44 protein-coding genes, 1 tRNA gene and 1 pseudogene (1 of these 46 running past the window's edge) are annotated in these 57,671 nt (G+C 40.5%); 27 read left to right on the top strand and 19 right to left on the bottom strand.

Annotated elements, in window-relative coordinates; all coding sequences use genetic code 11:
* Together J8L71_RS13210 and J8L71_RS13205 are read right to left on the bottom strand one after the other, a co-directional pair.
* Positions 1-1,438, bottom strand: the 5' portion of a protein-coding gene (locus J8L71_RS13210; RefSeq protein ID WP_211000939.1) for a TonB-dependent receptor. 1,259 nt of this gene lie to the left of the window's left edge; the window shows 1,438 of its 2,697 coding nt (coding positions 1-1,438); it begins with the start codon at positions 1,436-1,438; the stop codon falls past the left edge of the window.
* A 497-nt stretch (positions 1,439-1,935) separates the two neighbouring features.
* Positions 1,936-2,175, bottom strand: a complete 240-nt coding sequence (locus J8L71_RS13205; RefSeq protein WP_211000938.1) for a YdcH family protein — start codon at positions 2,173-2,175, stop codon at positions 1,936-1,938.
* A 304-nt stretch (positions 2,176-2,479) separates the two neighbouring features.
* On the opposite strand from J8L71_RS13205, the gene J8L71_RS13200 reads away from it, so the two are divergent.
* The 9 genes from J8L71_RS13200 (at position 2,480) to speD (ending at position 11,484) form a co-directional block, all read left to right on the top strand.
* Positions 2,480-3,469, top strand: a complete 990-nt coding sequence (locus J8L71_RS13200; protein WP_211000937.1) for a zinc-dependent alcohol dehydrogenase family protein — start codon at positions 2,480-2,482, stop codon at positions 3,467-3,469.
* 174 nt (positions 3,470-3,643) lie between these two features.
* A complete protein-coding gene (locus tag J8L71_RS13195; RefSeq protein ID WP_211000936.1) occupies positions 3,644-4,225 on the top strand; it encodes an aminodeoxychorismate/anthranilate synthase component II in 582 nt (193 codons plus the stop codon).
* A gap of 43 nt (positions 4,226-4,268) precedes the next feature.
* Entirely contained in the window at positions 4,269-5,429 is a 1,161-nt protein-coding gene (locus J8L71_RS13190) for an HDOD domain-containing protein (protein ID WP_211000935.1), read from the top strand.
* A gap of 379 nt (positions 5,430-5,808) precedes the next feature.
* Complete coding sequence (locus J8L71_RS13185) at positions 5,809-7,014, top strand: aspartate aminotransferase family protein (RefSeq protein WP_211000934.1); 1,206 nt, start codon at positions 5,809-5,811, stop codon at positions 7,012-7,014.
* 85 nt (positions 7,015-7,099) lie between these two features.
* Positions 7,100-8,116, top strand: coding sequence for an arginine N-succinyltransferase (gene astA / locus J8L71_RS13180; RefSeq protein WP_211000933.1), 1,017 nt, complete (start codon positions 7,100-7,102; stop codon positions 8,114-8,116).
* Positions 8,117-8,132: 16 nt separating this feature from the next.
* The gene (gene astD / locus J8L71_RS13175; RefSeq protein WP_211000932.1) at positions 8,133-9,602 is read left to right on the top strand and encodes a succinylglutamate-semialdehyde dehydrogenase; all 1,470 of its coding nucleotides are present in this window, start codon (positions 8,133-8,135) and stop codon (positions 9,600-9,602) included.
* 123 nt (positions 9,603-9,725) lie between these two features.
* Positions 9,726-10,073: a DUF3802 family protein gene (locus J8L71_RS13170; RefSeq protein WP_211000931.1), complete on the top strand. Its 348-nt coding sequence runs from the start codon at positions 9,726-9,728 to the stop codon at positions 10,071-10,073.
* Positions 10,074-10,169: 96 nt separating this feature from the next.
* Positions 10,170-10,583 carry an OsmC family protein gene (locus J8L71_RS13165; RefSeq protein ID WP_104643447.1) on the top strand — a complete coding sequence of 138 codons (414 nt, stop codon included), beginning with the start codon at positions 10,170-10,172 and terminating at the stop codon, positions 10,581-10,583.
* A gap of 88 nt (positions 10,584-10,671) precedes the next feature.
* Positions 10,672-11,484, top strand: a complete 813-nt coding sequence (gene speD / locus J8L71_RS13160) for an adenosylmethionine decarboxylase (protein WP_058549267.1) — start codon at positions 10,672-10,674, stop codon at positions 11,482-11,484.
* A 95-nt stretch (positions 11,485-11,579) separates the two neighbouring features.
* On the opposite strand, the gene J8L71_RS13155 is transcribed toward speD, so the two are convergent.
* The 6 genes from J8L71_RS13155 to J8L71_RS13130 all read right to left on the bottom strand — a co-directional run bounded on the left by J8L71_RS13155 (position 11,580) and on the right by J8L71_RS13130 (position 22,700).
* Positions 11,580-12,851, bottom strand: coding sequence for an aromatic amino acid transport family protein (locus J8L71_RS13155; protein WP_211000930.1), 1,272 nt, complete (start codon positions 12,849-12,851; stop codon positions 11,580-11,582).
* Positions 12,852-13,305: 454 nt separating this feature from the next.
* On the bottom strand, positions 13,306-16,398 hold the full coding sequence (locus J8L71_RS13150; protein WP_211000929.1) for an efflux RND transporter permease subunit: 3,093 nt from the start codon (positions 16,396-16,398) through the stop codon (positions 13,306-13,308).
* Positions 16,395-17,510, bottom strand: a complete 1,116-nt coding sequence (locus J8L71_RS13145; protein WP_007376271.1) for an efflux RND transporter periplasmic adaptor subunit — start codon at positions 17,508-17,510, stop codon at positions 16,395-16,397. The genes J8L71_RS13150 and J8L71_RS13145 overlap by 4 nt, the downstream gene beginning before the upstream one ends.
* Positions 17,511-17,630: 120 nt before the next feature.
* The gene (locus tag J8L71_RS13140) at positions 17,631-18,575 is read right to left on the bottom strand and encodes a pseudouridine-5'-phosphate glycosidase (protein ID WP_007376272.1); all 945 of its coding nucleotides are present in this window, start codon (positions 18,573-18,575) and stop codon (positions 17,631-17,633) included.
* Between the two features lie 12 nt (positions 18,576-18,587).
* Positions 18,588-18,812 (bottom strand): tautomerase family protein, encoded by a 225-nt coding sequence (locus tag J8L71_RS13135; RefSeq protein WP_247655302.1) that lies wholly within the window; start codon positions 18,810-18,812, stop codon positions 18,588-18,590.
* Positions 18,813-18,821: 9 nt separating this feature from the next.
* Positions 18,822-22,700, bottom strand: a complete 3,879-nt coding sequence (locus J8L71_RS13130) for an amino acid adenylation domain-containing protein (RefSeq protein WP_211000928.1) — start codon at positions 22,698-22,700, stop codon at positions 18,822-18,824.
* Between the two features lie 227 nt (positions 22,701-22,927).
* Here J8L71_RS13130 and J8L71_RS13125 point away from each other — a divergent pair, with 227 nt between their 5' ends.
* Entirely contained in the window at positions 22,928-23,434 is a 507-nt protein-coding gene (locus tag J8L71_RS13125) for a MarR family transcriptional regulator (protein ID WP_188085234.1), read from the top strand.
* Between the two features lie 376 nt (positions 23,435-23,810).
* Here J8L71_RS13125 and J8L71_RS13120 read toward each other — a convergent pair whose 3' ends face one another.
* The 4 genes from J8L71_RS13120 to J8L71_RS13105 are packed head-to-tail and all read right to left on the bottom strand — an operon-like array spanning position 23,811 to position 27,307.
* On the bottom strand, positions 23,811-24,944 hold the full coding sequence (locus J8L71_RS13120; RefSeq protein WP_149613627.1) for an alkene reductase: 1,134 nt from the start codon (positions 24,942-24,944) through the stop codon (positions 23,811-23,813).
* An 11-nt stretch (positions 24,945-24,955) separates the two neighbouring features.
* Positions 24,956-25,870 carry an EamA family transporter gene (locus J8L71_RS13115; RefSeq protein WP_211000927.1) on the bottom strand — a complete coding sequence of 305 codons (915 nt, stop codon included), beginning with the start codon at positions 25,868-25,870 and terminating at the stop codon, positions 24,956-24,958.
* A complete protein-coding gene (gene upp, locus J8L71_RS13110) occupies positions 25,867-26,571 on the bottom strand; it encodes a uracil phosphoribosyltransferase (RefSeq protein ID WP_232224803.1) in 705 nt (234 codons plus the stop codon). The genes J8L71_RS13115 and upp overlap by 4 nt, the downstream gene beginning before the upstream one ends.
* Before the next feature lie 58 nt (positions 26,572-26,629).
* Entirely contained in the window at positions 26,630-27,307 is a 678-nt protein-coding gene (locus tag J8L71_RS13105) for a phosphoribosylanthranilate isomerase (RefSeq protein ID WP_008133429.1), read from the bottom strand.
* Positions 27,308-27,765: 458 nt separating this feature from the next.
* Between J8L71_RS13105 and J8L71_RS13100 the strand changes: the two genes are divergently transcribed.
* Positions 27,766-28,128: a hypothetical protein gene (locus J8L71_RS13100; RefSeq protein ID WP_096793895.1), complete on the top strand. Its 363-nt coding sequence runs from the start codon at positions 27,766-27,768 to the stop codon at positions 28,126-28,128.
* Positions 28,129-28,287: 159 nt separating this feature from the next.
* The gene (locus J8L71_RS13095) at positions 28,288-29,085 is read left to right on the top strand and encodes an alpha/beta hydrolase (protein WP_211000926.1); all 798 of its coding nucleotides are present in this window, start codon (positions 28,288-28,290) and stop codon (positions 29,083-29,085) included.
* 129 nt (positions 29,086-29,214) lie between these two features.
* On the opposite strand, the pseudogene J8L71_RS13090 reads toward J8L71_RS13095, so the two are convergent.
* Positions 29,215-29,679, bottom strand: a pseudogene (locus J8L71_RS13090) (aromatic amino acid transport family protein); the annotation flags it as partial.
* A gap of 490 nt (positions 29,680-30,169) precedes the next feature.
* On the opposite strand from J8L71_RS13090, the gene J8L71_RS13085 reads away from it, so the two are divergent.
* Positions 30,170-32,881 carry an AAA family ATPase gene (locus J8L71_RS13085; RefSeq protein WP_211000925.1) on the top strand — a complete coding sequence of 904 codons (2,712 nt, stop codon included), beginning with the start codon at positions 30,170-30,172 and terminating at the stop codon, positions 32,879-32,881.
* 163 nt (positions 32,882-33,044) lie between these two features.
* Here J8L71_RS13085 and cysQ read toward each other — a convergent pair whose 3' ends face one another.
* The 6 genes from cysQ to cysG are packed head-to-tail and all read right to left on the bottom strand — an operon-like array spanning position 33,045 to position 40,002.
* Positions 33,045-33,815, bottom strand: coding sequence for a 3'(2'),5'-bisphosphate nucleotidase CysQ (gene cysQ / locus J8L71_RS13080; protein ID WP_211000924.1), 771 nt, complete (start codon positions 33,813-33,815; stop codon positions 33,045-33,047).
* Between the two features lie 5 nt (positions 33,816-33,820).
* Entirely contained in the window at positions 33,821-34,417 is a 597-nt protein-coding gene (gene cysC / locus J8L71_RS13075) for an adenylyl-sulfate kinase (protein WP_211000923.1), read from the bottom strand.
* Positions 34,418-34,446: 29 nt separating this feature from the next.
* A complete protein-coding gene (locus J8L71_RS13070; RefSeq protein WP_211000922.1) occupies positions 34,447-36,171 on the bottom strand; it encodes an SLC13 family permease in 1,725 nt (574 codons plus the stop codon).
* Between the two features lie 31 nt (positions 36,172-36,202).
* Complete coding sequence (cysN, locus tag J8L71_RS13065) at positions 36,203-37,627, bottom strand: sulfate adenylyltransferase subunit CysN (protein ID WP_211000921.1); 1,425 nt, start codon at positions 37,625-37,627, stop codon at positions 36,203-36,205.
* The gene (cysD, locus tag J8L71_RS13060; protein ID WP_211000920.1) at positions 37,627-38,526 is read right to left on the bottom strand and encodes a sulfate adenylyltransferase subunit CysD; all 900 of its coding nucleotides are present in this window, start codon (positions 38,524-38,526) and stop codon (positions 37,627-37,629) included. The genes cysN and cysD overlap by 1 nt, the downstream gene beginning before the upstream one ends.
* Positions 38,527-38,574: 48 nt before the next feature.
* Positions 38,575-40,002, bottom strand: coding sequence for a siroheme synthase CysG (cysG, locus tag J8L71_RS13055; RefSeq protein WP_211000919.1), 1,428 nt, complete (start codon positions 40,000-40,002; stop codon positions 38,575-38,577).
* A gap of 283 nt (positions 40,003-40,285) precedes the next feature.
* Here cysG and deoC point away from each other — a divergent pair, with 283 nt between their 5' ends.
* The 14 genes from deoC (at position 40,286) to fusA (ending at position 57,609) form a co-directional block, all read left to right on the top strand.
* The gene (deoC, locus tag J8L71_RS13050) at positions 40,286-41,029 is read left to right on the top strand and encodes a deoxyribose-phosphate aldolase (protein WP_211000918.1); all 744 of its coding nucleotides are present in this window, start codon (positions 40,286-40,288) and stop codon (positions 41,027-41,029) included.
* A gap of 13 nt (positions 41,030-41,042) precedes the next feature.
* Entirely contained in the window at positions 41,043-41,891 is an 849-nt protein-coding gene (locus J8L71_RS13045) for an SPFH domain-containing protein (protein WP_211000917.1), read from the top strand.
* Positions 41,892-41,997: 106 nt separating this feature from the next.
* Positions 41,998-42,074 (top strand) — tRNA-Trp (locus tag J8L71_RS13040).
* Positions 42,075-42,206: 132 nt separating this feature from the next.
* Complete coding sequence (gene secE / locus J8L71_RS13035; RefSeq protein ID WP_058549280.1) at positions 42,207-42,584, top strand: preprotein translocase subunit SecE; 378 nt, start codon at positions 42,207-42,209, stop codon at positions 42,582-42,584.
* 4 nt (positions 42,585-42,588) lie between these two features.
* Complete coding sequence (nusG, locus tag J8L71_RS13030; protein WP_006791264.1) at positions 42,589-43,146, top strand: transcription termination/antitermination protein NusG; 558 nt, start codon at positions 42,589-42,591, stop codon at positions 43,144-43,146.
* 214 nt (positions 43,147-43,360) lie between these two features.
* Positions 43,361-43,789, top strand: coding sequence for a 50S ribosomal protein L11 (gene rplK / locus J8L71_RS13025; RefSeq protein WP_002958879.1), 429 nt, complete (start codon positions 43,361-43,363; stop codon positions 43,787-43,789).
* Between the two features lie 3 nt (positions 43,790-43,792).
* On the top strand, positions 43,793-44,497 hold the full coding sequence (gene rplA, locus J8L71_RS13020) for a 50S ribosomal protein L1 (protein WP_058549282.1): 705 nt from the start codon (positions 43,793-43,795) through the stop codon (positions 44,495-44,497).
* Positions 44,498-44,823: 326 nt separating this feature from the next.
* On the top strand, positions 44,824-45,318 hold the full coding sequence (gene rplJ / locus J8L71_RS13015) for a 50S ribosomal protein L10 (RefSeq protein ID WP_004588207.1): 495 nt from the start codon (positions 44,824-44,826) through the stop codon (positions 45,316-45,318).
* 76 nt (positions 45,319-45,394) lie between these two features.
* Complete coding sequence (gene rplL, locus J8L71_RS13010; RefSeq protein ID WP_211000916.1) at positions 45,395-45,757, top strand: 50S ribosomal protein L7/L12; 363 nt, start codon at positions 45,395-45,397, stop codon at positions 45,755-45,757.
* 271 nt (positions 45,758-46,028) lie between these two features.
* Positions 46,029-50,054, top strand: coding sequence for a DNA-directed RNA polymerase subunit beta (gene rpoB / locus J8L71_RS13005; protein ID WP_211000915.1), 4,026 nt, complete (start codon positions 46,029-46,031; stop codon positions 50,052-50,054).
* Between the two features lie 104 nt (positions 50,055-50,158).
* Entirely contained in the window at positions 50,159-54,331 is a 4,173-nt protein-coding gene (gene rpoC / locus J8L71_RS13000; RefSeq protein WP_211000914.1) for a DNA-directed RNA polymerase subunit beta', read from the top strand.
* A gap of 193 nt (positions 54,332-54,524) precedes the next feature.
* Positions 54,525-54,899, top strand: coding sequence for a 30S ribosomal protein S12 (gene rpsL / locus J8L71_RS12995; protein ID WP_002958885.1), 375 nt, complete (start codon positions 54,525-54,527; stop codon positions 54,897-54,899).
* A gap of 97 nt (positions 54,900-54,996) precedes the next feature.
* Positions 54,997-55,467 (top strand): 30S ribosomal protein S7, encoded by a 471-nt coding sequence (rpsG, locus tag J8L71_RS12990; RefSeq protein WP_010392135.1) that lies wholly within the window; start codon positions 54,997-54,999, stop codon positions 55,465-55,467.
* Between the two features lie 27 nt (positions 55,468-55,494).
* Positions 55,495-57,609: an elongation factor G gene (gene fusA / locus J8L71_RS12985; protein ID WP_211000913.1), complete on the top strand. Its 2,115-nt coding sequence runs from the start codon at positions 55,495-55,497 to the stop codon at positions 57,607-57,609.
* The last annotated feature ends 62 nt before the right edge of the window (positions 57,610-57,671 follow it).

Raw genomic sequence — 57,671 nt, 5'->3', positions numbered from 1 at the left:
AAGAGTGGATATCGTCTAATTCGTAATTAAAATCAATTTGATATGTAGTGTATTCGTTACTAATTTCATCTTCTCGAACATCAGTGCGCATAAGCGCCCATTCGTTTGTGTTTGTTATGTCAAAATCATATGTATTTTGACCGTAACTCGCATTGCGCCAGTCCACTGAAAAGGCATGATCTACTGCTTCACTAAATACTTTGTCGTGAATCGGCTGAGTAAAGTCAGATTTTGAAAAGCCAATCAATGCAGAAGCGGTTAATTTGTCGCTAAGCTCAAATTCACTGCCTAATGATATTTGGTAAAAATCGGTTTCTCCGTAGCTTACTTTTGATTCAGTTCGTAAATCGAGTCCCTCAAATGACGCATACACTAAGTCGTCACCGTCAATAGCGGCATCAACGAGTAATTGGTTAGCTGTTACGTCACCAGTAAACGCATTGGTACCGGCTGTTGAGAGTTGATTTTCAACGCGATCGTTAGAGAGTTTCCCGTATAAAATATCTAAATCAAACGAGAGTGCATCAGAAGGCTGCCATTGAAATGCCGTAGTAATACCAGTGCGTTTCCGGGTGTTTGCCCATGAAGCGATATTATTTGCTCGGGGCACAAATACGCGGTCGTTTCCTGTTGCATTGACTAAACGAGAAGCTATATCGCTATCAACGCTTGGCGCAACATTGTCAGCACCAAAGCTTGCTTGTCGCCAAGACCATACATGATAGCCTTCTTCAATCGTATCAACTTGCGAATATGCAACAGATACCAGCGCGCCAAAATCTCCCCACGTATTAGACAAAAGTGCTGCAAAGCGTGGGTCTGAATGCTGCGTTCTATCGTTATAAATTCCTTTTACGCTTACAGCACCTTGCAAACCCTCTTCTGAATTATCAAATGGTTTAGCCGTGTGTAAATCAACGGTACCTGCAATGCCGCCCTCATCCAATGACGCATCGTAAGATTTATACACATCAACGCGATTAAATAACTCTGATGCAAAGACACTAAAATCAAAATCTCGAGTACGCGAAGCGCCGCCACGTTGATCAACACCAGAATCACTTGTAAACAGTGCTTCCATGCCGTTTAACCTGGTACGAGTGAAGTTCGGGCCTAACCCACGTAACGATATTTGACGTCCCTCACCTGAGTCGCGAGAAATAGATACCCCAGGAACACGTTGTAATGACTCCGCTAAATTAGCATCTGGGAACTCACCAATGTCCTCTGCCAGTATGCTGTCTTGTGATCCCGTTGCATTTTTTTTCAGCTCCTTACTACGGGCTAAGTTTGTACGGTAGCCCGTTACCGTGATCGCTTCCATTTCTTGCTGCACTTCATCATTTTGAGCTGCCTGTATAGGATTACTTGTGAGTACAACCGTGCCAGTTACTGCGCTTATTAGGACGTTCAATTTAGTAAGTTTAAACGGGATCATAGTTCCTTTCTTCTCTCAGTTAGTGTTGTTGAATACAAAAGTGACATGCATACGGCAATGAAGCTCAGTTACGTAATACAGCCATCAACTAAACAAAGTAGACGAGAGAATTTTCCAAATTAAGTACAGGTTTAATAAAAACTTAATAAATGAGGGGCGCTTATTCGCTTTAATATAAAACACTTTAAAGTGAAGTGATTTATTGGGTTAAAGTGTATTAACAGGTGTTGTGAGGGGATAAATAAGTGTAGCGACTGCAACGCGGATTAGGCAGTGCTATTAGCAAAATTACTGATGATTTTAGATTAGTTGATGCGTTTAATGTGGAATAAGCAAATGCGCTGCAATGTGCGCTTGTGTAGAACCTAAAAGCTATCGGCACACATAATATATTTATGTGTCAAAAAACTAGTCTAAACGCACTAAGCAGTAAAAATATTGCCCTTTGTTGTCATAAAAAGCTCACACTTATGAGTGAGCTTTTTATTTATATAGCACTACTCTTGTTGCAAGCGCTCGTAGAGCCAATCTTTTAACTCAGAGCGGTCATGCTTGAGCTGGTGCATTTGTTCATCACTGATTGGCGCATCTTTAAGTTCTAATACTCTTATTTCTTTGTCTAGCTTATCGTACTTATCTGCTTTTTTTGCAAACTCGGTATCGCTTTCATTTAGCTCTGCAATGGTATTTAAATACTGTGGAAAGTCATTAGTAAGTGAATGGTCTTCGCCTAACATATTCGCTCCTTAGTAGGAAAAATGAGTTACTTAAGTGAATTACTGTCTTGTCATATATTACTCTGGGGTTTACTCAATCATAAATCAACCATAGGAAGCTTAAATTGATATAGCGCAACGATTGCTTTGGATTTTGTTTAATAGCTACTTTAAAAGTAGATTAAGAGGATGATTTTTACGCTTCATTATCAATATTATTTTGAAACAGATTGTGTATATTGACTTATTATCATTTATAAAATGTATAACTACAATAAAGCCTCATTACAAAATTACTCATCAACATGTATCAGAGGCAATACCCATGAAAGCAATGACAATTAATAATTTTGGTAGCACTGAAGAATTTGTAGCAGCCGAGGTTGCAAAACCACACGTAACAAAAGGTAACGTGTTAGTTCGTATTGCTGCAACGAGCGTAAATACAATTGATATGATGATTCGTCAAATGGGGGCTGACTTACCCTTCGCTCCAGCATTACCAGGTATTTTAGGGATGGACTTTGCGGGTACCATTGAAGCCGTTGGCGAAGGCGTAACAGAATTTGCAGTAGGCGATGAAGTATGTGGTTGTGCGGGCGGCCTAGGCAATTTACCCGGTGCACTTGCTGAGTTTATACTCGCTGATAAGCGTTTAATTGCGCGTAAACCTAAAAACCTTTCAATGAAAGAAGCGGCGGCTATTCCACTCGTTGGTATTACTGCACTTGAAGGCTTAACACGTGCAAGTGTAAGTGCAGGGCAAAAAGTATTAGTACACGGCGGGGCAGGTGGTGTAGGCCATTTAGCAGTACAACTAGCTAAGCATTTTGGCGCTGATGTTTACTCAACAGGCGGTAACGCAGAGCAACTAGCCCTAATAGAAAGCTTTGGTGCGACAGGCATTAACTTTAAAGATGAAACCGTAGAGCAATACGTTGAAAAGCACACTAATAATGTGGGCTTTGACATGGTGTTTGACACGGTAGGCGGCGGTAACCTGGCTAACTCGTTTGCAGCAGCAAAGCTAAATGCGCAGGTATCTACAACGCTTTCTTTATTAGAGCTTGATTTAAGCCCTGTACATTTTAAAGGGTTATCGTTAAACGTCATATTTATGCTTATTCCAATGATCCACGACTTTAACCGTCAAGATCATGGCGACAAACTAGCAAAGCTTGCACAAATTGTAGAAGCAGGTGGTATGCGCCCAGTCCTTGATGAGCAAGATTTTACACTAGAAGAGACGGCAAAAGCGCATGACCGTTTGGCTAGCGGCCAAGCGATGGGCAAGGTCGTTATAAGCGTACAGTAATGTATAAAGGCCGGCTTTTTAGCCGGCTTCTTCACTAATCCTCATATTCCTTTAAAGGTAGCCAATTAACTTACAAACCTCATTTATGTTGACGAAATAATAGTGATAGAATGCAGCGCGTAGCACCACTTGCACAAAGTAAATGGTCGATAATTTTATAAGGTTTGTTGTGTAATGCTGTTAATGATCGATAACTACGATTCGTTTACTTACAACTTAGTGCAATATTTTCAGCGATTAGATCAAGACGTATTAGTAAAGCGTAATGATGAGCTAAGCGTTGCTCAAATAAAGCAGTTAAACCCACAGCATATCGTATTATCGCCAGGCCCATGTACACCTAACGAGGCAGGTGTATCACTTAGCGTTGTTGAGCAGTTAAAAGGGCAGTTTCCTATTTTAGGCATATGCCTAGGGCACCAAACTATTGCACAAGCATTGGGCGGCGATGTAATTAGAGCCAAAAAAGTAATGCACGGAAAAACTTCGCCTATAGTGCACACTAATAAAGGTGTATTTAAAGATTTGGTAAACCCATTAACTGTTTGCCGTTATCATTCGCTGGTGGTTAAGCAGCAAAGCTTACCGAGTGAATTAGAGGTAACAGCGTGGAGCCAAACCGAGCAAGGTGAGTTTGATGAGATTATGGGCTTACTCCATACCGAGCTTGCAATAGAAGGTGTGCAGTTTCACCCTGAAGCAATTTTAACAGAGCATGGTTTGCAATTGCTTGATAACTTTTTAACTCGCTTCTAATGTTACAATACAAAACGCATTTTATATTAATTGAATGGATGCCATGACTGAACTTGTAGCCCAGCAGCGAATTGCCAAAGTGTTAGACCAGCGAGCACATGATTTATTGCTTGGGCACAGCTTTGCACATCAGCAAATAGGGTTTATTCATACTCTTGATATAGATTACGGCGAACCAATGAAGCAACGCACCTTGTTGCAAGTAGAAGTAGCAGCACAGCAAAAGCGTCAGCAAAGTAGTACAGCACATCATAAATACCGTGCTCAAGCGAGTGAGCAGCTACATAAAGTCATTGAAACCGTTATTTTTAAAAAGCTTGAAGATATGGATGCTGTCATCCACAGCACCATAGGTATTGAAGACGGTATTGCCAATATTCTCGACATACTTGCGGTTAAATCGGCATCAGTTGGACGCCTTGAGCCCTTAGTTAATGATTTAAGTTGGCTAGGGCGAGAGCTTATTACATTAGTTAATTTGCCTTATTATCGTAATCAGCGCAGCAAAAACACTTCAGTTAAAGTAGATAGCCCATCATTAGCTCTTCGTTATATTGGGCTCGATAACTTACAGTTAGTAATACCTACATTTGCAGTGCGCCATTGGATGCCACACAGTACTGAGCCATTTCCTCTTTTAAAACGCAGATTGCGCGACAGCGCGATGGCTAATGCTATTGCAGCGCAAAAAATTGCAGAGCTAAATAAGGTAAACCCCATACATGCTTTTACTTTGGGTATGTTATTAGATGTAGGGCGAATTGCATTAGTCCGTTTATATTTAAAAACGTTTGAGCAGGTATGGCAGCGTAAAGTGCAACTAGCACGACAAGAGCAACAAAAAGACTTACACACCGCTTTATTAGAGTTAAAACCCGATCCGCTATTTTTAACTACTTTATTGAGTAATAAATCTATTGCGGTAAGCGCTAAAGTTATTGAGCAAATGGCGTTTAAGTATTTACCGTTTAAAGGGGTAATACAGCAACTTGTGCATGGTGTAGATAAAAATGATGAAATGTTACCTTTAACCGATATTATGCTAAAAGCACGCTGTTATTCGCATTATCTCAATCTAAAAGAGCACCAGCTAATAGAGCCTGATGAAATACAGGCGTGGTTTTCGCACTTTAAGTTCACTAAAACGGAACTAAAAACCCTCCAAACGAGCAATTTTACTAATTTAGCTATTCAAATTGACTAAAAATCTGAATTTTTTGTTAATTTTTTTGCGACTAATCATTCATCCTACACGCTTTCTTATAGTAACTTATTAGCGCTTAAAGCTAGCCGCAGTTCAATGCGCAGCCGCAAAGAAGCTAAAATGCGGTGGTTATTCACTTTGCTAATAGTTATTCACTATCTATGAAATAATATCCCAAGCCCTTTATTTTCAAGGGGTAGATGAAAGTTTTTAACGAGACAGTATTCATTTATTCTGAAATAATGTGCGTCTGAAAATTGAACCACAAAGCAATTTTGCGCAATTATCAGAGTCTGATTTTGCCTATTAAGTTGGTTACAAATATTAACCAAACACCTATTTTGATGTTTTGTGTTGCTCACAATTAAGAGGAAATAAAATGACAGTCAATCGCGAATTATTTGATCAAGTAATGGTTCCTAACTACGCACCTTCAAGCGTAATTCCTGTTCGAGGCGAAGGCTCTCGCGTATGGGATCAACAAGGTCGAGAGTTTATCGATTTTGCTGGTGGTATTGCAGTTAACTGTCTAGGCCATTGCCACCCTGCATTAGTAGGCGCATTAAAAGAGCAAGGCGAAAAAATCTGGCATCTTTCAAATGTAATGACCAACGAGCCGGCACTTCGTCTAGCTAAAAAAATGGTTGATGCGACATTTGCTGAAAAAGTTTACTTTGCTAACTCTGGTGCTGAAGCAAACGAAGCCGCACTTAAATTAGCGCGTCGTTTTGCACTTGATAAATTTGGCGCAGAAAAATCACAAATCATTGCATTCAACAAAGGTTTCCACGGTCGTACATTCTTTACCGTAACTGTTGGCGGCCAAGCGGCATACTCAGATGGTTTTGGTCCTAAGCCAGGTGATATCGTTCATTGCGATTACAACGACCTAGCTGCTTTTGAAAAACTAATTAGCGACAAAACATGTGCCGTAATGATGGAGCCACTTCAAGGTGAGGGCGGTATTGTTTCGCCAACTGATGAGTTTGCTCAAGGTGTTCGCGATTTATGTACTAAGCATAACGCTCTACTTATTTTTGATGAAGTACAAACAGGTGTAGGCCGCACAGGCGAGCTATACGCATACCAAGGTTTAAATGTAGTACCTGACATTTTAACGTCGGCTAAAGCACTTGGCGGTGGTTTCCCTATTGGCGCTATGATCACAACGACTGAGATTGCACAGCACCTTAAAGTAGGTACTCATGGTTCTACATACGGTGGTAACCCACTTGCATGTGCTGTTGCAGAAGCTGCATTTGATACTGTAAACACACCAGAAGTACTTGCTGGCGTAAAAGAAAAAGCCGCATTATTTAATGAGCTACTTGCAGCCGTTAACGAAAAATACAATGTATTTAGCGAAATTCGTGGCCAAGGTTTATTAATTGGTGCAGTAGTAAACGAGCAGTACATAGGCCGTGCTAAAGAATTTTTAGTAGCGGGTACTGAGCAAGGCTTAATGTCATTAGTGGCAGGCGCTGACGTAGTTCGTTTTACTCCTTCACTAGTTATTACTGAAGCAGATATTCGCGAAGGTATGGCACGCTTTGAAAAAGCAGTAGCAAGTGTAGTAAGCGCATAAACTACTCTAGCCAAGTAATTAAGGGCAAACCGTGTTTGCCCTGTAAATCCTATTTACCGTTATTTATAAGGGAGCAAGCGGACTCATGATGATCCTTCGCCCAATCCAGCAAAATGATTACTCAGCATTACTGAAAATTGCCCACGAATCAGGGCATGGTTTTACGTCTTTGCCTTTAAATGAAGAGCTATTACAAAAAAAGATTGACCATTCAGTAAGCTCATTTGCTAAACAAACGTCACAACCCGGTGACGAAGGCTACTTGTTTGTTCTTGAAGATAGCGAAACCGGTGAAGTAGTTGGCACATCTGCAATAGAAGCAGCTGTAGGCCTTGATGATGCGTTTTATCATTATCACTTAAGTAAAGTGATTCATTCATCACGCACATTAGACGTATACAAAGCGGTTGATATTTTAACGCTGTGTAACGACTACACCGGTGCAACAGAATTATGTACGCTATTTTTAAAAGATGGCTATCGTAAAAACTGTAACGGTAAACTACTTTCAAAAGCGCGCTTTATGTTTATTAAGCAACATCAGGCACGTTTTGCACAAACCGTAATTGCAGAAATGCGCGGTGTGTCTGATGAAAGCGGCAGTAGCCCTTTTTGGCAGTGGTTAGAAGAGCACTTTTTCTCAATGGACTTTCCTACAGCCGACTACCTAACAGGTATTGGCCAAAAGGTATTTATTGCAGAGCTAATGCCAAAGTACCCAATTTACGTAAACTTGCTAAGCAAAGATGCGCAAGCGGTCATCGGTAAAGTGCACGACAACACACGCCCAGCTATTGAGCTTTTAAAAAGCGAAGGTTTTACGTTTAATGGCTATGTAGACATTTTTGACGCCGGCCCAACGGTTGAAGCAAAAGTAGATAACATTGCCACTATTCGTAACGCACATAACTTTAAAGTTGAAATAGGCGAAGCGTCAGGCGATACCATGGTGCTTTTAGCCAACGAAAAGCTTGAAGGTTTTAGAGCAACCGTAGCGCCTATGTCTTATGACGACAGAGCAGACAGCCTTGTTTTATCGCAAGAGTTAGCCGATGCACTGCAACTGCAAGCTGGCGATACAGTAAGCGCAACCCCAGTTTAATTTAGGAGAAAGTATAATGACTCATCCTGCACAATTTATTAATGGTCAATGGTCACAAGGCCAAGGCACAGAATTTAACTCAGTAAATCCTGCAAATAACGACGTTATTTGGCGCGCATCATCAGCTACTGCCGAGCAAGTTGATTCAGCGGTTGGCGCTGCGCGTGAAGCATTTTACGCATGGGCTGATAAGAGCTTTAGCGAACGTTTAGAAATAGTTAAAGCATTCGCAGCACAATTAAAAGAAAACAGCGAAGAGCTTGCCATCACTATTGCACAAGAAACTGGTAAGCCACTGTGGGAAACGCGCACTGAAGCGGGCGCTATGGTTGGTAAAATTGCCATTTCTGAAAAAGCATTTTTAGAGCGCACAGGCGACGTAGAAAATGCAATGCCACTAGGGCGTGCCATGATCCGTCATAAGCCACATGGCGTGGTCGCGGTATTTGGCCCGTATAACTTCCCAGGGCATTTGCCTAATGGCCACATTGTTCCTGCGCTTTTAGCGGGTAACACAGTTGTGTTTAAGCCATCAGAGCTAACTCCAAAAGTTGCCGAGCTTACGCTTAAACTTTGGGAAAAAGCCGGTTTACCAGCCGGTGTTATCAACCTTGTTCAAGGTGAAGTAGAAACGGGCAAAGCCCTTGCTGCTCACAAAGGTATTGATGGCTTGTTCTTTACGGGTTCTTCGCGCACTGGTCATATTTTACATGAGCAGTTTGCAGGTCAGCCGGGTAAAATTTTAGCGCTTGAAATGGGTGGCAATAACCCGCTTATTATTACCGACGTTGAAGACACTAAAGCAGTTGTACACGATATTATTCAATCAGCATTTATTTCAAGCGGCCAGCGTTGTACGTGTGCACGTAAATTGTTTTTACCTAAAGGTAGCAAAGGCGATGCAATTTTAGAGCGCCTTATCACTGCAACTAAAGCCATTAAAGTAGGCAACTACGACGATGCAGAACAGCCATTTATGGGCTCTATGATCTCATCAGCGGCAGCTGCAGGTATGGTTAAAGCACAAAGCGAGTTAGTTGAACTTGGCGCTCAAGTATTAGTAGAGCTTGAGCACACAGCAAATACAGGCTTTGTAACGCCAGGTATTATTGAGTGTACAGCTATTAGTGATTTCCCTGATGAAGAACATTTTGGCCCACTTTTAAAAGTATTCCGCTTTGATAGCTTTGACCAAGCAATTGATAAAGCAAACGACACAACGTTTGGTTTATCTGCAGGCTTACTTAGCGACAGCGAAGCCGACTACGACCACTTTTTACGTCGTATTCGCGCGGGTATTGTTAACTGGAACCGCCCCATTACGGGCGCATCAAGCGCAGCACCATTTGGTGGTATTGGCGCGTCGGGTAATCACAGAGCAAGCGCGTATTACGCAGCTGATTACTGTGCATACCCAGTTGCTTCAGTAGAGCTTGAAAAAGTAGCGATGCCAGCAACACTAAGCCCAGGCTTAAAAATAGATTAAGTACTACTTAATTGCTACAAAAGCAGCTTCGGCTGCTTTTTTTGTATTGCTAACGCGCAAAGCTAGTAATTATCGGCACTTTCTGATTAAATCAGGAAAATATACGTTTTAGAGGTGACAGTAATGGTTTTAGACAGGCAAGGGTACGATGACTTGATCATGTATCTAACTCAAAATTTAGCTTTATTTGAGAAGCCAGGCGAAATCAAACCCGGTGCCCCTACCGTTATGGAACTCATAGAAGACGTAATAGCTCAAAACGTTATGCTTATTTGTGAGCAACACACAAACCTTAATACCGAACAGCGTAGTCAAATTGTGCGCGAAGTTGACGGTATAGTGTACGATTTAGAAGAAGTCCTCAGTAGCATTACCTCACAGCCTGTTACGGTTGAACAGCATGCCTTTATAGACGAGTTTGCAAGCTTAATTAAAAACTTGTTTGATAGCGCAGTAACACAAGAGTCTTAATTTTTAGTGAGTGCCTTTTACTAACTGTGCGCCTGTTATATACCTATTAATGCAGATTGGTATACAATCAAGAAAATATTTTTTTGAGATAAACAGATGCAAGCAAATGTAAAATGGGTTGAAGGCGATACATTTATTGGTCGTTCTAATTCTAACCACAATGTTGTTTTTGATGGTGGCAGCGACAGCGCAGCACCAAGCCCAATGGAAATGGTTTTAATGTCAGTTGGGTGTTGTTCATCGGTTGATGTGGTGAGCATTTTGAAAAAATCAAAACAAGACTTTTCAGATGTTCAAGTGCAATTAAGTGCTGAGCGCGCAGAAACAGCCCCGCGCGTATTTACTAAAATCAACTTACACTTTGTTGTTAAAGGCAATAATGTGTCGGAAAAACACCTCGCTCGTGCGGTTTCGCTCTCTGCAGAAAAGTATTGTTCAGTGGCTTTAATGCTTGATAAAACAGTAGAAATTACCCATAGCCACGAAGTTGTGCAAGATCAGGTAAAATAACGCTTTTTCCATAAGGAAAATTCGTATAAAATCCGCGAACTTTTCATTCTGCAGGTGCAGATTTCACTAATTTATAGGTTGGTTTATTATGAACAAACCCTTCGATAAACTTAAACTTCATGGTTTTAATAATTTAACTAAAAGTTTGAGCTTTAGTATTTACGATATTTGCTACGCAAAGACCGAGCAACAACGTAAAGAATATATTGAATATATCGATGAGCAGTACAGTGCAGATAGACTAACCGACATTTTAGGTGAAGTTGTTGATATTATTGGTGCCAACATTTTAAATGTAGCGCGCCAAGATTATGAACCGCAAGGCGCAAGTGTCACTATTTTGGTTTCTGAAGAACCAGTAGAAGAGCAGCAAAATTATGATGCTGACGAAGCACCAGGCCCATTACCTGATTCAGTTGTTGCGCACCTAGATAAAAGCCACATTTGTGTACACACATACCCAGAAGCTCACCCTGATGATGGTATTTGTACATTCCGTGCTGATATTGAAGTATCTACGTGTGGCATTATTTCGCCACTTAAAGCGTTAAACTTCTTAATTCATAGCCTTGAGTCAGACGTAGTAACAATTGACTACCGTGTACGTGGTTTTACCCGCGACATTAACGGTGTTAAACACTACATAGACCACGCTATTAACTCTATTCAAAACTTCATGACAGAAGATACCAAAGAAGCGTACCAAATGATGGACGTAAACGTGTATCAAGAAAACCTGTTTCATACCAAAATGATGTTAAAAGAAACCGACTTAAATACGTATTTATTCGGCCTTTCTACTGATGAGTTATCGGATGAAGAAGAAGAAGAAATTCGCTCTAAACTGACTCGCGAAATGCAAGAAATATTCTATGGCCGTAACCTGCCAGACACAGAATAAGCATAACGATTTAAATTAAAAATGGCGCTCAGTGAGCGCCATTTTTTTATGTCTAAAAAAGCCCAGCTAATTAATTTAGCTAAGCGTTTAAAAGGTTACTTAAGCATACTGTAAATAAGTGCAAACACAGCAAGCGACCCAACCGCTAATATAAACAATGTACTTAAGCGGTTACGGTATTTATGAAGTGCAGGTACTTTGTAAACGGCTATCATAGGCATAATAAACAAAATCATCGCAATGATAGGACCAGATAGCTGATCCATCATGTCTAAAATACTTGGGTTTTTAACCGCACAAAACCAAATAGCAAAAAACATAATTACTACACCAATTTTGTCAGCTACTTTTGCGCTTAAGCTAGTTTGCTTAGTAACCAAACCAGTAAAGCTTTCGCGAGCACCTAAAAAGTGACCTAAAAACGACGAGGTAATAGCAATAAACGCAACAAGTGGCCCAAGGGTAGCAATAAACGAATTACTCGTAATGTTAGCAAGGTACGATAAAATTGATACGTTAGCGGCTTTAGCTGCCGCCATCTGCTCGCCTGTAAGCGACAGCACGCAAGAAAACACAAATAACAGTACAAAGGTAATAAGCAATAAGCTAGTACGCTTTAAAATAGCCTCAGCTTTGTTAGTCGCTTGATTGTCGTAATGACCACGCTGCACATTTACAAAGCTTGAAATAGCCGCCGCATGGCTAAACGAAAATACAATAATAGGAATTGATAACCACAGCGTTTTAGTAAAGTTGCCCGCTTCAGGCAAGCTCATATCAGGCATTTGCCAGCTAGGTATTAAATAAAGTGATAAAAAGAATAATATGCCTACAAGCGGATACACTAAAATTGCAAAAGCACGTAGCATTAATCGCTCACCGCCCATCATAAGGCTTATCATACCGGCAACTAATACGCCCGAAAGCAGCATGCGAGACGGCGACTCCATTCCCATTTGATTAACCATAAAGCTATCAACGGTATTGGTTAAGCCCACACCGTAAATAAGCAAAATTGGGAATATAGATAAAAAGTACAACAATGAAATTAATCGACCCGCAGTCACACCAAAGTGCTCTTCAACTACATCGGTAAAATCGGCATCTTTGTGTTTTGACGAAAGCACAAAACGCGATAACCCACGGTGGGCACAAAAGGTCATTGGGAATGCTAAACACGCCATAATAATTAATGGCCAAAAACCGCCAATACCAATATTAATAGGTAAAAATAAAATACCCGCACCAACGGCCGTGCCAAATAGACTTAGCGTCCATTGTGTATCGTGTTGGTTCCATTTTGAGGTAGAAGAGTGTGTGTTATTTATTGGTGCATTTGAAAGCGTTGCACCTTGAGGTGTTGTCATGTGTGTGCTCATCCATTATTTGTAATAATAATTGCGCCGAAGAATATAGTTTTTGACTAAATTTTTCATGTTTTGAGCTGGTTTTAGAATGAATTAGTTGTAGTGGTTTAGTGACTAACTGTCATGAATATGAAACAGCGATTTAAAAGTGAGCAATGTATAAAGTAATAATTATACAATATGTTGTTTATTTGAACGAAGTAACTGCTGTCAGGTTTTTTGTATGAAACAAAGTTTTTTATACGCTGCAGATATTACATAATTTATCGCGATAAGAGCTTTAGCTTATTAGAGCGTGTTGATCTTTGGTCGTTGAATTTTCAACAGCATGTTTGCATGTAAGCCAACAAGGTAACGCAGGAGCTGTTACCGAGCTGGCTATGTTATAAATCTCGCGCCGGGATTAAATTTCCCCTAGATAGAACAAACTTTAATCCTGAGAGGTCAACAAACCTCAACTAATAGCAAAAGATGATTTTTCATTTGAACTGCAAAGGTTACTTTTATTTACTTCTTTAGGTACTCGTTTTGAAGCCAGTTTTACGTAAAAAGCAGGCAATACAAAAAGAGTAAAAAGGGTTCCTATAAGCATTCCTGCTACTAATATAATGCCAATACTATTTCGGGCTTCAGCCCCTGCTCCAGATACCATTAATAATGGGAAGTGCCCAAGAACAGTGGCAGCAGTGGTCATTAAAATAGGCCTTAATCTGGTTGATGCAGATTCAATGACGGCTTCTATGCGGCTTTTACCTTGCTCTTGTAGGTGATTTGCAAATTCGACAATTAAGATACCGTTTTTTGCAATCAGACCAATGAGTGTGATTAAACCGATTTGAGAATAAATATTGATAGTCGTTAATTCAAAATACGATAGCATCAACGCGCCAGCCATTGCCAAAGGTACACTCCCAATTAACACAGCTAGAGGGTCTCGAAAGCTATTAAATTGGATACTAAGCAGTAAGTAAACAATGACCAGTGAAATGAGCATAACGCCTAATAAACTATTACCTTGTTGTCTTATTTGTCTAGACTCTCCGGCATAATCAACAGTGTATGAAGGGGGGAGTAATTCTTTTGCGGCATTTTCTAATGCTGAAAGTGCCTCTTCTTTTGTGGAGTTAGGTAATACGGCTCCAAATATGCGAAAGGCATTTTGCTGTCCAAAGCTATTTAATTGTCTAGGAACTGTTGCCCATTTAACTTCAGCTATTGCAGATAATGGCACGCTGGTTCCATTAATTGATTTAATGTTTAAGCTTAGTAGTTTTCCAGGATCTGACTTTACATTTCGGTCAATAACAGGGATTACCTGATAAGCTTTTCCTTGCGCATCAAATCGATTAACGTAGTTATTTGATAAAAGAACACTCAGTTGCTGATTGACATAAGCGAGATCCATTCCTAAATCGGCAATTTTATCGCGCTTTAATTGTAATTGTATTTGGGGTAAATCGATTTTTAAATCAGTGTCTGCGTATAAAAAGTGCCCACTAGCAAATGCTTTACCTATAAGTTGCCCTGCATAGCTTTGCATTATTTCAAAACTATCACTGGACTTAACGACCATTTCTACATCGAATTGGCCCGCAGTAGGAAGTGGCGCTGGAAGAATGGGCAACGGGTTGACTCCAGGGGTTTTAGCCAAGCGTCCATAAACCTCAGGAAGAATTGATTTAGTAGTGTAATCTCGTTCGCTAGCACTTATAAATTCAATACCGCCAAAAGCACTATTGGTAAAAATGTTCTGCCACATTTGAGTTGTGCCGGGTATTTCTAATAAGCTATCAACCATGCCACGAATGTTATCTTCATTATAAGTTAACGATGACTCAGGGGGGGATTGTACAAGTACAAATATGCTGCTTTGATCCTCAATTGGCGCAAGCTCTTTTTGTGCACCTTGGTAAAATGGTATTATCATAAGGCTTAACGCAATTGCAGCGACAATCACTTGATTTCGCCACGACAATAAAAGAGTAAGTAACAACGCATATTTATTTCTTAGCTGATCAAATACCCAGTTTACTTTTTTTGTTAATTTAGTTTCTTGCCCTTCAGCAGGGATAACATACGCGCTCATTATTGGTGAAAGTGTGAGGGCAACAATGCCTGATATAAGCACTGATATTGCTAGGGTAAAAGCAAATTCTTTAAATAATACGCCGGTAAGTCCAGACAGAAAGCCAATCGGTAAATACACCATTGTTAGTGTGAGAGTCATTGATACAATTGGTACAAACAGCTCTTTGGAGCTTGTGAGCGCAGCGTCAATTTTAGATTTTCCTGCACGAATATGACGTGAAACATTTTCTACAACAACAATCGCATCATCAACCACCAAGCCAACAGAGAGAACAATAGCGAGCACGGTTAGTAAGTTTAACGAAAAACCGACGACATACATTGCGGCAATAGCACCTAATATTGAAATAGGAATAGTCACTAAAGGTACCGCTGAGCTTCTAAATGATCCCATCATAAAAAGAACAACAACGCCTACTAGAATAACCGTCTCAATAAGTGTTTTAAAAATCTCATTTAATGCATCGCGCATATATAAAGTACCATCATAGGCATAACCAATGCTGATACCATCCGGTAAAGTCTTATTAATTTTATCGGTTAATGCGTAAAGTGCGTCACCAACTTCAATTTCATTTGCACCTGGCTGCGGCCAAACTGAAATATAAACAGTATCATGCTGATTTAAGCGAGCACTTACCGTTGGCTGCTCAGAGCCAAGTTCAATATGGGCTACATCTCTCAGATATATAACATCATTATCTATACGTTTTACAATTAACTGCTTAAATTCATCGATACTTTTCAATTGTGTATTAGCGACCAGATCAATTTTTTGTTTATTAGTTTCTATATAACCTAGCGTAGCTATTGTATTATTTGCAGCCAACGCGGAGTAAATATCGTCAGCGCTAAGATCAAATGCTTCTAACTTTGCAGAATTTAAATGCACGCGCATCGCAGGCGTTCTACTGCCTTCAATTGCGACTCTTTGAACACCCTCAATATCTGTAATTATAGGAGTCACTTGCCTTGATAAAAAGTCGGTTAGTTGTGTAAGTGATTCGCCCTGATGCTCTATATTTAAATAAAATAGCGCATGAGGTCGATCGGTACGCTTAACGCTAACAATGGGATCCTCAGTATCATTCGGGAGCATATATTTAACTTGGCTAAGACGAGCAGTAAGCTGTGATAAAGCCCGAGTACTATCTTCGTTTAAATTTAAGTAAGCTGTTACAGTGCTGTTCCCTGCAATTGTGACTGATTCAACATAATCAACACCTGGAACCGTAGCGGAAATACGTTCTATTGGTTCTGTAATAAAACCTTTAACTGTTTCAGCTGATGCGCCTACGTAGTTAGTTGAAATAACTAAAGATGAACTTTCAATTTTTGGAAACTGTAGCACAGTCACCTTAAGCACTGACCAAATCCCAGCAATACAAATAATGGCGGATAAAACGATTGCAAGTGTTGGTTGTGTTATGAATCGATCCATAAAATGATTGTTTTTCATAATGATACCTTAGGAGATAACGTATCTTCCATAGCTACAGTACGCTCTGAATTAAGCAAGTATGCCCTTAAACCGTCACGCAATTTAAATGCTCCATGACTTGCGATTAATGCGCCTGAGGTTAAGCCATTGGTGATCATAACGAGATCCCCAATACGTTCGCCTAATTCAACTTGTGTACGCTTAGCGTATGTTTTTCCTTCCTCGTCTTTATTTAATAAATATACATAGTTCCCTAATTTGCCTTTAATAACTGCTAAATATGGGATCGCAACAACCTCTTTTTTGTTGCCAATAGGTACCTTAATTTTAACGAGTTGATTTGAATTTAGTTTAGTATTTCCTAATGTAATTTTTGCACGGTATTTCAGCTGTCTTGAGTGTTTTGACATTTCTGGTGCAACAGAAGCTACTTGTGCAATTATTTCTGTCTGTGTGTCATCAAGTAGCGTTAATACTACCGGCGTATTAATTGCTAGCTCTGTATAGGTTTGCGGGAGAGAAAAATCGACCCACATATATTTTTCAATACCAATGAGCTGAGTTAGATTTGTATTAGCAGGTAAAAACTGACCGACTTGCAAGTCATGTATACCAACGCGGGCTGTAAATGGTGCTGTAATCACTTTTTTAGCAATTTTAGCTGAGAGTAGATTTATTTCTGCTTGGTATTGAGCAAGTAAAGCCGTTGATTCATCTAATTGCTGAGCGCTCAATTTATTTGAATTATAAAGGCTTTTATATCTCTTTACGGTGGTGTTTTGTAGTTCAAAGCGTGATTTAGCTATTTGCAGTTGTGCTTTTTCCTCCTCGTGTTCTATTTCGAGTAACGTATCACCTGCATAAGTAATACCGCCAGATTGCAAATAGAGTTTTGTAACTTTACCTGCTGATTCATTAATTAACGATAATGTTTTAGGGGCTTTTACGATACCGCTAATATCTATATGTGACTGATGAGCAACTTTTTCTACATACATAGCTTCGACATTAGCCGATTGTTCATTGCCTATATTGCTGCGCGCATCAATGATGTTACTTTTAACTGCAAAGCTGCCCGCTATTAAAATTGCTAGTATGCCTGTCGTTGTAATCCATGGAATGAAATTCATAATTAGCTCCTTGTGTGCATCTAGTAGGTAATATGCTTGGGTGAAGTTTGTTTATGTAAAGTATCTTTATATAAAGATATATAATTAAAAAAATTTGTCAATAAACTTCACCCATTATTTTTACGCTACTTCTCTTTTATTACTAGATTGCTTTGCATGGGCAACAGCTAAATGCCCTGCAACACGCGCTGTATTGATCAAAACGGCACTGTTAGCTTTAGCTGAACGCCCTTTAGTTACTTCATCAATTGCTTTCATAATGTACTTAGTGACTTTATTTCCACTGATCCCTTGCGCTTGAGCCGAGCTAATTGCCGCGTTGATAGCATCATTAACATCATCACTATCAATGGCATCTTCGAGCTTAGTGGGTGTTGTAATTAATACACTGCGCTTATTATCAAGCAGCCATTGGGTTTCAATTATGTCGGCTAAAATAGATGCATCATCTATCCGTTGTGGTGCTTTATAGCCACTTGAGCGACAGTAAAATGCAGGGAAATCATCAAATTGATAAGATATAATAGGGACATTGTGGGTCTCTAAGTATTCAAGTGTTAAACCTAGATCGAGTATGTTTTTTGCACCAGCACATACAACGGCAACCCGTGAACGTGTAAATTGCATAAGATCTGAAGAAATATCCATCGTATTGTTTGCTCCTCTATGAACGCCACCAATGCCGGCAGATGCAAAAAAGCATATTCCTGCTAACTCAGCTGCAATAATAGATGAGGCAACGGTGGTTGCACCCAATTGCTTAGTCGCTAATACAACGGGTAAGTCACGCGTGCTGACTTTAGGTATATTTGCGGTTGTTGCAAATAACTCAATTTCACTTTCATCCATACCAATTAGTAATTTACCATTAGCGACTCCAATGGTTGCAGGGATTGCACCCGACTCACGAACTGCTGCTTCTACTTGTAACGCGGTGTGTTTATTTTCAGGGTAATCTAAGCCATGCGTTATAACATTAGACTCAAGCGCCACGACCGCAAGCCCTAACTCAAGAGCCCGTTTAATTTCAGGCTTAATAACAAGATTTATCTTTGTATTGTTCATTTTATTTCTCCTCTAATAATTTGGTTTTTTAATTAATTTATGTTTTTGCTGAATGATATGTTTGTTATAAACACGTTGTTGCCAATTTTTCGGTTGCTCTGCATGCAGTGCGATTGAAATAAAGTCGTTATTGCATTTAAACTCTTTACTTATCAGTGCCGAAATTTTTTTCACGAGCCTATTCTTGGTGGAACTGGATACGTGAGAATCAAAATAATGTATGTTGATATGCGGCATATTGCGTCCTTACGCTATTAATAATGAACGATGGCTCTCGTAAGAACCTTGAGATTGCACAATGCTATTAAACAGCTCATCAACACCTTGATGTTTTAATAATGCGTAATGATCTGCTTGTAAGTGTTGTGTTATCGCTTCTTTTTCGTTGTACTCAGGAATGTTTTCAATAAATGAATAATCATCTCCTTGTGCTTTAAATATCACTTTTGGTGCTTTTACTTGGCGTTCAAGCAACTCTGTGAATGTATATTTAAACTCATAAGTGCGCATTACTACTTCTATGATTTTACTGACAACATCTCGATTCAAAGTGCGATGATTCGTACATACAAAGTCAATAAACTGTTGTTTATTAGTCACTGTCGATAAACATTGTTCTAATACCGGGCCTTGTATTTTTTGAAAGAACACTGAAAATAAAATGGTGACAAATGCAGGAGAAGTAAAACAAGGTGTCTGCTCTTTTTGTGAATACTGAGGTAGATTAGGTGAGCCTGGTGCAATGAGATAAAGTGCTTCCACGGTCTCGCCACTTGCTTCAAGTTGATGCGCCACTTCAAATGCAACACGCGCCCCAAAAGAGTATCCCCATAACGTATAAGGACCCGTTGGTTGCTCATTTTTGATTAGCTTGATATCAGCTTCTGCCATTTCTTGTATTGTATCGTAAGGAACTTCATCACAATTAAGGCCATGCGCTTGCACCGCAATAAACGTCGCTTCATCGGCCACTTTTTCAGCTAAAGGTTTTAAGCTCATTGGATACCCACCTAAACCAGGCCAGCAGAAAATTCGCGATTTTTGTGTAGAGTTATTTAAATTAATCAACCGACTATGTGAGCTGTTATCGTTTTGCTTAATATAAAGAGCAAGTGCTTCAATAGTGGGGGCTTGAAAGATAGCTTGCATTGGGATACTAATGCTCAACTCTTTATTTAAAGTATTCATAAATGTAACGGCTGTTAAAGAGTTTCCACCACTTTCAAAAAAATTATCTTGGACTGATACTTTGTCCCATTTCATAACATGGAGCCAAATATCAGCTATTTTCTCTTCTAATTTATTTCGAGGCTCAATGTAGGCAGCCTTATTTTCAATATTATTAAGTTTCTCTGAATTTTTTAGAGCGAGATAATCGACTTTCCCATTCGCTGTTTGTGGGAATTCAGCAAAAGTTATAATTTTATTAGGTACCATATAGCTAGGTAGCGAATTTTGTAAATCATGATTCAATATTTCAAGGGGGCCACGCATATGTATAGCGTCTTCTTTCATACCTTCACTGCGCTTTTGCTCTTCTGAAATTTTTCCACCAATGCAAAAATAAAATGGTTTCATTGTACAGTTCGCATCAGATAAAATTTCTTCAATACGATTGGCTGAAGGTAAATTATTACCAGATTTTGAGCTATAACCAGAAGACATTAAACCTATGTTTAAGTCGTTCATTTGTAACTGCTGTAACTTACGACCTAAATCAATATAGTGTCGCCAAGCCGTTGTAGAATGATTAAGTAAAGAAATACCAAAAGAAGCTCTATCATAGACTTGCTGATTAATGGCAATCACTTTTTTCTTTTCAATTAGCTGATCAGAAAGGGGTGTCAGCTGATTATCTTGAACGGTGTATTGTCCTGAATTTAAACCATCTACATTTTGAATTTGCACTAAGGTCTCAACATTTGAAAGCGAGTCAGTTTCGCTATGTTGGCTAATATCAAAACTTCCTAAGTAGGCGTCATCTTCGTGAACAGCTAAGTAATCTTGGTATTCATTGTCAAAACTAGCAGCGCCAATTGAAAGGCCAAACTGAGGTAAAATATGATCAAATAAGCCAAGCATATGGCCTGTTTCCATTTCTAAAACTTCTAATATATTATTTTGATATACAGGTTCTATAGCTGATTGTTTACCTAAAAAATGGCAAGTTAATTTAACCGTGCTTGCAGGCGCTAATGAGCGTACAAGATGCAGGGTATGTAGTTCAGGGTGATAATAATAAATACCCGATTTTAAATTAAATAAATTATGTATTTCTAAAAATAACTGCGTAGCATACAGGGCGCCTGGAGATGCATAGCCATACTTGGGCAGTAAGCGTTGCTTGCTTTTAAACTGGCCAAAATATCTCATGATTTGACCAAATTCATCATATTCTAATGCGCTGACAGGGCGTGTAGGGATCTCTGATTTTTGTTTTTTGAGTAAGTTAAGTATTTCTTGCTCACACACATTTCCACCATCAAAGTAACGATAAGTTTTACGAGCAAAAACAGTTTCAGTTTGCTCTTTTGATGCGTTTTTATTTGGTAAATTAAATACGGGTAAGTTTAACAGCGCTTGTGGTTGTCTAAATCCAGCATTAGAGAGTTGTGCTTTAACTTGTAATTTACTTTTTTTAGATTGATGGTGTTCACTCTGCTTGCCTTGATCCATTAAAGCGGCTTCACGATGATTTAATTCAATGCATGCAATAAGATTTTGAAAACCGGTACGCTGATCATTTTTTACAACCATTGCGGCATTTTTTATCCAATCATGCTTTTCAATGGCAAGTCTAATTTCATCAAGCTCTACACGGTAACCACGTAATTTAATTTGATTATCGGCGCGACCTAAAAAGTGTGTGTTACCTTCTTTATCACGTTTTACAATATCACCACTGCGATAGAGCGTATTATGCATAGGCTCGCTATTGTGAGGATTAGATATAAATCTTTCGAGCGTTGTATCGTTACGGTTTAAATAACCTCTAGCAACCTGCACACCACTAATATAAAGCTCACCAGATTCACCCTCATCAACTAAGTTTAACTGTTCATCAAGTATATAGTAGTGAGTATTGGCTACAGGCTTACCAATAGTAATTGCATCAAACGCTTGCTCTAAAGTATGAGGCGTTACTTTATGGCTGGATGAATTTATTGTGCATTCTGTTGGCCCATATAAATTGATTAGATCTTTTTCAGGCAGTGTTTCAAAAAATTGTAAGGCGAGCTGTTTAGTAAGCGTTTCACCCCCACTGAACACGTGAGACAATGAGTTGCACAATTGAATACAAGGCGAATCAAGCAAGGCTTGTAAAAGGGTAGGAACACATTGCAAAACGGTCACTTGTTTTTCAATGATTAAATCAATAAGTGCAAGCGGATCGCGATACATTCCTACTTCACTTGTAACAACACAAATACCGATTGCATTAGCTAAAATCTCCCATTGGGCTGCATCAAAGCTAAAAGGCGTTTTTTGTACAATACGAGTTGATTGGCTAAAGCTATGCTCTTCTTTTAGCCACAGAAGCTGATTAACAATACTGCTATGTTCAATGATGACGCCTTTTGGATCACCTGTGCTTCCAGAGGTGTAAATCATATAAGCAAGGCTATCTTGTGATAGTGGCGCATAATATGACGTATTATCATCAACATCATCTATTGAAATCACAGTAATGTCGCTGCTAACCAATGCAGTAATTTGCTCTTTTAAATGTGCTTGGGTTAAAACTAAGCGCGCTTTAGAGTCTTTTAGCATATAGCTAATACGTTTTTCAGGGTATTCAGGAGACAGTGGAAGGTATCCGCATCCTGCATAAATAGCTCCCCACACACCAAAAATTAAGTCAGGCGATGGATCGACAAACAAACCAACATATTCACCTTGCTTAGCACCATGCTGATGGAGTAAAGAGGCAATGTTAGCTGATTTTTTATCCAGCATTTTATAGCTCCAATCTCCTTGGTTACTAATTACTGCAGTTTCATCAGGTGTTTCAATAATTTGCTTTTGAATTAAATCAAACAATGTTCGAGTATCACTTTCTCCCAAAAAAGATATCTGATCTTGCTCAAGGTTTTCGGTTCGATTTAGTTGGTTATGTAGTTTCATTTCTATGCCTATTCCTTTATTTAAAATTTTATAGATGACTAATTTTTGAATTGCCTTGTTAAAAATGAGTACCACACATAACTCTCATGTAACAAAGTTAGGTAAAAGATAATACATACAATCTCAATGTCAAGTATCTTTATGTGAAGATGCTTGTTGTGATGAGTCTTGTTGTAGAGGTTGTTGTGAGTTATATTGGTTTATCAATTTAAATTAGAGTAGTAGATATGATGAAAAATGATCTTGTTGACGTCGTTATAGCCCAGTGGAATAAAGAAAGACCTGATTTAGACCCTTCACCTATGGGAGTTATGGGCCGACTCGTTCGTACCGATGCAATGTTTTGCAAAGAATTACAAACTGTATTTGGCCGTTTTGGCCTCAATGGTGGCGAATTTGATGTATTAGCGACAATTAGGCGTTCAGGAAAACCGTTTACATTGAGTCCAAACCAACTATTGCAGACATTAATGCTAACCTCAGGCTCAATGACAAACCGTATCGATAAACTAGAAGCTAAAGACTTGGTTGCACGCAGCTCTGATCCTAATGACCGTCGAGGCGTTATGGTGTCTTTAACAGAGAAAGGTTTCCAATTGATTGATCAGGTTGTAGAGGAGCATATCGCAAAAGGGCAGTCTTTATTGTCACCTTTAGATAAGTCGGAGCAGCAGCAACTCGCAGTATTACTTAAAAAATTACTTTTAGGCCTTTCTAGCTCTACTTATAAATAAGGCCAGTTGGCCTTTCAGGAGCAAAATTTGTTCTATCTAGGGCATGTTGATCTTTGTGGATTAAAATTTGTTCAATCGAGGAGCGATTTAATCGTGGCGCGAGGTTTGTAACTTGGTAGGTTTGGTAACGCTCCTGCATCACCTTACTAACTTATCTTTATGTAAGAATAAGTAAATTAGCGCAAAGCTTCCGCGCCCTACTCACGGCTTTTATTTACATCCATGTAGCAGCAAAGAGTAAATCGCCCCTAGGACGAACCTAAGGGCTACGGATATTTTGAACTTACGCAGCATTATCAACTATTTACGTTGAATAATAATCACACGACATAAACTCTGCCTCGCCTAACTACCAAACCTACAGCTGCAAAATTAATCACGAAAGCTCAACACGCTCTAATATAGATTCACTTTGTTTCTCAGATAGCGATGCACTTTTATCTACCATTGTAGGATAATCGGTATAACCGGTTTCGTCGCCACCATAAAACGTATCGGGATCTACATTATTAAAAGAAGCATTTAACTTAGTACGTTCTACCAAATCAGGGTTTGCTAAAAAGAGTGCCCCTAATGCCACACCATCGCATAAATTTTCATTTAACACATCTGATGCAATAGCAGGGGTTACAGGGCCATCCTGCCAAGATTTGTGAGGGTTTAATATAAGCTTACCTAACCATTGGTTACGGATCTGCTGGGTGTGCTCACGGTTAGCCGCTTCCATAATATGCAAATACGCCAGATCAGTTGGCAACTGACTAATAAGAGTTTGGTAGAGCACTTCACTGTCTTGTTCAATAATGTCATTGTAAGTATTGTCGGGAGAAATACGAATACCGACTCTTTTAGCACCAATAGCTTGTGTAACAGCCGCCACTACTTTTAGCGTAAATCTTAAACGGTTTTTGACGCTACCACCAAATAGATCGGCTCTATTATTTGTATTACTTGCCATAAATTGGTGAAGTAAAAAACCATTTCCCGCGTGTATTTCTACCCCATCAAAACCGGCCTGAATCGCTAATTCAGCTGATTTTGCGAAGTCTTCAATGGTTGCTGTAATTTCATCTAACGTCATTTCTTTTGGTGTAGGGTAGCTCTTTGGCCCTGTTGGTGTAAAAGCGTCTCCGGCAGCTTTAATTGCTGAAGGCGCTATTGATTGATGAGCACTGGGGTATAATTCAGGATGTCCAATACGACCAGAATGCATCAATTGAGCTACAATTTTGCCTCCCCTTTTATGTACTGCTTCAGTAATGGGCTGCCAGCTTTTCACATGTTGTAAATTATGTAGCCCTGGGGAATTCATAAAACCTTGACCAACTTGGTTAGGTTGAATACCTTCAGAAATAATTAACCCAGCTGTTGCTCTTTGAGCATAATAGGTTGCCATAAGAGGCGTTGCTAATCCTTCAGCTGTTGCCCTGTTTCTACTCATTGGTGCCATTACAAAGCGATTGCTTGCGTTGATTTTCCCAAAACGAGCTTCTGTAAATAAGTTGTCCATGTTTACTTCCTTTAACTAGTTTTTTTGTTTAATGGTGGTTCCAGATTAAAATTGGAACTTGATTTTTTAAACAGCTGTACTTGAGATATAACAATGGCTAATACAATAATGACTGCGCCTAATGTTTGACTCATCGTTAGCCTTTGCGAAAGAATAAAATAACCCAATAATGTTGCTGAGATTGGGCTTGCAAACGATATAAAAGACACCGTAACAACTGGCAGTTTTTCAATAGCTTTAAACCAAACTATATAAGCGAACAAGGCGCCAATGATACTTAAGTAGGAATAACCAATTATATTGTCCACTGTTAGGTTACTAGGTAAGCCTTCTTGTACTAATCCAATCGGGAGTAAAAATAATCCACCTACAACGAGTTGCCAGCCTGTAAAAGTATATAAATTAACGTCAGCAGGCTTGCCCCATTTTTTTGTTAATACTATTCCCGTGGCCATTGAAGCGGCACCAATTAAACCTGCAATAACACCTTGAACAGGTAAATTCATATTTGGTTCTAAGACCAACATCGCGACTCCAACAGCCGCAATTGCACAAGCAATAAATTGCCTTAAATTAAGGGTATCTTTAAAGAGTAGCGCACCAAGTATCATGACTATGATAGGTTGGCACGACATAACAAGTGCAGCTACACCACCGGGTAATAGATAGGCTGCTACAAATAAACAGTAAAAAAAGCCACCAATATTAAGTATGCCAAGCACGATAGAACGCACCCACCAGATGCCTTTAGGTAGCTTTCGACCAATCAGTACCAATAAAATACCAGCAGGTAAAGCACGAAGTGTTGACGCCATTAAAGGCATATCTGGCGGTAATAGCTCGGTCGTTACTATGTATGTACTGCCCCAAATTGTTGGGGCAATCATAGCAACTAACATCCAAAGTATTAGTTGTTTATTTGTCATACGGCCCCCACATCGGTCGTACCGAAGTAGCGATCTCCGAAGTCGCCAATTCCAGGTATCATAAATGCGTTTCCATTTAGATACTCTTCAATTGAAGACGTAACTATTTGAATTTTCTTAAATTGCTGAGTAACTTTTTGAATCCCCTCAGGGGAGCACAAAAGATTAACAAAAATGATATTTTCTTCTAAAACACCAGCATCTATAAGCACCTGAATAGCACAAATTGCAGAGCCGCCTGTCGCCAACATAGGTTCGAATATCAGCACGCGACATTTAGCGATATGATCCGGAAGTTTTGAATAATAAAGAGTTGGCAATTTTGTGACGACATCGCGTTGTATTAAAATTTTTCCAATGGGAATTTTTAAGTCAATATGACGCAGCTCATTTTCCATACTTTCACCAGCACGAACCACAGAAACGGCACATATTGGATCTGCAAACTGCTTGCCTTTGTATGTTTCTCCCACGGGAGTAGTTACATCGAGATCTTTAAATGGTACTAATTCTAAGCTTTTTTCAATCAGCAGACGAAACACTTGATCAGCATAAAAAATGAATTGGCTTTTACTAGCTACCTTGTCACGCATTTTTGCATGCAGGTATTTTAGTCTATTTGTTTGCGGTAACTCGATCACACTACTTGAGAGTATTTGTGAGTCTTCTTTATATATTTGAATAACTTGATTTGCATTCATAACGCTCTCCCTATTTGAGTCTGCCAGATTAGGGGTGTTAATCTGGCAGTGAATTATATTAAGCATTGATCTCCGAAAATGCTTTTTCAGCTTCGCGAATGAATTTCTTCACCTTAGCGGCATCTTTTCTGCCGTCGCTACCTTCTAATCCCGTATGTGAATCAACTGCGGCAGGTTTAACCTTATAGATTGCATCGGCTACATTTTCAGGCGTTAAACCGCCAGCCATCATTAGAGGTTTTGGAGATCGTCTAACAAGTTCAGCGCTTACGTCCCAGTTATGCGTTAAACCAGTAGCGCCTTTAGCACCCGTTTTAGGGTTAAACGTATCAGTGATAAACATGTCAACAAAGTCAGCCATGGTATCAACAATTTCTAACAGCTCTTCAGCATTGTCTTCTTTCACAACAAGGCTTTTTAATAAGAAAAGATCAGGGCGCAGCTCTCTAAGCTTTTTCATTTCTGCCACACTAATATCACCGTGTAGTTGAACTGCTTTTACACCTAGCTCACTGCAATAACCGCTCACTTCTTCAGCATCTACCATATAGCTAATCAACACACCGGCTTGAGGCTCACTTAAGCCTTTAATAATGCTCATTGCATCTGTTTCAGAAATATCATCTTTTCCAGAAGGTAAGCGTAAAGGAAAGCCAAGCCACTCAATGCCAGACTCCAGCATTAGATTTGCTTCTTCTCGGTCGATAATGCCAGCTACTTGAATAATGTTTTTCATAATGTTCTCCAATTTAAAGTTAAAGGGTTGTAAAGAATCTCGAAGTAAAGATATGTAAGAATTAACTTTGTGTCAAGTATCTTTATATGAAGATATTAAATTAATATACGTTTAGCTGTTTCATAGAGTTGCTGAAGACTGATATTTTTATATCGTAATTATTTAAAAAGTTAACATAAGCAATAGTTTAAGTTGGTTTTTGAAGTGGTGCAAGGCGATTGGAAGCTTACTAAAAAATCGTTTGCGGCCTTAAAAAAACTTAACGTATTGAGCGTAAGTCTTAAATAAAAACAATATTTAGGCATTTAAAAAATTATATGGTGTGGGTATGGTTATCAAAACGTTAAGTTAACGAGGTCGTAAACGCGGACAAGAACAGTTGGCTTTGTCCGTGGCCCACCAAATTATTTTTAGCTGGTACAATGGCATTTGTATAACTATGTGCAGCAAGGGAGTATATGGAAAAGCAAGAAATAATAAGATTCATTAAGGATATACAATGTAAGTTTCCAGATGTGATCCCGCTAATGGATAAACACGAAAGTTGGGCGCTTGCTTTTCGCATGGAAGAGTTTGCAAACTTAACAACTTTTGCATTCAACGAAAATAAAGTCACCAACGCTCTAAAGCACTTGTCATATATGAGTCTAAAATTAGACTCTGCAAGTCCTGCTGAACTTGAGTACATAGACACTTATTACGTTGAGCACTTATTTTGCAAGGCCACTCCCATTGGAATTGAAATCGGTTGGCCACTTGTTCCTGACAAACTTAAAAAACTGTATTTAGATTTTCACGGGCAAGCGCCTAAAATACGTTGAGAATAGAAGCGAGTCGTTTTTATTTAAAAATCAAAATCTGCTCCGAAAAGTTGTTAAGTAGAAGCTATTGATCTGAACTTCATGAGAGATTTTTATTAAACTCCGTTATACTTCTTGCAATTGAATATGCCAAATGAAGTAAATAGGCCGCTAACTGCAATGAGTACAGAAATTCTTTTCCATACTATTTTTCCACACGAAACCAGTAAAACATGGGTTGTATTTGTCCATGGAGCCGGTGGTAGTTCGGCAATCTGGTTTCGTCAGCTTAAAGCGTATAAAAAAGAATATAATGTGTTGTTGCTTGATCTTCGTGGTCACGGCAAATCGAATAATCTACTACAAAACTTTGTTGATAATAATTATTCATTTAATAATGTCTCTAAAGACATTATCGATGTGTTAGATCATAACAATATCACCAGCGCACACTTTGTTGGTATTTCATTGGGCACAATTCTTATTCGAAATATTGCTGAAATTGCGCCGCAATATGTTTCTAGCATGGTGCTAGGTGGAGCGGTTACTCGTTTTAATACTCGCAGTAATACATTGGTTTATTTAGGTAATACTTTTAAACACTTCTTGCCTTATATGTGGCTGTATCGCTTATTTGCTTTTATTATGATGCCGAAAAAGCGTCATAAAGAATCTCGACTTTTGTTTGTTCGTGAAGCAAAGCGCTTGTGTCAAAAAGAGTTTATAAAATGGTTTAAATTAGCCATGGATGTAAATCCTTTAATGCAATATTTCAAAGAAAAAGACATTGATATTCCCATTCTGTACATTATGGGTAAGGAGGATCATATGTTCCTTGGCCCTGTTAAAGAAATGGTTAAGCGTCATAAAAACAGCGTACTGCAAACTATTCACCATTGTGGGCATGTCTGTAATGTGGAACGTCCTGACTTATTCAATCAGCACTCGTTTGCGTTTATCGCCCAGCAAAATCGTTAAGGGTTGTTGCTTTTAGAAAGCTTTCTGTTAATGGCAAGTCCTAAAAACTTATAACAGCCATCATGAGTAAACTGGAACAGATCTTTCTTTTTGACTTTCGTCCTAAACTAAAAACAAGATCCGAAGGATAATACCCGCAACCAATAGGCCTGAAAGCAATACGCGAGAAGGCGAATCCATCCCCATTTGAATAACCATAAAGCTATCAATACTATTGGTTAAGCCACACCGTAAATAAGCAAAATTGGGAATATAGATAAAAAGTACAACAAAGAAATTAACCGACCTGCAGTCACACCAAAGTGCTCTTCAACTACATCGGTAAAATCGGCATCTTTATTTTTCGACGAAAGTACAAAGCGTGCTAAGCCTCGGTGGGCACAAAAGGTCATTGGGAATGCTAAACACGCCATAATAATTAATGGCCAAAAACCGCCAATACCAATATTAATAGGTAAAAATAAAATACCCGCACCAACGGCCGTGCCATATAGACTTAGCGTCCATTGTATATCGTGCTGGTTCTATTTTGAGGTAAAAGAGTGTGTTATTTATTGATGCATTTGAAAGCGTTGCATCTTGAGATGTTGTCATATGTGTTTGCTCATCCATTATTTAAAATAATAATTGCGCACAAGAATATAACTTTCAACGTAGTTTTTCATGCTTAGTCGCTTTTGTCTCGCGAAACCGTTGTAGTAGATTAGTTACTAAGTGTAATGAAAATAAAACATTGTTATGGGGTGTGATGAGGGGTTTTGTGTGTAATTTAGATTGCGCTAGAGATTTATTGCAAGTAACCACTCAATTGCGGTTGATATTTGCTCAATTTTAATTGTTTAATCGCTATTTTTAGAGCGTAAAACAGCTCATTATTCTTGTTTAACTTATTCTATAAAGGGCTTGCCTTGGGGGCCCTTAATATAATACCTCTATATATTAACCATGTGAGAACATATAAAGTAATTTCTACATACAATCTAGATTAGTTATTCAATTTAGCAATGTTTTGTAATGCAGAATTTGGATTATTATTTATGCGGTGTACACTGGCGAAGTAACGTATTAATAAGGATGTTAAACATTGTCGCAAGTTAAAACTCTTCCCATTACAGCCAGACGCTGGCTTTCTCTTTTATTGTGCGCAATTACTGCTGCAACAATTACTGTATTTTTAAGCCAAGTCGGTTTTGTGCAAGAGCCCTATGCTAGCTGGGGCGCTATTTTAAATGTAAATCCAACTCTACATTACAGCAGCGCATTTTTAGCAGGTATTGGCATCAAGCTGCTGCTTGATAAGTTTTATATATCGCACCCCAAACGCAGTATTGGGTTTAACTGGCGATACCCGCCAGTGACAATTGCTGTGTGGTTATCAGTAGCAGCATTACTTGTTTATCTTTTTGTGAATACGGCATATAGACCGTACTTTCTTGACGATGCTCTACTTTTTTCTAGTTTGAAGTATTTACACATCACTCTATTTTCATCTGCATTATTTGTTTTGTTTCAAGAGACCAAAGAGAAAGCCAAAAAGCTGGGTGGCAAGTCGTGGTTTATCCTATTCGCTGCTTTAGTAACACTATCGCTCGCATCAGGTTATTACCATACACCATGGTCGCTTATCACGACATTTATCCTGCTGTACTGTTTTGCGGTTATTTTAAGATTTTTCGCTAGCAGCGAGATAAAACAAACGCACAACGAAAGCAGCTCTGTTGGAGTTAATTCAGGTGATGATTTTAAGGATCTAGATGATTTCAGAGAGTGGTTCAAAGATGACTCAACTATTAAAAGTAAAGAAAAGTTAGAGCCCGACCTACAGATGTATGCAAAGCGTATCACCGAGCGACTGCGTAACGGAGGTGATGATTATGAAGAAGACTTGGCGCAGCACATAGCGTTATGTGGACCATACGGTTGCGGAAAAAGTAGCATTGTTGCAGCAATAGCAAGCGAGCTTAAAAAGCCTAAACAGGTAAAATTGGAGTCATCTGATAAAGAAAAGCTAACAGTAAAACAACAAAACAAGATTAATTGGATACACAGTGATATATCAACATGGGGCGCTGCAAGCGGCAGTGTTGCGCATGTTGTATTGAGCCATATTATCGATGATATAAGCCAGTATATTGATATGTGTGCCTTTCGTGCGTTACCTAAGCATTACACCGAAGCACTTAAGTCTGGTGGCAGTGTATTTCAGTTTGCATCCACACTACTCGCAGGCCCAATTGATATTGAGCAAAGTTTTAAAAAGCTTAATGATGTTCTTGAAGCAACCAACCACAAATTATTGATCACCCTGCAAGACGTAGATCGCGGCACTGGCGATGAAAACGAAAAGCGCTTAAATGATATAGCCGCGCTGCTGGATAGATTGAAAGATAAAAACTTAAGTAATATTAACTTCATCGTCGCAATGGGTAATGAGAATGAAGTTGCCGCAGAGGTGATATCAAAAGCGACCGACTACAGAGAAGATGTAACTAAAAGTAATTTTACAGATTTACTCGTTGATTATATTTATGAGAATTTAACTCAAAGTAAGGTGATTACAGTTATCCCGTATTCATGGGAGACGTTAGATGATATAAAAAATCGCTCAATTGAACGAATTGCTTTTTATCAACCTGAAATAACTGAGTTAAATAAATTAATTCCGAGCATTCGTACTTTAAAAAAAGTACTTCGTCGAGCTAATGAGATTTGGTGGGAGAGTAACTTAAAGGGTGAAATTAATTTTATATCTTTGCTTATGGTGTTAGCACTCAGAGAAGTTAAACCTAGCTTATTTTCTAAATATCTTAACTTTGTAGATTTTGCAAAACTTAATAGTGAAATTGTCTTTGTAGATTCTACAAAACCTAATAGTGGACCTGTAGATGTTGAAAAATTTCTAGAAAAAGACACTTCTAGTGATCTAAAAGAATATTTAAAGGTAATGTTAGATATAAAAATTAGTACTGTTGAAATAAAAGATAGCGACCCTCCAAAAGAAAGAGATATTTGGCTTTTAAACCCTGATAAAGAATATCTACAAATGGTGGGCTGTACTAATAATATGTCATATTATATTCAGCGTATTACACGACAAAGCATTTTGAATAATGAGTTTATAGATCAGGATGTTATTAAAGATATTTTAAAACTGACAAAGTTGCCTTTACCTGAATTTGTGAAAGAGTGGCTGAGTTTTGATGGGTTTAAACAAGAGAAGTATTCTCAATTTATTCTCCTTCAGTTTAATGAAGAGCAAACATTAGCTTATCAAGAGTCTGGTAATGATAACTTATCCATTGAGCAGTCATCTAAAACATGTAGGCATGTAATAAAGTTTGTTCACTATTTAGCTAGAAACTTAACGCTTGAAAATATGTATGAGGTTTTTGATAAATTACTATATGTACAAGATGGTAGGAAGTATTCAAATGCACTTATTAATTACCTTGGCTTTAATGGAAAGGACATACCGAGCGAATTAGAGCCTCTTATTTATCAATTGAACTTAGATAAAAATAAAGGTAGGTATTTATTATGTTGTTTGAAGCAAAGCTACAAGTTATACCATGCAGAAAAAAGATTAAAGAGTGTTAGTGAACCCGAAAAATTTCATTGTTTAGGAAGAATTTTGGGTAATTCAGAATGGCTTAGGAAGCCCATATTGAACCCTAACTCAAAATTAGACAATGCACCTAAGCTACCTAATTTTACAAGCTTATATACAACGTCTCGTAAAGCAGAAGTTGGAATTATGGGAGTAGATAATCAATCAAAACTCTCTGTGCATAGCTAAAATCCTTAGTGGTGAGATTAACCTTTACATAACAGAGTTGTACTTGCGGTGGAGCTCTTTTGTAGGTCTGGCTTTAGCCCGACAAAATGACGGGATAAATCCCGACCTACAAATAATTTAACGCTGAGCTGCTTTTAAATTAACCGCTAACAGCTCTAGGCCTTTACTCTTCTATCGCACTCACTACAAAATACGGATTTAAGTATTCATCTTTGGTGTTATAAATAAGCGGGCTGCCATCAAGCTTAGTCACTTTAGCGCCGGCTATTTCAGCGATTGCATGGCCTGCGCCAGTATCCCATTCGCAAGTTGGACCTAAGCGCGGGTAAATGTCGGCGCTACCCTCAGCGACTAAACACAGTTTTAGTGAGCTGCCTTTAGACACCATTTCAACCTCATTAAAGCGTTTCACAAACTCGGCTAAATCGGGTGATGGGTGCGAGCGGCTGCCTACAACACGAATTAACCCTTTATTAGGTTTGGTGGTTACTTTAAGCTCAATTCGCTCATCGCCTTTATCTTTAAATGCGCCAATGGCTTCGGCGGCTAAGTACGATACGCCAAGGGCGGGTGCATCTACTACGGCTAAAATAGGAATGCCGTTTTTAATTAGGGCGATGTTTACGGTAAATTCACCGTTCTTTTTAATAAATTCTTTAGTGCCGTCGATTGGGTCAACTAACCAGTAGCTTTTCCACGTTTGGCGTACATCCCAGCTTATGTCAGCGTTTTCTTCACTGAGTATTGGAATGTCGGGGGTGAGTTGGTGTAGCCCTGCCACAATCACTTTATGAGCTGCTAAGTCGGCGTCGGTTACTGGGCTCTCATCGGCTTTGTATTCAACGTTAAAGTCCTTTTCGTAAATCCCCATTATGGCGTTGCCTGCTTTACGGGCGAGGATGAGGGTTTCTTCTAGTAGCTCGGTTTGGTTCATTGGGGTTAACCTATAATATGCTTTTGTTTTAGATACGTTATCAGTTGAGTAACCGATTGGTCTAGGGTGTTCTTACTGGTATCTAAAATTATTTCTGGGTTGTTAGGTATTTCGTAGCTTGAGTCGATTCCGGTGAAGTGTTTTATCTCTCCTGCGCGGGCTTTTTTATATAAGCCTTTAGGATCGCGGCTTTCACATACATCCAGTGGAGTATCTATAAATACTTCAATAAACTCGCCGTCGTCTACTAAGTTACGCACCATGTCGCGCTCTGCTCTAAATGGTGAGATAAACGCGGTAAGCACTAATAAGCCTGCATCGGTCATTAGTTTGGCTGTTTCGCCAACGCGGCGTATGTTTTCAATGCGGTCTTCGTCGCTAAAGCCTAAATCTTTACATAAGCCGTGGCGCACGTTGTCGCCATCGAGCAGGTAGGTGTGTGTACCTTGCTGATTAAGCGCTGCTTCTAATGCATTTGCTACGGTGCTTTTGCCAGAACCTGAAAAGCCAGTAAACCATAAAATGGCAGGCTTATGCTTTTTTTGCTCGCTACGCTGCGCTTTAGTGGTTGCGTAGTTATGCCAAACAATATTTTCGTCCATTGTGTAATCTCTTTTAAATGCCCTAGGTATTAAAAAGGAAATACCAGTGGGATCAAGGTTAATACCGTGATTGAATAAATAATAGAAAGGGGCAAGCCCATCACTATGTAATCTTTTAAGCGGTAATTACCCGCGCTGTAAACCATTAGGTTAGTTTGATACCCAAATGGCGATATAAAACTGGCTGATGCGCCAAAGGCAACCGCCATAATAAACGGTAGTGGGTCTACATTAAAACCAACCGCTAATGAGTAAGCCACTGGGAATGACAGCGCAGCTGCGGCGTTATTAGTAATAAGCTCGGTAAATAATACGGTCATTAAGAATATGGCTATAAACGCGCCATACGGGCCAAAATCCCCTAACACCATAAACATGGCGTCGGATATTTGCCCGGCAAGCCCGGTGCCTATCATTAATTTGGCAAGGCCAATGGCGCTACCTACAACAACCAGTAACTCAAGCGGAAAACGGCGCTTTACTTCGTTAAGCTTTATTGTGCCGCTAAGCATTAGGCCAATTAAAAGGACTAATAAACCTTTAACAAGTGGCACTACCGAAAAAATACTTAAACCCAGTACTGCAGCAAAGCTTAGTAATACAATGTTTGATTGTTTAGGGGCTAAATGCGTTTGTAAGTCGAGTCCAGATATATACACAAATTCGCGTTTTAAATTAGGTAGGCTGTAAAAGTTTTTACCTGGTGCGAGTATTAGCGAGTCGCCTGCTTGTAATTGCACTTGCCCAAGGCCACCTTGCAAGCGGTCGTGCCCACGGCGAATAGCAATAACTGCGGCATGAAACTGCTCTCTAAAGCGGACTTCTTTTACGGTTTTACCTATAAATTTAGAGGATTGGCTTACAACAACTTCTACTAAGTGTTCTATGTCTTTTTGATGATTGTCGTGAACTACTTTTAAGCCGTCGAAACGGGTAAGTAATGGCACCGATTTAATATCGCCCACAAAAAGCAGTACGTCGTTTTGCCTAATAATTTGCTGCGGGGTGACTGCGCAAATTCGGCTGCCATCGCGAATAATTTCCGCGAGGAATAAGTCTTTTAAATCACGCAGGCCGTTTTCCTCTACGGTGCGGCCAATTAATTTAGAGCCAGCTTGTACTTTACCTTCAAGGTAAAAAGGCACGACTTCTTGATTGCTTTTGCCATTATCGGGCAGGTATTTAAGCATCACTAAAATAGTTATGAGGCCCACACTTAATGCGCCAATGCCTACAAGCGTAAAGTCAAAAAAGCCCAGTGGCGCCATGCCTGCATCAACTGCAAAACCGTTCACTATTAAATTGGTTGACGTACCAATAAGCGTAATAGTACCGCCCAAAATAGCGGTGTACGACAGCGGTAATAATAACTTTGATGGAGAGTGATTAGGGTTGTCTTTTATTGCGGTAATAAGCGATGCAACAACAGCGGTATTGTTAGTAAACGACGATAAAAAGGCGGTTGATAACCCCAATTTTGTAACCGACTTTACTAAACTACCTTTAGATAGTGATTGCGCTAACTTTTGAATTAAGGTGGTTTTTTCAATTGCAATCGACACTAATACCAGTAATACCAAGGTAATAAGCGACGGGTTAGCGTAATTAACTAACATGCTTTCAAGATCAATTAATCCGGTTAAATAACCAGTACCAATGGCACTTACAAATAACCATGCTGGATTAATACGGGTGCCAAAAAGGCACCCGACTAAGGTAAGCATAATGCCTGTTAAAACGAGCTGTTCTACCATGCTTTTAAATTCCTAACAGGCTAAAGTTAACTTATAACTTAGAAATATCAAGCGCTTGCCAATGCGGGAAGTGCTTGCGTACTAAGCTATTAAATTCAACTTCAAAGTCGCTAAAATCGCTTTGTTGTTTTTCGCTTTTTAGTACTTGCTCAATCATACCTGCTGCAACCGTTAAGTTAGATAAGCGGTCAATCAGGATAAATGAGCCAGTTTCGTGGTTGTTGTGATACTCGTCAGCTAAAATTGTTTCACTTAATTCAAGCGTTACAATAGCAATTTCGTTTAGCTGAAGTGAGTCGGCTGTGCCGTGCTCTAGGGTATTTACATCAATGGTGTGATCAATCTTTTTAACCACCACAGATGTATTTTTACTACCTAGTTTAATGTTGTAGCTTTTACCTAGTACAAGCGGCGCTTCGTGCATCCACACAAGTTTTGCTTGAACAAGGTTAGTTACCGTAGCCGTTGAGCTTGCAGGTACTATTACATCACCGCGGCTAATATCTATTTCGCTATTAAGGGTAACGGTAATTGCTTGGCCAGCTTCTGCATGATCTAGGTTGCCATTAAAGGTCACAATTTCTTTAATGCTTGATGTTTTACCCGACGGTAATACTTTTACTGCATCGCCAACATGTAATTTACCTGATGCCAATGTGCCCTGAAAACCACGGAAGTTTAAGTTAGGGCGTACCACGTACTGCACAGGTAAACGTGCTTCAAAACCGGTATCGGTTTCTGCCGCTGGAGAGTCTTCTAAAAGCTCAAGTAATGGCTTATCTGTGTAATAAGGCGTATGTGCAGAGCGCGTTACTACGTTGTCGCCTTTAAGCGCCGACATAGGTACAAACTTAATGTTTGATACGTTAAGCTGCTCAGCAAATTTAAGATAATCGGCCTTAATTTTTTCATAAACGGTTTCGTCAAAATCAACGATATCCATTTTATTTACTGCTACAACAAACTGTTTAATGCCTAGCGAGTCACAAATAAAGCTATGGCGCTTAGTTTGTACTTGCACGCCGTAACGCGCATCAACCAAAATAATGGCTACATCACTTGTTGATGCGCCTGTTACCATGTTGCGGGTGTATTGCTCGTGCCCTGGGGTATCGGCAATAATAAATTTACGCTTAGCCGTTGAAAAATAACGGTACGCTACGTCAATGGTAATGCCTTGCTCGCGCTCAGCTTGAAGGCCATCTACCAGTAGGGCTAAGTCGAGTTCTTCGCCTGCGTTACCTACTTTTTCGTTATCTTTATGAAGGGCAGCAAGCTGATCTTCATAAATTTGATGGCTGTCGTGCAAAAGGCGGCCAATCAGTGTTGATTTACCATCATCTACGCTGCCACAGGTAAGCATGCGTAATAAGCTTTTATCTTGTTGGCGTGCTAGGTAGGCGTCTATGCCAATTTCTTTTACTTCGTTAATAGTGTCGTTAGTATTGGTAGACATTAGAAATACCCCTCACGTTTTTTCTTCTCCATTGATCCTGCTGAGTCGTGATCGATTACACGGCCTTCACGCTCTGATGACGTAGATAACAGCATTTCTTCAATAATTTCAGTTAGGTTGCTAGCAGTAGATTCAACTGCACCCGTAAGTGGGTAACAGCCTAAAGTGCGAAAACGTACCGATTTCATTTGCGGTACTTCACCTTCTTCAAGCGGCATACGCTCGTCATCAACCATAATTAAGGTGCCGTCGCGCTCAACCACTGGGCGCTCTTTAGCTAAATAAAGCGGTACCATTTCGATGTTTTCTTGGTAAATGTATTGCCAAATATCAAGCTCAGTCCAGTTAGATAGTGGGAATACACGAATACTCTCACCAGGGTTAACTTGGCTGTTGTAGGTATTCCAAAGCTCTGGGCGCTGGTTTTTAGGGTCCCAACGGTGGTGTTTGTCGCGGAACGAGTAAACACGTTCTTTTGCGCGAGACTTTTCTTCATCGCGGCGTGCGCCACCAAATGCAGCATCAAAGCCGTATTTATCGAGTGCTTGCTTTAAACCTTGGGTTTTCATTATGTCGGTATGTTTACCTGAGCCGTGCTCAAACGGGCTTATGCCCATTGCCATGCCTTCTGGGTTTTTGTGTACCAGTAGGTCAAAGCCGTATTCTTTTGCAATACGGTCACGAAACTCAATCATTTCACGAAACTTCCAGTTGGTGTCTACGTGCAATAACGGAAACGGAATTTTTGCAGGGTAAAATGCTTTACGCGCTAAGTGCAAAAGTACCGACGAATCTTTACCAATAGAGTAAAGCATTACTGGGTTCTCAAACTCAGCGGCGACTTCGCGCATGATTTTGATACTTTCAGCTTCAAGTTGCTGAAGGTGAGTTAAAGCCATTGTTAGTCGTCCTACTAAAATGATTAAAAGTTACAAATTTAGATATAATTATGAATTAGATACGTCGGTTAGCGGCTGCGCAAAGCTACTTGTTTGTTCGTTTTGGCCAAACCAAGCTAGCTGTGAGTGCAAGGCGGCTACTTCGCCAATTATCAGTAACGCTGGTGAAACAATGCTATTGCGTTCAATTAAATCAGCAAGCTCACCTAATTGCCCCGTAACCACACGCTGATTTTTACGTGTGCCGTTTTCAATAATGGCAACCGGTGTGGCTGCGCTGCGGCCATGATTTAGCAGCTCAGCTTGAATGTGGGGTGATTTTATAACGCCCATGTAAATAGCTAAGGTTTGATGCGCTTTAGCCAGCGATTGCCAATCAAGTTCTTGACCATCTTTTTTACAATGCCCTGTTACAAATTGAATGGCCTGTGCGTGATCACGATGCGTAAGTGGAATACCTGCATACGCGCTACAACCTGCAGCTGCCGTAATACCCGGTACTATTTGATAACTTACGTTGTTGGCAGCCAGTACTTGTACTTCTTCACCGCCACGGCCGTAAATAAAGGGATCGCCCCCTTTAATACGGCACACTTTTTTGCCTTGCTTGGCAAAATCAACCAGCATTTGGTTGGTATCTTCTTGGGCTACACTATGATCGCCTAAACGTTTGCCTACGCATACTAGATCGGCATCACGGCGAACTAATTCCATAATTTCATCAGATACTAAGTAGTCGTATACTACGACGTCAGCTTGCTGCATTAGTTGCAGTGCTTTAAGGGTTAAAAGCTCAGGGTCGCCAGGGCCAGCACCTACTACATACACTTCGCCCTCTGGCTCTGCTTTGGCATCAAGCATTTGCTCTAGCTGCGCTTGTGCTGCATCGGTATTACCGGTTTGTACTTTGCTCACGACTGATGAATCAAACACGCCTTCCCAAAACTGGCGGCGGTCGGCAAAGTGTTTAAAGCGCTGTTTTACTTTATCTCTAAAGCTGCCAACTAAAGTAGCCAGTGGGCCAATGTGTTGTGGGATTAACGTTTCGAGCTTTTCACGTAAACGCCGTGCAAGTACTGGTGCGGTGCCTGCACTTGATATAGCAATGGTTATTGGGTCGCGATCTACTATTGATGGGAATATAAACGTACATTTAGGCTGGTCATCAACCACGTTTACAAACACGTTGCGTGCGTTTGCCAGCTCAAATACATTATTGTTTACTTCGTCTAAGTCTGTGGCTGCTATAACCAGCATTTTGCCATCAAGGTGCGACTCATCAAAATAGGCATCAATAAGCGTTACTTCGTTATTGTGGGCATGCTCTTTTAACTCGTCGCAAAACCAAGGTGCTACTAAGGTTACGTTTGCGCGAGCTTTTAAAAACGCGCGACACTTGCGTAATGCGACCTCTCCACCGCCAACAACCAAAACTGGCTTGTTGTCGAGTTTGGTAAAGATAGGTAAATACTGCACGTTTATAACACCCCTAAACAAATTCAAATATAAGAAAACGCTTTATTCTATTGGGCAGAATATAGCGGCTATCAATAAGTAAAAAATAATTAAAACCAAGTTGATATAACTAAAAGTTATAATTGGTGGCCTTTTTAGTCCTAAGACTTAGTTAACAAGGTATTGCGGGGGGTTACAAGTAAAATAACAAGCTTATAGTGTTTGGTTATGAGCTATAGCGAGATTACGTTAATTTGTTACTATGGCAGTAACATTAATTTATTGCCCAATAAATGGATTACTTATGACTGAACAATATGATAACGCTCAATTAGCTGTATCACTTATGGATTTAACGAGCCTAAATAGCTCAGATACTACGAGCGATATTCAACAGCTTATAAATAGCATAACCCCTAAGTTAGGCACGCCCGCTGCGGTATGCGTTTACAGTGATTTTGTGGACGATGCAAAAATTGCGTTAGCAGCACGAGAGCTTAATCAAGTTAAAGTAGCCACGGTTACTAACTTCCCAACGGGCGATGCACCGCTTAGCGACGTAATAAACGAAACGCTTATTGCTATTGAGCGCGGCGCCGATGAAATCGATTTAGTTATACCCTATAAAGCACTTATTGCCGGCGATGAGAACACCGTGCTTGAATATATACAGCAAAGTAAAAAAGCTTGCGGCACACAGGCCCAATTAAAAGTAATTATAGAAACCGGCGAGCTAAAAACGGATGAGTTAATCATTAAAGCAACTAACTTAGCTATTCAAGGTGGTGCCGACTTTGTAAAAACCAGCACAGGTAAAGTGGCTGTCAATGCGACACTTGAAGCAACAAAAGTGATGCTTAGTGCAATCAAGCAATCAGGTAAGCGCGTAGGCTTTAAAGCAGCTGGCGGTGTTAAAACAGTCGCCGATGCAAAGGACTATTTAGCACTAACATGTACAATAATGGGTGATGACTACTTACAGGCTGATACCTTTAGGTTTGGTGCCTCAAGCTTATTAAGTGATGTGTATAAAGTATTAGAGAAATAAACAAGGACAAATAATGAGAACAAGAAACTCAGGGATGCAAAGTTTAATCAATAACTTAGTTAAAGGTGCCATTGTGGCCGGAGTTGTTGTGTTTGGCTTAACTGCGTGTACTAACCCAAGCACGCCAGCAGGTGAAGAAGGGTATGTATACGAAAAGCCGCGCGTATTTGGTGAAGGTGGTTATCAAGGTACCATGAAGGGCCCTGCTAATTACGGTATGTCATTACTTCGAAACGAAGTGGTAAATATTGATATGAGGCCTAACACATACACTGAAAAATTTAGAATACTTGCTAATGATGACTTAAATATTAAATTTGATTTTCACGCAGTGATAGGAATTCAAAGTGGCTCGGTAAAAACAGTTGTAGAAGAGTACGGCGCTGAGAACTGGTATAAACGCTTTGTGCGTGAAACGTTTAGAACCTATGTACGCGATATTGTTCAAAAGTATGATAGCGGGCAGCTAAAAACCAACCGTGAAAAAATAGCTAAAGAGGTAAGCCTACGTTTGCAAAGTTATTTATTAACTACGCCGTTTAAATTAGCCAATGTAGTGGTGGGGGATATTAACTACCCCGCTATTGTTGCCAACGCGGTAGAGAAAAAACTCGCAGCGCAACAGCTATTAGCTGAAAAAGAAACGCAAAAAGAGATAGCCCGTAAAGATGCTGAAATAAGGGTTGAAGAAGCAAAGGGAATAGCGCAAGCTCAAAAAATTATCAACGCAACTTTAACGGCCAATTATTTACAACATGAAGCAATAAATGCACAAGCTAAAATGGCTGAGTCGCCAAATCATACAACTGTTTATATTCCGGTTGGAAATAACGGTGTGCCGTTGGTAAAAGGCGCTAATTAAGCCTTTTTATTATTAAGGACTTAATTGTTTATCGAGATTTTGCAATGTGGGTATCTTTTAGGCTTGTGTAAATGATTTGCGTAAGTATAATAGGCATCCACTTTGCAGGGGCGTAGTTCCAATTGGTAGAACAGCGGTCTCCAAAACCGACGGTTGGGAGTTCGAATCTCTCCGCCCCTGCCAATTTTACTTGTTAGTTGAGTAAGTCTGGGGTTAAAAATCGGTTTAAATAAGTCTGTTTTTAAGTTTAGATTTTAATGGATTAACCCTGCCATTGTGTAGGGTTGTTGTGTCTGTAGTTAGGGTAATAATATTATGAGCACGAATGTAGAAACACCATCAAGTGCGATGGAGTCAGTAAAGTGGTTAGTAGCTATCGCGCTACTTGCAGGCGCAGTTGTTGGTAATCACATGTTTGCAGATCAGTCTGTATTACTACGTGCTATTGGCGTTGTAATTGCAATAGCAGCTGGTTTAGGTATTGCCTCGCAAACATTTAAGGGACGTACTTTCCTTGCTTTCGCTAAAGAAGCACGCATTGAAGTACGCAAAGTAATTTGGCCAACGCGTCAAGAAACTACCCACACGACATTAATTGTAATGGTTGCAACAGTGATTATGGCGCTCATCCTTTGGGGATTAGATGGCATTTTATTCCGCGCTGTAGGCTTTTTAACTGGATTGGAGATCTGATCCCATGTCGGATGAGAACAAAGAAATTAAGTTACGTTGGTATGTAGTACAAGCTTTTTCGGGTTACGAAAAGCGTGTGGCACAAACGTTAACTGAACATATTAAAATCGAAGGCCTTGAAGAGAGCTTTGGTGAGATATTAGTACCAACTGAAGAAGTTGTTGAGATGCGCGCTGGTCAAAAGCGTAAATCTGAGCGTAAATTCTTTCCAGGTTACGTATTAGTACAAATGGATATGAACGATGCTAGCTGGCACTTAGTGAACAGCACAGAACGCGTAATGGGCTTTATTGGTGGTACTTCTGACCGTCCAGCGCCTATTAGCTCAAAAGAAGCTGATCGTATACTTAACCGCCTACAAGAAAATGCTGAAGCACCTAAACCTGCTACATTATTTGAACCAGGTGAAGTTGTACGCGTTACTGATGGCCCATTTGCAGACTTTAGCGGTGTGGTTGAAGAAGTTGACTACGAAAAGAGCCGCGTAAAAGTATCTGTACTTATTTTTGGTCGTTCTACGCCGGTTGAGCTTGAATTTGGTCAAGTTGAGCAAGATAAGTAATTGATTAAAAAAGCTTCGCCAAAGTTTTTATAAATTTTGGCACGAAGCTTGAAAAAGGCCGCTGATTAACTTATAATCAGCGGCCTTTTTGTATTAAGGTAAAAATTTATTTTTACTGTACAAAAAGTACGAAACCAATTTTTAAACTGGGAAGCCGTTAGAGTACGCGTCCTCGCGCGCACAAGGCTAAGACCCACCAAATGAGGTATTTATAATGGCTAAAAAAGTTGAAGCTTTAATCAAGCTACAAGTTGCCGCTGGTATGGCTAATCCTAGTCCTCCAGTAGGTCCTGCACTAGGTCAACACGGTGTAAACATCATGGAATTCTGTAAAGCGTTTAACGCACGTACAGAGTCTATCGAAAAAGGCGCTCCAGTTCCTGTAGTGATCTCTGTTTACGGTGACCGTTCATTTACGTTCGACATGAAAACGCCACCTGCTGCTTACTTACTTAAGAAAGCTGCTGGTATCAAGTCAGGCTCAGGCCGTCCTAACACTGATAAAGTAGGCACAGTAACTCGTGCTCAACTTGAAGAGATTGTTGAGACAAAACGAACTGACCTTACAGCTGCCGATATGGACGCAGCGGTTCGCACTATCGCAGGTTCTGCGCGTGCGATGGGCTTGAACGTAGAGGACTAAGAAATGGCTAAATTAACTAAACGTATGCGTACTATCCGCGAAAAAGTGGAAGTAACTAAAGATTACGAAATCAATGAAGCAGTTGCTCTTTTAAAAGAGTTAGCGACAGCTAAATTCGTAGAAAGTGTTGACGTTGCCGTTAACCTTGGTATCGATGCTCGTAAATCTGACCAAAACGTTCGTGGTGCAACTGTACTACCTAACGGTACTGGCCGTGACGTTCGTGTTGCTGTATTCACACAAGGCGCTAATGCAGAAGCTGCAAAAGAAGCCGGTGCTGAATTAGTAGGCATGGAAGATCTTGCTGAACTAGTTAAAAAAGGCGAGATGAACTTTGACGTTGTTGTTGCATCACCAGACGCTATGCGTGTTGTTGGTCAACTAGGTCAAATCTTAGGCCCACGTGGTCTAATGCCAAACCCTAAAACTGGTACTGTAACGCCTAACGTTGCAGAAGCAGTTAAAAATGCTAAAGCAGGTCAAGTACGTTACCGTAATGACAAAAATGGCATCATCCATACTACTATCGGTAAGGTTGATTTCACTGCTGAGCAACTTCAACAAAACCTTGAAGCTCTAATTGTTGCGCTTAAGAAGGCTAAACCTTCTCAAGCTAAAGGTGTTTACTTGAAAAAAGTAACTATCTCTACAACAATGGGCGCAGGTGTTTCTGTTGACCAAAACACTTTAAGCACAGTTGTAGCTTAATTTGGTGTTTACATGGCGCGAAATTTATACTATAATTTTGCGCCATTTTGTTGATTAATTTATTAATTGGCAAAGTAAAGAATTCGGGTTGAAGTCCATAATTTCGGTGCGCCTCTGGTAAGTCGATAAATTGGGCTTCCGTCCAAGACCGTAGGCGGTTTCGGCCTTAATGATTACCTACGTAGACGGTGTGAATCCCCAGATAGATTTTTCCTAATCCTTCTGGCTCTCGCCGTAAAAAGCATCTCCATCAGATATTTTGGTGGGGAAGAGTAAAAACAGGGAAGCCGAATGTCGGTAACCCCATTAAACCAGGAGTAACACCCATGGCTTTAAATCTTCAAGGCAAAAAAGCAATTGTTGCTGAAGTCAACGAAGCAGCCAATGGTGCTCTTTCTGCAGTTGTTGCAGATTCTCGTGGTGTAGCAGTAGGCGCAATTACAGCCCTTCGTAAAGAAGCTCGTGAAGCTGGTGTATGGATGAAAGTTGTTCGTAACACGCTAGCAAAACGTGCTGTTGAAGGTACTGAATTTGAATGTCTATCTGACTCGTTAGTTGGTCCAAGCTTAATCGCTTTCTCATCAGAGCACCCTGGTGCTGCTGCGCGTATCTTTTCAGATTTCGCGAAAAAGAATGAGAAATTTGAGCTTAAAACGGCCGCTTTTGAAGGTAACATCGTAGACGCAGCAATGCTTGCTACATTACCTACATACGACGAAGCTGTTGCACGCTTAATGAGCGCTATGAAAGAAGCGTCTGCTGGCAAATTGTGTAAAACAATTGAAGCAGTACGTGTACAGAAAGAAGAGCAAGCTGCTTAATTTTAAGCTGTTTAACCTCCCTTTCGGTGTAAAATTTATTTGGACCTAGAGTCCGTTAATTATTAGGAAATTTGTAATGTCTGTAACTAAAGACCAAATCCTTGACGCAATTGCTGAAATGTCAGTAATGGACGTTGTTGCTCTTATCGAAGCAATGGAAGAAAAATTCGGCGTAACTGCTGCAGCTGCAATGGTAGCTGGTCCAGCTGCTGAAGCTGCTGAAGAGAAAACAGAGTTTGACGTAATCCTTACTGGCGCTGGCGCTAACAAGGTTGCTGCAATCAAAGCTGTTCGTAGCGCAACTGGCCTTGGCCTTAAAGAAGCGAAAGCGCTTGTTGAAGCTGCTCCTGCACCTATCAAAGAAGGTGTATCTAAAGAAGAAGCTGAAGCACTTCAAAAAGACCTTACTGAAGCTGGTGCTGAAGTTGAGGTTAAGTAATTTAGCTTTTGCTAAGTTCGCTGCCTGAGAAATCAGGCAAGGGCTGGTGATTATTTAATCACCGGCCTTTTTGCGCTATAGAGCGATGTATTCCTATAGCTCAAATAAAATCTGATTTTCTCTTTACTTTCAACGCTTTATAGTTTGCTAGTGTTGTGAAGGGGAGTTTATTAGAACAACAATTAAATGTTGTAAATCTTGGCTTAGATGCCAGTTAAGTCTGTTCTTACAAGAACAGGTCGGGTCAAAGATCAGCAAGCTGAGGAACCCCATGGCTTACTCTTATTCTGAAAAGAAACGTATCCGTAAGGATTTTGGTAAACGTCCACAAGTTTTGGATATACCTTTCTTACTGTCGACGCAGTTAGAATCGTTTAAAAAATTCTTAGTCCCGGACGCTGATGGCGATCATGGTTTGGAAGCTGCCTTCCGTTCTGTGTTCCCAATTAAAAGCTACTCGGGAAATTCTGAGCTTCAATACGTAAGTTATCGTATTGGTGAGCCAGTATTCGATGTAAAAGAATGTCAAATTCGCGGTGTGACTTATTCTGCTCCACTTCGCGTGAAACTGCGTCTTGTAGTTATGGACAAAGAAGCTCCAGGCACAGTTAAAGACATTAAAGAGCAAGAAGTTTACATGGGCGAAATTCCGCTCATGACCGATACCGGTACTTTTGTAATCAATGGTACAGAGCGTGTTATCGTTTCTCAGCTACACCGTAGCCCTGGTGTATTCTTTGATAACGACCGCGGTAAAACCCATTCATCGGGTAAAGTATTATATAACGCTCGCGTTATACCTTACCGTGGTTCATGGTTAGACTTCGAATTTGATGCAAAAGATAACCTATACGTTCGTATTGACCGTCGTCGTAAATTACCGGCGTCTATCATTTTACGTGCACTAGAGTATTCTAGCGAACAAATCCTAGATATGTTCTTCGATAACACTGCGTTTGAAGTAACTGACGGTAAAGTTCTTATGGAACTTGTACCTTCACGTTTACGTGGTGAAACTGCCGCTTTTGATATCAAAGGCGAAGACGGTGAAGTACTTGTTGAAGCGGGTCGTCGTATTACGGCACGTCATATCAAGAGCATCGAGAAGAAAGGCATTAATCAATTAGAAGTACCACATGAGTACATCATTGGCCGTATTGTAGCTAAAAACTATGTTGATGAGTCAACAGGTGAAGTGATTGCAAACGCTAATGACGAGCTATCTCTAGAATTGATGGCTGAATTGGTTAAAGCTGGTCACACTAAAATTGATACGTTATATATCAATGAAGTGGACAGCGGTGCTTACATGTCAAATACATTAAACATTGACTCTTCAAGCAACCGTTTAGAAGCATTAGTAGAAATTTATCGCATGATGCGCCCAGGCGAGCCACCGACGAAAGACGCGGCTGAAGCCTTATTTGAGAACTTGTTCTTCTCTGAAGAGCGTTATGACTTATCTACTGTAGGTCGTATGAAGTTCAACAGCCGTGTTGGTTATGATACTGATACAGGCCCTGGCACATTAAATAAAGAAGACATCGTGTCTGTTATGAAAGTATTAATTGCTATTCGTAACGGTCAAGGCGATGTTGATGATATTGACCACTTAGGCAACCGTCGTATACGTAGTGTTGGCGAAATGGCTGAGAACCAATTCCGTGTAGGTTTAGTACGTGTAGAACGTGCTGTACGTGAGCGTTTAAGCTTAGGTGACCTTGACGCGATAATGCCACAAGATCTTATTAACGCTAAGCCTATTTCGGCAGCGGTTAAAGAGTTCTTCGGCTCGTCTCAGTTATCACAGTTTATGGACCAAAATAACCCGCTATCAGAAGTAACGCATAAGCGTCGTATTTCTGCATTAGGTCCGGGCGGTCTAACTCGTGAACGCGCTGGCTTTGAAGTACGTGACGTTCACGTAACTCACTACGGTCGCGTATGTCCAATCGAGACTCCTGAGGGTCCAAACATCGGTCTAATTAACTCATTGTCTACGTACGCACGTACAAATGACTATGGTTTCTTAGAAACACCTTACCGCAAAGTGGTAGACGGTGTTGTAACTGATGAAGTTGATTACTTATCAGCCATTGAAGAAGGTCAGTTTGTTATCGCACAGGCGAACTCAAACTTAACTGAAACCAATGAGTTTGTTGATGAACTTATTCCATGTCGTCACAAAGGTGAATCTACCTTTATGGGTCGTATGGATCAGCAATATATGGATGTATCACCACAACAGGTGATCTCTGTAGCGGCAGCACTTATCCCGTTCTTAGAACACGATGATGCTAACCGTGCATTGATGGGTTCAAACATGCAACGTCAAGCAGTACCAACATTGAAAGCGGATAAGCCGTTAGTAGGTACTGGTATTGAGTTAACACTAGCAAAAGATTCTGGTGTAACGATTGTTGCTAAACGTGGTGGTGAAGTAATGTATGCTGACGCAAGTCGCATCGTTGTAAACGTACATGAAGAAGAACGCATTCCAGGTGAAGCGGGCATCGACATCTACAACTTAACCAAATACACACGTTCTAACCAAAATACATGTATTAACCAAAAACCAACTTGTATGGTTGGCGAACCGGTTACTCGTGGTGACGTGTTAGCAGATGGTCCTTCGACTGACTTAGGTGATTTAGCCCTTGGTCAAAACCTTCGCGTGGCATTCATGCCATGGAACGGTTACAACTTCGAGGATTCAATCTTACTATCAGAGCGCGTAGTTGAAGAAGATCGTCTAACGACTATTCATATTCAAGAACTACAGTGTGTTGCCCGTGATACTAAATTAGGTCCTGAAGAGATCACTGCAGATATTCCGAATGTGGGAGAGTCTGCACTAGGCAAGCTTGATGAATCAGGCGTTGTTTATATTGGTGCTGAAGTTAAAGGCGGCGATATCCTAGTAGGTAAAGTGACTCCGAAAGGCGAGACGCAATTAACACCTGAAGAGAAGCTACTGCGTGCTATCTTCGGCGAAAAAGCGTCTGACGTTAAAGACAGCTCTTTACGTGTACCAAACTCTGTAACTGGTACTGTAATTGACGTACAAGTTTTCACCCGCGATGGTGTTGAAAAAGATAAACGTGCGTTAGAAGTTGAAGATATGCAGCTTCGCGAAGCGAAGAAAGACTTCAACGAAGAGTTCCGCATTTTAGAAGCTGGCGTTTTAGGACGTGCTCGCAAGTTACTTGTGAATTCAGGCTTCGAAGAAAGCAACTTAGCGTCAATGAATGCTGAAAAGCTACTTACTCAAAGCCTTGCTGAAGAAGACAAGCAAGCTGAACTTGAGCAATTAGCATCTCAGTACGATGAGCTTAAAGCTGAATACGATAAGAAGTTTGAAAATAAACGTCGTAAAATTACTCAGGGTGATGACTTAGCACCAGGCGTACTTAAGATTGTTAAAGTATACCTAGCTGTTAAACGTCGTATCCAACCAGGTGATAAAATGGCGGGTCGTCACGGTAACAAAGGTGTTATCTCGACTATCGTACCAGTAGAAGATATGCCATACGATGATAAAGGTCGTACGGTAGATATCGTACTGAATCCACTAGGTGTACCATCACGAATGAACATCGGTCAGATCCTTGAAACACACATGGGTCTAGCTGCACGTGGTATTGGTGAGCGCTTAGAGGAAATGATGAAGGAACAACGTGAGCTTCATGAGCTACGTGAATTCATCAAGCAAGCTTACGAAATCGGTGAATCTCGTCAAGAAGTAGATATTGCAAGCTTCTCTGATGATGAAATTCGTCGTTTAGCTGAAAACTTAAAAGGTGGTTTACCAATCGCTACTCCTGCATTTGATGGCGCGAAAGAAAACGAAATCAAAGACATGTTAGAGCTTGGTGGATACCCGAGAAGTGGTCAGGTTACACTCTATGATGGCCGTACTGGCGATCAGTTTGAACGTCAAGTAACTGTAGGTTACATGTACATGCTTAAACTTAACCACTTGGTTGATGACAAGATGCACGCACGTTCTACTGGTTCTTACAGCCTTGTTACTCAGCAGCCGCTGGGTGGTAAAGCACAGTTCGGTGGCCAGCGTTTTGGTGAGATGGAAGTATGGGCACTTGAAGCTTACGGTGCTGCTTACACTCTACAAGAAATGCTAACAGTGAAATCGGATGACGTGAACGGTCGTACTAAGATGTATAAAAACATCGTTGATGGTAACCATAAAATGGAACCAGGTATGCCAGAATCGTTCAACGTATTGTTGAAAGAAATCCGCTCACTGGGTATCAACATCGAGTTGGAAGAAAATTAAGCCAATTAGATGCTGCAGTTAACCCTGCAGCATCTGTTACGGCTGAATAGAATGTAGGGACGAGACTACCCGTCCTCAAGATTAACTCCGACAGGAGAGCTAAGGTGAAAGACTTACTTAAGTTTCTGAAGCAACAAAATAAGACCGAAGAATTCGATGCAATTCGCATAGGTCTTGCTTCACCAGACATGGTTCGTTCATGGTCATACGGTGAAGTAAAGAAACCTGAGACTATTAACTACCGTACTTTCAAGCCTGAGCGCGATGGCTTATTCTGTGCCCGTATTTTCGGCCCAGTGAAAGATTATGAGTGTTTATGTGGTAAATATAAACGCCTTAAACACCGTGGTGTGATCTGTGAGAAGTGTGGCGTTGAAGTTACACTTACTAAAGTGCGTCGTGATCGTATGGGTCATATCGACCTTGCGAGCCCAGTAGCACATATATGGTTTTTAAAATCATTACCGTCACGTATCGGCTTAATGCTTGATATGACGCTTCGTGATATTGAACGTGTTCTTTACTTCGAATCATTCGTAGTAACTGAGCCTGGTATGACTACGCTTGAACGTGGTCAGCTTTTAGGTGAAGAAGAATACCTAGATTCATTAGAAGAGCATGGTGATGAATTTGAAGCTAAGATGGGTGCTGAAGCAGTATTAGATTTGCTTCGTGAACTTGATCTTGGCCAATTAATTGCAGAAATGCGTGAAGAGTTACCAACAATTAACTCTGAAACTAAGCGTAAGAAGATCACTAAACGTCTTAAATTAATGGAATCGTTCCACCAATCAGGTAATAACCCTGAGTGGATGATCATGACAGTACTTCCAGTATTGCCACCTGATCTACGTCCATTAGTACCACTAGACGGTGGTCGTTTTGCGACTTCTGATCTAAATGACCTTTACCGTCGTGTTATTAACCGTAATAACCGTCTTAAGCGTCTATTAGATTTAGCTGCACCAGATATTATCGTACGCAATGAAAAACGTATGTTACAAGAAGCGGTAGATGCGCTACTTGATAACGGTCGTCGTGGTCGTGCTATAACAGGTTCTAACAAACGTCCTCTTAAATCTCTTGCTGATATGATCAAGGGTAAGCAAGGTCGTTTCCGTCAGAACTTACTTGGTAAGCGTGTAGATTACTCTGGCCGTTCTGTAATCACGGTTGGTCCTACACTTAAGCTTCATCAATGTGGTCTTCCTAAGAAGATGGCACTTGAGTTATTCAAACCATTTATCTATGGCAAACTAGAGCGTCGCGGCATGGCTACGACAATCAAAGCTGCTAAGAAGATGGTTGAACGTGAAGTAGCGGAAGTATGGGATGTATTAGACGAAGTAATTCGTGAACATCCAGTATTACTTAACCGTGCACCAACACTTCACCGTTTGGGTATCCAAGCGTTTGAACCTGTGCTTATCGAAGGTAAAGCGATCCATTTACACCCATTAGTATGTGCGGCTTACAACGCCGATTTCGATGGTGACCAAATGGCGGTACACGTACCGTTAACAATCGAAGCGCAGCTTGAAGCACGTGCACTAATGATGTCTACAAACAACATCTTATCTCCTGCGAATGGTGAGCCAATCATCGTTCCTTCACAGGATGTTGTATTAGGTCTTTACTACATGACGCGCGATCGCATTAATGCGAAAGGCGAAGGCATTGTATTTAAAGATCCTAAAGAAGCAGAAAAAGCATACCGTAGCGGTAATGCAGAACTTCACGCTCGCGTGAAAGTGCGTATTAGCCAATCAGTTAAGAACGAAGACGGTGTAGTAGAAGATACTATTACTATCATCGACACTACTGTTGGTCGTGCGATTCTGTCTCTAATTTTACCTAAAGGTATGCCGTTTGAGTCAATCAACCAAGCATTAGGTAAAAAGCAGATTTCTAGCTTATTAAACGAGTGTTACCGTCGTCTAGGTCTAAAAGACACTGTTGTGTTTGCTGACCAAGTTATGTACACCGGTTTCCACTACGCAATGAAGTCAGGTGTTTCAATTGGTATTGATGACTTAGTTATCCCGCCAGTTAAAGCACAGATCATTGAATCAGCTGAGGCTGAAGTAACTGAAATCAACCAACAATTCCAATCAGGTCTTGTAACGGCTGGTGAAAAGTACAATAAAGTTATCGATATCTGGTCACGTGTAAACGAAAACTTATCACGTGAAATGATGGCCAACTTGTCAAAAGACATGGTTATTAATGCTAAAGGTGAAGAAGAAGAGCAACCGTCATTTAACTCAGTGTTTATGATGGCCGACTCTGGTGCTCGTGGTAGTGCCGCTCAGATCCGTCAGCTAGCAGGTATGCGTGGTCTAATGGCACGTCCAGATGGTTCAATCATCGAGACGCCAATCACGGCTAACTTCCGTGAAGGTCTAAACGTACTTCAGTACTTCATCTCAACGCACGGTGCGCGTAAAGGTCTTGCCGATACAGCACTGAAAACAGCGAACTCGGGTTACCTAACGCGTCGTTTAGTCGACGTTGCACAAGATTTGGTAATCAACGAAGACGACTGTGGCACAGAAGATGGCTTAACAATGAAACCGCTTATTGAAGGTGGTGATGTTGTAGAAGCACTTCGTGAACGTGTTCTTGGTCGTGTTGTTGCTGAAGATATCGTTATTCCAGGTACTAACACAGTACTTGTTGAACGTAATATCATGCTTGACGAAAAACTGTGTGACCTTTTAGAAGAGCACTCAGTAGATGAAGTTCGCGTACGATCAGTTATCACATGTGATAACGACTTTGGTGTATGTGCTAAGTGTTATGGTCGTGACCTTGCACGTGGTCATATCATCAACGCGGGTGAATCTGTAGGTGTTATCGCGGCGCAGTCAATCGGTGAGCCGGGTACACAGCTTACGATGCGTACATTCCACATCGGTGGTGCGGCATCAAGAGCGTCAGCTGAAAATAATGTACAAGTTAAAACTAACGGTACATTAAAACTGCACAACGCTAAATACGTATTAAACACAGACGGTAAGATTGTTATTACCTCACGTTCTACTGAGATCACTATCATTGATAGCTATGGTCGTGAAAAAGAGCGTTATAAAGTACCTTACGGTGCGGTATTAACAGTGCAAGACAATGCTGAAGTTCAAGGTAACGACATTGTTGCTACTTGGGACCCGCATAGTCACCCAATTGTTCTTGAGCATAAGTCAAAAGTATCGTTCAGCGATATCGATGACTCAAATACAGAGACACAAACCGATGAACTAACCGGTTTAACTCGTATTGTTGTTAAAGACCTTGCTAAAGCCAATGCGAAAGAGCCTAAGCTTATCATCGAAAGTGAAGAGCGCGGTCTGCAAGAAACACGTTTACCTTCATTCACTACTATTGAAGTGACAGATGGTGCGACTGCAAACCCTGGTGACGTGTTAGCACGTATTCCACAAGAAGGTTCGAAAACTCGTGATATCACGGGTGGTCTACCACGCGTAGCCGACTTATTTGAAGCGCGTAAACCTAAAGAGCCAGCTATCTTAGCTGAGATCACAGGTACTATTAGCTTCGGTAAAGAAACTAAAGGTAAGAAGCGTTTAGTTATTACTCCAGCTGAAGGCGATCATTACGAAGAAATGATTCCTAAGTGGCGTCAACTTAACGTGTTTGAAGGTGAGCAAGTGTCTAAAGGTGAAGTTATCGCCGATGGTCCTGAATCACCACATGACATCTTACGCCTACGTGGTGTGACTCATGTTGCTAACTACATCGTTAACGAAGTGCAAGAGGTTTACCGTTTGCAAGGCGTTAAGATCAATGACAAGCACATTGAAACAATTATCCGTCAGATGATCCGTAAATGTACAATTATACACGGTGGTGATACTGAGTTCTTAGCGGGTGAGCAAATTGAAGTAGCTCGCGTTAATATCGCTAATCGTGACCTTGAAAAACAAGGTAAAATCCCAGCGAAGTTTGAAATACAACTTATGGGTATCACGAAAGCATCACTTGCAACAGAATCTTTCATCTCAGCAGCGTCTTTCCAAGAAACAACACGTGTTCTTACAGATGCAGCAGTGAATGGTAAGAGCGATGAGCTTCGCGGTCTGAAAGAAAACGTAATAGTGGGTCGTTTGATCCCAGCCGGAACCGGTTTTGCGTATCACCAGGATCGCATGGCACGTCGTAAGCAAAGTTTAGTTGTTGAAGAGCAAACAGTAAGTGCAGAAGAGGCAACTCAAGCACTAACTGATGCTTTAAACGCTGATTTGTCTGGAAATCAATAAACTGTTCTTAATCAATAGATTAAGTGATAGTAAGGCAGATATATTCTGTCTTGCTATCAGTTTAGGTTGACAGGTTAAACTTTGCTCATTAAAATTCCGCCACCCATTTACTTGCATGTATGTTACAAGCTTGTAAAAAGGGCGGATTTTTTTATTTTTTTCAGTAGTAATTTTAATTTCAGGAGCTATTTAAATGGCAACTATTAACCAGCTAGTGCGTAAGCCACGTCGTAGCAAGGTTACTAAAAGTAACTCAGCTGCGCTTAAAGCGTGTCCGCAAAAGCGTGGTGTATGTACTCGCGTATATACAACTACACCTAAGAAACCAAACTCGGCGTTACGTAAAGTAGCTCGTGTACGTTTAACTAACGGTTTCGAAGTAACTTCATACATTGGTGGTGAAGGTCATAACCTTCAAGAGCATAGTGTAATCCTAATCCGTGGTGGTCGTGTTAAAGATTTACCAGGTGTGCGTTTTCACACTGTACGTGGTGCACTTGACTGTGCAGGCGTTAGCGACCGTCGTCAAGCTCGTTCTAAATACGGTGCAAAACGCCCTAAAGGCTAATTGTTTTCCGTTAGTAAGGCCAAGCACTAAATATTATTAATTATTGTTTTGGGTGATTGTTCCAAAAGGACAAACCTGAATAAACCGGAGATACAAAATGCCTAGAAGACGCGTAATAGGTCAACGTAAAATTCTTCCAGATCCTAAGTTCGGATCGGAACTTCTTGCTAAATTCGTTAACATCGTAATGTTAGACGGCAAGAAATCTACTGCTGAAAAAATTGTTTATGGTGCGCTAGACGTGGCTGCTGAGAAATCAGGCAAGTCGCACCTAGAAATCTTTGAAACTGCACTTGATAACATCCGTCCACAGGTAGAGGTTAAATCTCGCCGTGTTGGTGGTTCAACTTATCAAGTACCAGTTGAAGTACGTCCAGTACGTCGCAACGCATTAGGTATGCGTTGGTTAGTAGACGCTGCACGTAAGCGTGGCGAAAAATCTATGGGCTTACGTTTAGCTCAAGAAATCGTTGACGCTGCTGACAACAAAGGCACTGCGGTTAAGAAACGTGAAGACGTTCACCGTATGGCTGAAGCGAATAAAGCATTCGCACATTACCGTTGGTAATCTGTCCTTAACCTTTAAGAGGATCATATGGCACGTACAACTCCACTTGAGCGCTACCGTAATATCGGCATAGTAGCTCACGTAGATGCAGGCAAAACCACCACAACAGAACGTGTTCTGTTCTACACGGGTCTTTCTCATAAGATCGGTGAAGTACATGATGGCGCCGCAACTATGGATTGGATGGAGCAGGAACAAGAGCGTGGTATCACAATCACTTCTGCTGCAACAACGTGTTTCTGGAAAGGGATGGACGCTCAATTTGACGACCATCGTATCAATATTATTGATACTCCAGGACACGTAGATTTCACTATCGAAGTAGAGCGTTCTTTACGCGTATTAGATGGTGCGGTAGTTGTTCTTTGTGCTTCATCAGGTGTACAGCCGCAAACTGAGACAGTTTGGCGTCAAGCGAACAAATACGAAGTTCCGAGAATGATCTTCGTAAATAAAATGGATCGCACGGGCGCTGACTTCTTAACGGTTGTTAGCCAGGTGAAATCTCGTCTTGGAGCAACGCCTGTTCCAATCCAGTTGCCAATTGGCGCTGAAGACGACTTTAAAGGTGTAATTGACCTTATAAAAATGAAAGCCATTAACTGGAACCAAGCGGACCAAGGTATGACTTTCTCTTATGAGGCAATACCGGCAGAACTTCAAGAGTTAGCTGAAGAATGGCACTCTCATTTAGTTGAAAGTGCAGCTGAAGCCTCTGAAGAACTAATGGATAAGTACTTAGAAGGTGAAGAGTTAAGTGAAGCAGAGATTAAATCTGCTTTACGTCAACGCACATTAGCGAACGAGATTGTTCCCATTACGTGTGGTAGCGCATTTAAAAACAAAGGCGTTCAAGCTGTGCTTGATGGCGTTGTTGAGTACATGCCAGCACCAACACAAGTGAAACAAATCCAAGGTATCTTAGAAAATGGTACTGAGGAAGAACGTCCAGCTGATGATAAAGCGCCGTTTGCTGCACTCGCATTTAAGATTGCAACAGACCCGTTTGTTGGCACTTTAACCTTTTTCCGTGTTTACTCTGGTACTGTTAAACAGGGTGACGCGGTTTATAACCCAGTTAAAAGTAAGCGTGAGCGACTTGGCCGTATCGTACAGATGCATTCAAACTCACGTGAAGAGATCAAAGAAGTTTACGCAGGCGACATCGCGGCAGCTATTGGTCTTAAAGACGTAACAACAGGTGAAACACTGTGTGATCCGAATTCTATTATTACGCTTGAGCGTATGGAATTCCCTGAACCAGTTATCTCTGTTGCGGTTGAGCCTCGCACAATCGCTGACCAAGATAAGATGGGCATCGCGCTAGGTAAACTAGCGGCAGAAGATCCTTCTTTTCGCGTACAAACTGACGAAGAATCAGGCCAGACTATAATCTCTGGCATGGGTGAGCTTCACCTAGATATCATTGTCGACCGTATGAAACGTGAATTCAGTGTTGAATGTAACGTTGGTAAGCCGCAGGTTGCCTACCGAGAAGCTATTCGTTCAACTGTTGAAGTTGAAGGGAAGTTTATACGTCAATCAGGTGGTCGTGGTCAATATGGTCACGTCTGGGTTAAACTTGAACCGATGGATATTTCGGATGATGAAGCACCAACTTATGAGTTCGTTAACGAAACGGTAGGTGGTTCTGTTCCTAAAGAATTTATCCCTGCGGTAGACAAAGGTCTCCAAGAGCAAATGTCTCAAGGTGTACTGGCAGGCTACCCATTACTTGGCGTTAAAGCGACTCTATATGATGGTTCATTCCATGATGTAGATTCGAATGAAATGGCATTTAAAGTAGCAGGTTCAATGGCAATGAGAAACGGGGCGCTAGAAGCTGACCCTGTATTATTAGAGCCAATGATGAAGGTTGAAGTAATCACTCCTGACTCAAACATGGGTGATGTAGTTGGCGACCTTAACCGTCGTCGCGGCATGATCGAAGGCATGGAAGATGCAATAGGTGGACTTAAGCAAATTAATGCTCAAGTTCCTCTTTCTGAAATGTTTGGTTATGCAACTGCTTTACGATCTGCAACACAGGGCCGTGCCTCATACTCTATGGAGTTTCTGAAGTACGCTGAAGCCTCTAAACAGGTTGCAGATACAATAATTTCAGCTCGCGCTGTAATATGATTTTAGCTTGTCTGGCTCAATAGTGGGTCAGGCTTTAATTTCTTAATTAGGAATTTTTTAAG

Source organism: Pseudoalteromonas sp. MMG007, assembly GCF_018100985.1.
GTDB lineage: Bacteria > Pseudomonadota > Gammaproteobacteria > Enterobacterales > Alteromonadaceae > Pseudoalteromonas.
This window is presented reverse-complemented; position numbering and strand designations above follow the sequence as displayed.

What these genes read in the sequence shown, in the direction of transcription:
- J8L71_RS13205 (WP_211000938.1), bottom strand. Translation starts at nt 2,175, where the DNA reads ATGTTAGGCGAAGACCATTCACTTACTAATGACTTTCCACAGTATTTA.
- J8L71_RS13200 (WP_211000937.1), top strand. Translation starts at nt 2,480, where the DNA reads ATGAAAGCAATGACAATTAATAATTTTGGTAGCACTGAAGAATTTGTA.
- J8L71_RS13195 (WP_211000936.1), top strand. Translation starts at nt 3,644, where the DNA reads ATGCTGTTAATGATCGATAACTACGATTCGTTTACTTACAACTTAGTG.
- J8L71_RS13190 (WP_211000935.1), top strand. Translation starts at nt 4,269, where the DNA reads ATGACTGAACTTGTAGCCCAGCAGCGAATTGCCAAAGTGTTAGACCAG.
- J8L71_RS13185 (WP_211000934.1), top strand. Translation starts at nt 5,809, where the DNA reads ATGACAGTCAATCGCGAATTATTTGATCAAGTAATGGTTCCTAACTAC.
- astA (WP_211000933.1), top strand. Translation starts at nt 7,100, where the DNA reads ATGATGATCCTTCGCCCAATCCAGCAAAATGATTACTCAGCATTACTG.
- astD (WP_211000932.1), top strand. Translation starts at nt 8,133, where the DNA reads ATGACTCATCCTGCACAATTTATTAATGGTCAATGGTCACAAGGCCAA.
- J8L71_RS13170 (WP_211000931.1), top strand. Translation starts at nt 9,726, where the DNA reads ATGGTTTTAGACAGGCAAGGGTACGATGACTTGATCATGTATCTAACT.
- J8L71_RS13165 (WP_104643447.1), top strand. Translation starts at nt 10,170, where the DNA reads ATGCAAGCAAATGTAAAATGGGTTGAAGGCGATACATTTATTGGTCGT.
- speD (WP_058549267.1), top strand. Translation starts at nt 10,672, where the DNA reads ATGAACAAACCCTTCGATAAACTTAAACTTCATGGTTTTAATAATTTA.
- J8L71_RS13155 (WP_211000930.1), bottom strand. Translation starts at nt 12,851, where the DNA reads ATGACAACACCTCAAGGTGCAACGCTTTCAAATGCACCAATAAATAAC.
- J8L71_RS13150 (WP_211000929.1), bottom strand. Translation starts at nt 16,398, where the DNA reads ATGAAAAACAATCATTTTATGGATCGATTCATAACACAACCAACACTT.
- J8L71_RS13145 (WP_007376271.1), bottom strand. Translation starts at nt 17,510, where the DNA reads ATGAATTTCATTCCATGGATTACAACGACAGGCATACTAGCAATTTTA.
- J8L71_RS13140 (WP_007376272.1), bottom strand. Translation starts at nt 18,575, where the DNA reads ATGAACAATACAAAGATAAATCTTGTTATTAAGCCTGAAATTAAACGG.
- J8L71_RS13135 (WP_247655302.1), bottom strand. Translation starts at nt 18,812, where the DNA reads ATGCCGCATATCAACATACATTATTTTGATTCTCACGTATCCAGTTCC.
- J8L71_RS13130 (WP_211000928.1), bottom strand. Translation starts at nt 22,700, where the DNA reads ATGAAACTACATAACCAACTAAATCGAACCGAAAACCTTGAGCAAGAT.
- J8L71_RS13125 (WP_188085234.1), top strand. Translation starts at nt 22,928, where the DNA reads ATGATGAAAAATGATCTTGTTGACGTCGTTATAGCCCAGTGGAATAAA.
- J8L71_RS13120 (WP_149613627.1), bottom strand. Translation starts at nt 24,944, where the DNA reads ATGGACAACTTATTTACAGAAGCTCGTTTTGGGAAAATCAACGCAAGC.
- J8L71_RS13115 (WP_211000927.1), bottom strand. Translation starts at nt 25,870, where the DNA reads ATGACAAATAAACAACTAATACTTTGGATGTTAGTTGCTATGATTGCC.
- upp (WP_232224803.1), bottom strand. Translation starts at nt 26,571, where the DNA reads ATGAATGCAAATCAAGTTATTCAAATATATAAAGAAGACTCACAAATA.
- J8L71_RS13105 (WP_008133429.1), bottom strand. Translation starts at nt 27,307, where the DNA reads ATGAAAAACATTATTCAAGTAGCTGGCATTATCGACCGAGAAGAAGCA.
- J8L71_RS13100 (WP_096793895.1), top strand. Translation starts at nt 27,766, where the DNA reads ATGGAAAAGCAAGAAATAATAAGATTCATTAAGGATATACAATGTAAG.
- J8L71_RS13095 (WP_211000926.1), top strand. Translation starts at nt 28,288, where the DNA reads ATGAGTACAGAAATTCTTTTCCATACTATTTTTCCACACGAAACCAGT.
- cysQ (WP_211000924.1), bottom strand. Translation starts at nt 33,815, where the DNA reads ATGAACCAAACCGAGCTACTAGAAGAAACCCTCATCCTCGCCCGTAAA.
- cysC (WP_211000923.1), bottom strand. Translation starts at nt 34,417, where the DNA reads ATGGACGAAAATATTGTTTGGCATAACTACGCAACCACTAAAGCGCAG.
- J8L71_RS13070 (WP_211000922.1), bottom strand. Translation starts at nt 36,171, where the DNA reads ATGGTAGAACAGCTCGTTTTAACAGGCATTATGCTTACCTTAGTCGGG.
- cysN (WP_211000921.1), bottom strand. Translation starts at nt 37,627, where the DNA reads ATGTCTACCAATACTAACGACACTATTAACGAAGTAAAAGAAATTGGC.
- cysD (WP_211000920.1), bottom strand. Translation starts at nt 38,526, where the DNA reads ATGGCTTTAACTCACCTTCAGCAACTTGAAGCTGAAAGTATCAAAATC.
- deoC (WP_211000918.1), top strand. Translation starts at nt 40,286, where the DNA reads ATGACTGAACAATATGATAACGCTCAATTAGCTGTATCACTTATGGAT.
- J8L71_RS13045 (WP_211000917.1), top strand. Translation starts at nt 41,043, where the DNA reads ATGAGAACAAGAAACTCAGGGATGCAAAGTTTAATCAATAACTTAGTT.
- secE (WP_058549280.1), top strand. Translation starts at nt 42,207, where the DNA reads ATGAGCACGAATGTAGAAACACCATCAAGTGCGATGGAGTCAGTAAAG.
- nusG (WP_006791264.1), top strand. Translation starts at nt 42,589, where the DNA reads ATGTCGGATGAGAACAAAGAAATTAAGTTACGTTGGTATGTAGTACAA.
- rplK (WP_002958879.1), top strand. Translation starts at nt 43,361, where the DNA reads ATGGCTAAAAAAGTTGAAGCTTTAATCAAGCTACAAGTTGCCGCTGGT.
- rplA (WP_058549282.1), top strand. Translation starts at nt 43,793, where the DNA reads ATGGCTAAATTAACTAAACGTATGCGTACTATCCGCGAAAAAGTGGAA.
- rplJ (WP_004588207.1), top strand. Translation starts at nt 44,824, where the DNA reads ATGGCTTTAAATCTTCAAGGCAAAAAAGCAATTGTTGCTGAAGTCAAC.
- rplL (WP_211000916.1), top strand. Translation starts at nt 45,395, where the DNA reads ATGTCTGTAACTAAAGACCAAATCCTTGACGCAATTGCTGAAATGTCA.
- rpoB (WP_211000915.1), top strand. Translation starts at nt 46,029, where the DNA reads ATGGCTTACTCTTATTCTGAAAAGAAACGTATCCGTAAGGATTTTGGT.
- rpsL (WP_002958885.1), top strand. Translation starts at nt 54,525, where the DNA reads ATGGCAACTATTAACCAGCTAGTGCGTAAGCCACGTCGTAGCAAGGTT.
- rpsG (WP_010392135.1), top strand. Translation starts at nt 54,997, where the DNA reads ATGCCTAGAAGACGCGTAATAGGTCAACGTAAAATTCTTCCAGATCCT.
- fusA (WP_211000913.1), top strand. Translation starts at nt 55,495, where the DNA reads ATGGCACGTACAACTCCACTTGAGCGCTACCGTAATATCGGCATAGTA.